This window comes from Actinopolyspora sabaoui (assembly GCF_051225635.1).
In the GTDB taxonomy this organism is placed as follows: domain Bacteria; phylum Actinomycetota; class Actinomycetes; order Mycobacteriales; family Pseudonocardiaceae; genus Actinopolyspora.
The window spans coordinates 401,534-457,441 of record NZ_JBMIHH010000004.1 but is presented as its reverse complement, the minus strand read 5'-3'; the positions used below and the strand labels follow the sequence as shown (position 1 = coordinate 457,441).

Sequence of the window (55,908 nt, the reverse complement as noted above, 5' to 3'; positions counted from 1 at the left end):
GGCTCGGGGGCGCGTCGGATACATGCCGCAGGCCGCGCAGCTCGACCTCGAGTTCCCGCTGACGGTCCGCGACCTCACCGCGATGGGGCGTATCCGTTCGACCTGGTTACCACAGCGACTGCGTGCCGCCGACCGCGCGGCGGTAACCGAGCTCCTGCGGTGGGTCGGTCTCGCCGAGCTCGCCGCGCGCCCCGTGGCGGCCCTGTCGACCGGACAACGCAGACGTGTCCTGCTCGCCAGGGCGCTGGCTACCGAGCCGGACCTGCTCGTGCTGGACGAACCCGAAGCGGGCATCGACGCCGAGTCGGCCGAGCGGCTCCAACAGCTGCTGTCCTCACTGATCGGCAGCATGACCGTCGTGGTGGCCTCCCACGACATCGAGGGAATCGCCACCCTGGCGACCCGCGGCGTGACGGTCGACCACGACCTGAGGCCCTGGTCCGACAACCGCGAACAGGCCGAGCCGTTGCGAGGAGTCGGGGAGCCACAGGCGAGCACCGATGGCCGCCTTCCGGAACACGCCGGTGCGATGGGAGGTTCGGTGTGATCGAGGCGTTGCGCCTGGAGTTCATGCAGAACGCGGTCATCGCGGCGGTACTGGCCAGTGTGGTGCTCGGGGTGGTCGGTTCCCTCGTGGTGGTCAACCGGGAGGTCCTGGTGGGAGGTGGTATCGCGCACGCCTCCTACGGCGGGGTCGGACTGGGCTTCCTGCTCGGGCTCGATCCGTCCGTGACGGCCATGCTCTTCGGAGTGCTCGCCGCTGTGAGCATGGGTGTGCTGCGGCGTTTCGTCCGGCAACGCAACGACACCCTGATCGGGATGCTGTGGGCCGTCGGTATGTCGCTGGGAGTTGTCTTCGTCCAGCTCACGCCGGGATACACCGCCAACGCCCGCAGTTTCCTGTTCGGCTCGCTGCTGTCGATCCCACGTGGCGACCTCCCGCTACTCGGCGCGGTCGCGTTGGTGCTCGTCGGTTTCGTCGTGCTGTACTACCGGCCGCTGCTGGCCCACTCCTTCGACCGGGATTTCGCCCGGAGCCGCAACCTGCCGGTTTTCCCGCTGGAACTGGTGCTGTTGGCGGCCATCGCGCTGGCCGTGGTCGTGCTCATCCAACTGGTCGGCGTGGTCCTGCTCATCGCGCTGCTGACCATCCCCGCCGCGACCGCGGGACTGTTCACCCGCACGCTCGCGAGCATGATGGCAGCCACCGTCGTGGTGGGCGTGGTCGTCACCCTCGGAGGGTTGAGCACCTCCTACGCGTTCGACCTGCCCTCCGGACCCGCGATCGTGCTCACCGCCTGCGCGCTCTTCGTCGCTGCTCGCGGCGTTTTCCTACCGGCACGGGGTGTGATGAGCGATCCGCCTGCGAATCGTCCGAGCCCGCGAAGTGACTCGATGCCCGGCGACCCGTCGCGGTAGCGGCGGTCGCACAGGTCGAGTTCGGTGTGCCGGCGTACGGCGTTCCGCACCCTCAGCCGCGCGGCGGTACTTGTGAGTCGTGCCGCCATTCGCCATGCGGTCAAGTTCGGTGGACGTATCAAAGCAGTACAGACTTGGGATGTGCCGACATCCTACGACTGGAGCATGCCCGGGTTGCAGAATCTCGGCGAGGACACCGAAAAGTCGCTCGCGGAAACCGTAGGCGAAGTCGCCGGTGAAAGCCCTGTGCCTATCGACAGGTCGGTTTCCCGCGGACATCCGACACGAGCGCTGCTCGACGTCGCCCGCGAGTCCGGCGCCGAGCTGATCGTCGTGGGCAATCGTGGTCACGGTGGCTTCGCCAGTGTTCTGCTCGGTTCGGTGAGCCAGCACCTGGTGCACCACGCCGACCGGCCCGTCGTCGGTCGGTGACACGAATCGATTGACTTCGGAGGCGTGAACACGGCCCGCCGGCTCGTGCCTCCCCGGCCTTCGGCAGGCTGTCTCAGCGGGTCCGAAAGACTTGAGCCGCTTCCACCGGCGCCGGCCCCCAGTACCGGCAAGGTCATGGACTTCCGTCTCTACAGTGACTCCGACGCCGAACAGCGACTGCCTGGGGAACGGAGAACACGGTGCGTCGGTCAGGAGGCGGCTCTCCCCGATCGCTCGCGAGCCACTCGGTCGGCATCCTCGATCAGGCGGCTCCCTGGGGTTGCTTGCGTGCTCGGACCCGTTCGAGTACGGCGGGTAGAACTTCGTGCACGTCACCGAGGACCGCGTAATCCGCACGAGTGACCAGCGGCGCTTCGGGATCGGTGTTGATCGCGAGGATGGTCTTCGCCCCCATGCAGCCCACCCAGTGCTGGGTCGCACCGCTGATACCGCACGCGATATAGAGGTCAGCGGCGATCTTGGTGCCCGTCAGGCCGACCTGATCGCTGTGTGGCCGCCAGCCGCTGTTCGTTGCCACCCGGGAACAGCCCACCGCCCCGCCGAGCAACTCCGCCAACTCCTCCAGGCTCGCGAAGCCCCCGGCGCTGCCGACGCCGCGCCCTCCGGAGACCACCACCCTGGCCGTGGCCAGCGAGACACCGGTACCGCTGGGCGCCGTGCGTTCGACGAGCCTGCTGTGGACCGGTTCGTCGGCGCGTTCGGGCACGAAAGTAGCTGTGGCGATGTCTCCGTGGACGGCAACCTCGGACGGTTCGACGGAACCTGCGACGAGGCTGACGAATTTGATCGCGCCTGCCAGTTCGGCGTCCTCGAGCAGCATCCCACCTCCGCGGAGCCGGGTCAGGGTCCACAGCTCACCCGCCTCCACCGCGACGCAGTTGCTGGCGAATGCCTCGCCCGTACGTGCGGCGGCGTGAGCCGTGATCTCGTTACCCCACTCGCCTGCCGCCACGAGAACACCGGTGGCTCGGATGTGCTGGACGAGCTCCGCGAGAGCGGCACCCTGGCACTCGGGGGATTGATCGTCGGCGAACGGTCCTTCGATCCGGTAGAGCGTGGTGGCGCCGTAAGCGGACAGCGTGCTCGTGAACCCGGCACCGGCGCTGAACGTCACCGCGTGCACAGGGACATCCAGCTTCGTCGCCAGTTCGCGGGCGAGGGTGAGTGTCTCGAGGGAAGTGTCGGAAACGGTTCCCTTTTCGTCTTCGACGAGGACAAGCAGCATGTTTCACACCAGTCCCTTCCGAGCGAGCAGATCGACAACGGATTCGGCGGCGTCGGCTCCGTGCCCGAGTACGACGGTTTCCTGCTCCTGTTCCGGAGGCTGTCGCAGTCGCAGCGTGCGCAGATTCCCCGGCGAGACCTCCGGACGGATAGTGCGCAGGGGTGCTTTCTTGGCTCGGAGTCTGCCCTTGATGGTGGGATACCGCGGCAGATTGAGTCCTTCCTTGACGGCGGCGACCGCGGGCAGCGGAGCCTGGTATGTCTCGATCCCGTCGGCACCCTCCCGACGCAGGAACACCTGGGTGCTCTCGTCGCTGATCCGGATGCCCTTGATACCGCCCACCACGGGGCGTCCCAGCGCACACGCGACCCGAATGCCGACCTGGTAGTTGCTCGCGTCGGCGGATTCGTTGCCGAACAGGACGAGGTCGAAGGTTCCGTTCTCCGCCTCCAGCGTCGCGATCGTCTCCGCCAACGCGGTGGCCGTGCTCTCCGGTGCCCGCGTCGTCTGTTCCACGAGTACTCCGGTGCCTGCACCCATGGACAGCGCGTAGCGCAGTTGTTCTTCCACATCGGGAGGTCCAGCGCTGAGAACGGTGACCTCGCCGCCGTGCTCATCGGTGAGTCGGACCGCCTCTTCCACGGCGCATTCCTCGTGGGGACCGATGGTGAATCCGATGTGGCGGGTGTCGATGTCCGTGCCGTCCTCGGTCAGCGGTAGCTTCCCACCAGGAGCGGGTACCCGCTTGATGCAGACCAGTATTCTCATGACCGTTCCTCCGTCAGGACTTCATCCGCTCGTCATCCGGGTCGAACAGTGGGGTGCGCCCCGCTCGCGCGACTGCGACGGGGTAGTGCTCACCCATGTACTCGACGAGCAGCTCGGTTCCCTCCGACGCGTACGCCTTGGGCAGGTACCCCATGAGCAGGTATTCACCGAGGGAGGGAGCCGACCCCGCACTGGTGACGTAGCTTCCTCGGCCCTTGCTGTCCACGAGGCGATCACCGTTTGTGCTCAGGATTGGTGAGTGAGCCTGCGGATACCGGGCCACTCCGGCGGAGTCGGTGTGACTTTTCAAGGAAAGTGTGCACAATGTGGCGGCGGCGCCCTGTTCTCTGGATTCGAGGTAGGGTTGCTTGCCGATGAATTCGGGCGATTTCACCTTCGACAGCGCCAGGCCCGCTTCCACCGGGTCGTATTCGCCCTCGAGCTCGGCGCCCATGAGCCGATAGCCCTTCTCCAACCGTCCCGTCGTGCCGTACACGCCGATACCGGCGGGCACGATGCCGTGCTCGCTGCCCGCTTCGAAAAGGGTGTCCCACAACTTCAATCCTTGCTCGAAGGGAGCGTGCAGTTCCCATCCCAGGTCACCGACGTAAGAGATCTTGACAGCGAGGGTTGGTACTCCGTCCACATCGATGTGTCTTGCCGTGCCGAAGGGGAAAGTCCCGGCTGAGAGGTCGGCCTCGGTGACCGAGGACAGCACGTCGCGAGCGTGCGGTCCCCAGAGACCGATGGTGCACACCGCCGAGGTCATGTCCGTGAACACGACCGATCCGTCCGCGGGGAGGTGATCGGTGAACCACTTCTTGTCGCGCGCCCCGTCGGCACCACCGGCGATGACGCGGAAGTGGTCCGTGGCCAACCGGACTATCGTCAGATCGCTGCGGAAGCCGCCGGAGTGGTCCAGGATCGGCGTGTAAATGATCCTGCCGACGTCCCTGTCCACCTGGGCGACCGCCATGCGCTGCAGGTACTCGACAGCGCCCGGTCCGGACACGTCGAACTGCGCGAACGCTGTCAGATCGATCATCGCGACGCGTTCACGCATCGCGAGGTGCTCGGCGTTGATGATCGGCGACCACCAGCGAGCGTCCCACTCGTGTGGGCGGTTGCTGACACGATCGGCGTACTCCTCGAGCAGCGAACTGTTCGACTCGTACCAGTGCGGTCGTTCCCACCCGCCGACTTCGAAGAACCGGGCCGAAAGCTCCACTTCGCGGGTGTGGAACGGGGAGAGCCGTTGACCTCGGTTGGACTCCCACTGCTCATTGGGGTGCACGATCCCGTAGATCTTGTTGAATCCTTCACGGGCGCGCTCCCGGACGTGTGTCGTGGTGCGCTGGCTGGGGTAGAAACGGGCTATGTCCGCGCCGTGCAGGTCGATCTCGGTGCTGCCGTGGGTCATCCACTCGGCGAGCAATCTGCCGACTCCGGGGCCTTCCTTGATCCAGACCGAGGCCGCTGACCACAGCCCCTTCACCTCCGGTGTCTCACCCAGCAGCGGTGCGCCGTCCGGGGTCATCGACAGCAGACCGTTGATGGAGTGCCGGATCCCCGCCCCGGGGGCGTTCAGGATCTCGGGGAAGAGCTCGAGGGCGTCTTCCATCTGTGGATCGAAGTCCTCCTGGGTGAACGGCAACTGGGTGGGCGAGAGCTGCGCGGTCTCGTAGGAGGGGATGTCGTCGGGATCGTGCAGGATCGCCCGGTGCGCGTAGGAGCCGATCTCCAGGTCGGCACCGCTTTGCCGCTCGTACATGAGCGGATCCATGTCCCGCACGATCGGATATCCGATCTCGGAGTGGGTCTCGGCCAACCACGGGATGGGGCCGACGTCGATCAGTTGGTGTACGGCCGGGGTGAGTGGGATTCGGGCGCCTGCCATCCGTGCGATGCGCGGGCTCCACACTCCGCACGCGACGACGACCGTGTCGGTCTCGATGTCACCGCGGTCGGTACGGACTTTGGAGACCCTTCCGCGCTCCGTGTCGATCCCGGTGACCTCGGTGTTGGCCGATACGGTCAGCGTTCCGAGCGCCTGAGCCTGCTCCCGCATGAGCGCCCCGCTCCGCAGCGGGTCGACCACCGCTACCGAAGGAGTCCAGAAACCGAGTTCGACGATGCTCGAGTCGATGAAGGGCACGAGTTCGGCTACTTTCGCGGGACCGATGAGTTCGGAGTCGATGCCCCACGCTCTCGCGGAGGCCATACGACGCTTGAGCTCCTCGACGCGTGCCTCGGTGCGGGCGATCTCCACACCGCCCGATGTGACCAGTGTGCCGAGCTTCTCGTACTGATGCATCGAGTCCACCGTGATCGCGGTGATCTCCTTGGAGTGATCGACGGGGAAGATGAAGTTGGACGCGTGGCCGGTGGATCCCCCCGGATCGGGCAAGGGGCCCTTGTCCAGCAGCACGATGTTGTGCCAGCCGGCTTGCGCGAGGTGGTGGGCCACGGAGTTACCCACGATTCCCGCACCGATGACGACGGCCTCGGTTCTGTCGGGAAGGTGGTTCATGGGGACTCCAATCGGGTTGTCGTGTGTCGGCTGTGCGGGAGCGCAGTCCAGTTCTCTTGGCCGAGTCCGGTGACGTGTTCACGCGGGGTCAGGTGCTTTCCGGAGTTGTTCGCCACCACGGCGGTGGGCGGATCACGGTGGTTGTCGGGCGCTCCCGGAGCGTGTGAAGAGCTCTCTCACCGAGACCGGTCGCGTTGTGACGGCCGGGCTCGGGCCTGACCGGATCAACCCGTTGGTGAGTACTCGCTTCGGGACAGCACGCTGTGACCTGAGGCACAAAAATACGATAGAAATATCACGCGTACTACGCAACGCGTTGCCTTATCCGAAACTACTTTCGTGTGTTGCTGGCCTTTGGTGGGAGTGGGCAGGCCACGCCCGGGGTAGCCTCCCGAGTCCGAACCGGGTCCGTCCGCTGGTCGTCGTGCGAGGGCAGGGACGACGAGCGCGTGGTCACATGGTGGGTGACCTCGGCGGAACCGTGGTAAGGCTGTGCGTTGTTTCCGGTGTTCGCACCGGGGACGCTGCCACGGCGGAATGCCGTTGGCGTTCCACGGCAGGGCGGAAGAATTCGAGAATTCCTCAACTCCTCGGTGCGGAATTCGCGCGGCTGATGTTCGTCGCTGAACGGGGGACGAGCGAGGTTCTGATTGGCCTTGCACGACTTTCCCCGCCTAATACTCGACAACGGCCCCGCTCGCGGTTTCGGCCGCGTTGCTGTCGAATCCATAGGAAAGTGACGAGATCCTCGTCGACGAACGGGCGCAGGGGACGTTCTAGCATGGTTCATACGGGCCCCTATATGGCACCGCTTTGCTCCGATGGGGGAACTAGGTTGTGGTACTGCCGCTTCCGATGGCACGAGAACACTCGCGCCGAGGATGTGCGCCGTCGAGTCCTGGAACAACACGACCTCGGAAACAACAAGGCCGACAAGATCCGCGGGTGGTACAACCTCGTCGTCGGCGGATCGGGTTTCCTGCTGGTCGAGTCGGACTCGCCGCACGAGGTTACCGATCTGCTGCAGCCCTACATGGATCTCGTGAGCTGGGACGTGCACGCGGTCTACGAACTTCCGTACGATCGGATGATCGAGGAAATCCGTAAGCAGCTGCAGGTCAGCGCTTGACGAGTTCGGCGTTTGCTCGTTGTGTGTCGTCTTGGCGGTGTGATGTGTCCTCGGGTGGGGAAACTGGTTATGTTCGCCAGGTTTCGCGGCCTGCCATCCCGTAGTGCTTGAGCGCGAGTGCCTTTCGGGGGTGAATGGCCAGAAAGCAAGCTTCAGGCGATTCGGGTCCGTCGGGCACGAAGTCGTTCAGGTCGTAGGAGAAGACGCCGCTCCAGAGGCGTCGTTTGGTGTCGATGTCGGTGTGCACGGTCGCGGTGCCCCATATCTCCACGCCGTCACCGCTCTCGTCGACCTGCCAATGCAGGGCGACATTCGGATTGTGAGCGATATTGCGAACTTTGACGGACTGCGCGCCGGTCGAGATCCATAGCGTGTCGTGTTGCCAAGCCGGCCATATCGGCACGACATCCGGATTGCCGTCGCGTCCTACCGTGGCGATGTGCGCCCAGTTCGACAGACGGGCGATCTCGGCTTTTACGTCGTCGAGTTCCACTGTGTCCTCCAGCTCGTCCGCCCCTTGCCGGGTGAAAGCACGATCCGCGTGCCCAACGTAACCCCGCCGTGGCAGTAGCGCTCGGTTGTTCTGTTGGTTGTTGTCGCGTTCGGGGTGGTCCCCGGACCGTGTAACGCTTGAAGTCGAGCCGGGGTTCATATCTTGGTGTGAGTCGCTCACTCGGTACAGTCGCGGGAAGCGGGGTGTTCGGTTCGGAGTGTCAATCCGACGAACTCGGGCAGTCCCGTTCACATCGGTTTTCGGTCGGAGTCCTGGCCTGTGACGTTCCTCAGGCGTTGCGGATCGGTCAGGATGTCGATCTCGACTATCCAACCGTCGGTGATCGTGAACGCCAGCACCGCTGCCGGGCGTCCCTTGAGCGTGGCCACGATGCCGGGACCGCCGTTGACCATCGCGAAGCGAGCGTGCAGCCCGGCTGCCCGGTACATCGTCGCTTGCTCGGCGATCTCGGTAGAGCCTCGCACGAGCTTCGAGCCGGCACCTCCGGTGTCGACACGTAGTACGGCATCCGGGTGCAGAAGGGTGACCAGCTCCGCGAAGTCACCGCCGCGTGCGGCCGTGAGCCACGCGTCGATGATTTCGCGCTGACGTGCGCGGTCGGGCTGCCCTACGGGGGTCGATCCCTGGACCCGCTGCCTGGCTCGGCTGGCGAGCTTTCGAGCCGCCGCCGGTGTCCGGCCCACCATCGGGGCGATCTCCTCGAAAGGCACGGCGAACATGTCGTGCAGGACGAACGCGAGCCGCTCCGCGGGATCGAGCGTGTCCAGCACGACCAGCAGTGCCAGACCCACGGAGTGGGCGAGGATGCCCTGTTCGGCCGGGTCGGCCGCGTCGCCGGACTCGACGAGCGGGTCGGGTACCCGCACATCCAGCGGTTCCTCTTGTCGGTTCGCCCGTGCGCGCAGCATGTTCAGACACTGCCGCGAGACGATCGTCGTGAGCCAGCCGCCGATGTTGTCCACATCGTCGCCCGACGCGCGTGAGATCCGCAACCAGGTCTCCTGCACCGCGTCATCGGCCTCGGTGAACGAGCCCAGCATCCGGTATGCCATCGCACGCAGGCGTGGGCGATGTTCCTCGAACCTCGCGGCCCAGAATTCTTCGTCCTGCACTGTCACAACCTCTCGTTCCGATGGGTCATCCCTGTGACCCGCTCCGACAGGGCGGATGTGACACCGGGAGGACATTATGCAGGCTCGGATGACCCACCCCGCGATGGTGCTGCCCGATGCCATGCGGGCACTGCTCGAACTGGGCAGGGTCGCGCAGTCGGGCACCGTTCCCGAAACCACCCACAAGCTGATCCACCTCCGCGTCAGCCAGATCAACGGTTGCGGCCTGTGCGTCGACATGCACTCCAGAGAGCTCAAGGAGGCGGGTGCGCAGGACGAGCGGATCTGGGGCGTCGGTGCGTGGCGGGAGTCGCCGTACTTCAACGACGCGGAGCGTACGGCGCTGGAACTCGCCGAGTGCGTGACCCGCATCGCCGACCGTTCCGAGGCCGTCCCGGACGAAATCTGGAACAGGGCGGCCGAGCACTACGACGAGAAGGAACTCTCGTCGCTGCTGCTGTCGATCGCGGCGATCAACGTCTGGAACCGACTCAATGCCGCGACCCGGCAGCCAGCGGGCTCTTCCTGACCTCGCCGGAACTGTCCGGCCAGGTAAGCGAGCTCGTATTCCCGTGAGGGGATGGCACGGCCCCGCCGTTCCGCTCGTGTTGCCGCGTGCATCGAATACATCCGCACTGCCGACACAGGCCACATTCCTACGGAACGCATGCCCGTGCTGCGGCGAGCGTGATCAGTCCGGACCGCTGTCTCCGTTTGGTCCCAGTCCGGCCAGCCCGCCGGTGGCCAGCAGTACCACCGCGGCGAACAGCAGGGCGCTCGCCGCTCCCAGCGAGCCGGACACCGCGCTCGCGCAGGCGGGCAGCACCACCTGGCCCGCGCGGTTGGTCCACAGCCGCAACGCCAGTCCGGAACCACGATTGGCCGCGCCCGCCGTACGTACCACCGCGGTCATGGTCAACGGTTGGCCGATTCCCAGCAGGAACCCACCGACGGCGAGTGCGGCGGTCATCGCCACCACCCCCACCCCCGGTGCGGTGACCAGTACCAGGCATGTCCCCGCGCCGAGACAACTGGTGACGATCAGGGTGCGCCGCTGCCAGCGCGCCGCCAGATACCCCAGCCCCAGTCGCGAGAGGATCGAGGCCGCCGAGCGCACCGCCAGCAGCACCCCGGCCAGGGCGGGGGCGATGCCGCGGTTCTCGGCGATCAGCGGCAGATAGGCGGTGAGCAGGTCGACCGCACCGAGCAACGCGAGGCTGGTGAACAACCCGGTGGCCATCCCGGGCCTGCGCAACAGGCTGAGCGTTCCCCGCCGGTTGCCGGACTCGCGGGCTCGGGGCGCGCCGGAAGTGTCGCGACGCAGCAGCAGGGCGGGCAGCAGACCGACGGCGGCCGTGATCGCTCCGACGAGGAAGGCCCTGCTCGTCGCTCCGGTCAACGCCGCTCCGGAAGCCTGTCCCAGCAGCAGCCCGGAGCCGAGCGGGCCGAGCATCTGCCCGACCGACACGGCGGCGGTGAACAGGCCGAAGTTGCGGTCCAGCGCCTCGTCGGCGGAGAACGTGGTGATGAAGCGCTGACCACCCATCATGAACACGATGTGTCCCAGGCCGAGCACGGCCGAACCGACTGTCACGCCCGGCAGCGAGCTCGTACTCGCCAACCACAGCGGGGCCGCGACGAGCAGGCAGGTTCCGGTGAGCAGTACCGGCACGGTGCCGCCGTTGCGGTCGGTGTAGCGGCCCAGCGGCAGCGCCACCACGAGCGACAGCAGCGCGTAGGCGGCCGTGATGAGTCCGACCGCGACCTCGCCGCCACCGAGGGAGATGGTGCGGTACGAGATCAGCGGTCGGGCCAGGTTGAGGGTGGTCTGGGTGCAGACGACGCACACCAGCAGCAGCGCCAGTCGCGGGGAGATGCTCTTCCCGGAAGAGGTGCCCTCGGTCTTCGTCGTGCTCAAGTGGCCGGACCGATCTCGACGTCGAACGTGCCCGCGCTGATCCCGGTGGTGAGCTGTTCGATGATCACCTGCCGGGTGCGGGAGAGGTGTTCGGTGAGCGTGGCCGCGGCCCCCTCGGCGTCGCCGTCGAGCACCGCACGGCACATCCGTCGGTGTTCGCGCGCTGATCCGGGCAGCCGCTGGGTCGCCGAGTGGGCGACCTCGAGCAGTCGGGCGGACTGGCCGCGCTGATGGTCGATCGTCCGGGCCAGCTGCTCGTTGTGGCAGGCGGCGGTGACGGCCAGGTCGAACCGCTCGGTCAGCCGGTGGAAGGGCGGTGCCAGTTCGGCGTGCGGTGCCGTTTCGATCCGTTCGGTCATGGCGTCGAGTTCACCTGCGATTTCGGTGAACTCGGTGAGCAGCTCGGGGTGGGTTCGGCCGTCCTCGGCGACCATCCGCACGGCCGCGGGCTCCAGGATCATGCGGAACTCGAACAACGTCCGCACCCCGTGCAGCGAGATCGGTGCGACGCGTGCGCCCGACCCCGGGGTGAAACTGATCAAGCCCTCGTGCGAGAGCTGCCGGATCGCCTCCCGTACCGGCGTGCGGGAGGCCTCGAGGCGCTCAGCCAGACTCGTCTCGCTCAGTTGCGCGCCGGGCGGTAGTTCCATCTTTTCGATCAGTTCGCGCAGGCGCAGGTAGACAGCGTGGGTCTTTCCGGACGACATGGCTCTCCTCGGTTGGGATACAGCCCAGTATACAAGCCGGTGTGCACAACGTCCGCCGGTGTCGTGAGCCGCGTTTTCGGGTCAGCGCGCTGCCCGGTGCTCCGGGACGTCGAGTGTGCGGCCGAGATTGTGGGCCTCGCGCAGCAGCAGGGCACCGAGTTCGGGGCGGCGTTCCGGGCGGAACCGGGTTTCGATGCCGGTCAGGGTCAGCGCCCAAGCGGGGCGGCCGGATCGATCGAACACGGCCGCAGCCATTCCCCAGCTTCCCTCGACCACCAGCCCCGGGTTGACGGCGTAACCGTCGCGCCGCGTGCGGGCGATGCGTTCTCGTATCGCCGTCGGGGAGTGCGCCCGGCCCCATTGACCGGTCAGGTCGGTGCGTCCGAGGTAGTCGTCGATCTCGGTGTCGTCGAGGAAAGCGAGCAGTACCAGCCCCGCCGAGACGACTCCCAACGGGAACCGGGCGCCCTCGTGGAGCACGAACGAGCGGATCGGGAAAACGCCGTTCTCCCGGAGGAGGCAAACCGTTTCCTCGCCCCGCAGCGCCGAGAAGAACGCGCTCTCGCCGGTCGCGGCCGCCAGCCGGTGCACGCAGGCACGGGCGTGCTGCGTCACGTCGTAGCGAGTGCTCGCGGTCTGGCCCAGCAGGTAGAGCTCGGGCCCCAGGAACCACCGCCCGGTTCGGCGATCGCGATCGACGAATCCCTCCTCGGCCAGCGAGCTGAGCAGCCGGTGCACCGTCGGTCGCGGTAGCTCGACCGCCCTGGCGAGGTCGCTGGTGGCCGCGCCCGCCTCGTTGGTGGCGGACAGCGCGCGCAGCACGGAGCCGATTCGGGGGACCAGCTGGGCGTTCGAACTGTCTCGCATGTCGTGATCCTAGCGTTCACACAGTGAACGCACTGTCGAGGAGACGGCCATGAGGTGAGCGGTTCGAGTCGTATTTCCCGTCGATTCTTGCGGCAGAACAGTGGTGAGTCGTTTACTGCCGACTGTTCGTTCAGTGGACCCTGGATCACGAGGTGACGAGTTGTCCGAGCTGTGGACCGATGCGCGACAGGCACTTTCCGGGTCGCTCACGGACGGGATGACGATCGCGGTCGGTGGCTTCGGACTGTGCGGTATTCCGAACGACCTGATCGAGGCCGTCCGTGACAGCGGAGTCACCGGCCTGACGGTGGTGTCCAACAACATGGGGATCGACGGCAAAGGTCTCGGGCTGCTGCTGGAGGACCGCCAGGTGGACAGGGTGATCGCCTCCTACGTGGGTGAGAACAAGCTGTTCGCCCAGCAGTACCTGGACGGGACGCTGGCCGTGGAGTTCGCGCCGCAGGGAACGCTGGCCGAGCGGCTGCGGGCGGGTGGTGCCGGGATCGCCGCGTTCTACACCCGCGCGGGGGTGGGGACCCCGGTGGCGGAGGGAAAGCCCTCGGCCGAGTTCGACGGGCGGACCTATGTCCAGGAGCGGGGGATAGTCGCCGACGTGGCGCTGGTGCACGCCCACACCGCCGATCCCGCGGGCAATCTCACCTATCGTGCCAGTGCACGGAATTTCAACCCGGTCGTGGCGACCTGCGGAAAAGCCACCGTGGTCGAGGTCGAGAACCTCGGCGAGCGGTACCTGGACCCGGAGCGAGTGGTAACTCCCGGGATTTACGTCGACCGCCTGGTTCGTGCCGAACCGCGTGTCAAGGACATCGAGAAGCGCACCGTGCGGACCGCTCCCGCCGCTTCGAGGAATTAGCAGTGCTCTGCCGACTCGGTTCTCGTGACCGCTTCCGTGGAGCGAGCTTGACGGAAAACAGAGTGGGCGCAATCTTCTCAGGAGGTAATCATGGCCTGGAGCCGGGACAGGATGGCCGAGATCGTCGCCGCCGAGATCGGCGACGGCGACTACGTCAATCTCGGGATCGGTATCCCGACGCTGGTCGCCAACCACATCCCCGAGGACGTCCGGGTGACGTTGCAGAGCGAGAACGGCATTCTCGGCCTCGGCCCGTTCCCGGAGGAGGGGGAGGAGGACGCCGACCTCATCAACGCGGGCAAACAGACCGTGACGGTTACCCCCGGAGCGAGCTACTTCGACTCGGCGTTCTCGTTCGGAATGATGCGCGGCGGCCACATCGACATCGCCGTCCTGGGAGCCCTGCAGGTCGGCCAGCACGGTGATCTGGCGAACTGGACGATCCCGGGCGCCATGGTCAAAGGCATGGGCGGGGCCATGGACCTCGTCGTCGGTGCCCGACGGATCGTCGTGCTCACCGATCACGTGGCCAAGGACGGAACCCCGAAGATCGTCGAGGAGTGCACGCTGCCGCTGACCGGTTCGGGGGTGGTCAACCGGATCATCACCGACCTGGCGGTGCTCGACGTGACCCCGGACGGCCTGGAACTGGTCTCGATCGCCCCCTGCGTCACCGAGGAGCAGGTCCGCGACAGCACGCGAGCCCGTATTCGGCAACGGATCCCGACCGGATAACTCCGGGAGCTCGCCGGTGACGAGTCGCCGAATCGGTGGTGCTCCACCCGCCTCAAACGGAGCGGTGTCGGGGTGCCGAGTGCGCTCGGGCCCCGAGGAAGCCCTTGATGCTCGCCGGAAACGTCTCGGGGTCCACGGCCGGGGTGCCGTTGGGCGGTGGATGGTCCAGGGCCGTGGCGACGGCTGCCTTCGCCGCGCGGATGGCAGCCGGTGGTTGGTCGACGATCGTGGTGAGCAGTTCCTCGGTACGTTCGGCCAGCTCGGCTTCGGGCACCGCCCGGTCGACCAGCCCCTCGTCCACCGCGCTCGCTCCGTCGAGCAGTTCTCCCGTGTACAGCAGCCGTCGAGCCCGTGCCGGGCCCACGAGCGCGACCATCCGTGCCGCGAACGACGGGCTGGTGTTGATGCCGAGGCGAACGATGGGCATCCCGATGCGGGCGGAGGTGCTCGTGTAGCGCAGATCGCAGGCGAGCGCGAGTTGACATCCCGCTCCGGCCGCGACGCCGCTGATCTCGGCGATCACCGGTATCGGGCATCGCTCGACGGCGCGGAAGGCCGCTTCCATCCGGGCGAAGGAATCCTCCACCGAGTCCATGTCGGCATCGAGCCATTCGGTCATGTCCGATCCGGCGCAGAAGGTGCCCTGGCGGCCGCGAAGCACCACCGCACGCACGGTTTCGTCGCCGCCGATCCGCTCGACGGTGTGCCGCAGCAGGTCCCACCCCGCCCGATTGAGCGCATTGCGCTTCGTGGCGTCGCCGACCGTCAGTTCGACCACTTCCGAGCTGGGACGCCGCACCACCACTGGGGGCACGTCTTCGAATCCGGTGCTCATCGAACGGCTCCTCGTGCTCGCAACTGCCGCAGTCGAGTGTGCTCGTATCCGAGGTCGGCGGCGACCTCCTCGGTGTGCGGGGTAACGCCGGTGGGCGGCAGAATCAGGGTGACCGGTGAAAGTCGTCGACTGATCGAACCGGGGCTTGTCGCGGCCTGCCCGGTTGGTTCCCGATCCCGAAAGCCAGGACTGCTCATGCGCGAACTGGTGGTAACCACATTCGTGAGTCTCGACGGAGTGATGCAGGCCCCCGGTGGTCCGGAAGAGGACCGGGAAGGGGGTTTCGACCACGGCGGGTGGGTAGTTCCCTACTTCGACGATGACCTGGGCAGGCGGATCGAGGAGTGGTTCGCCGGGGCCGAGGACTTCCTGCTCGGACGCGGAACCTACGAGATCTTCGCCGCCTACTGGCCCTACGTGGGTGACGAGGAGGACGCCATCGCCCGGGCGCTGAACACACGTCCCAAGCACGTCGCGTCGCGGACGCTGCGGCGGGTCGACTGGGAGGGAGCCTCCCTGCTGGGAGCCGATGTCGTGGGCGCGGTTCGGGAACTGAAAAATCGGGACGGGGGCGAGCTGCAGGTGCACGGCAGTCACGGCCTCGTACAGACGTTGTTGGAACACGACCTGGTCGACGAATTGCGGTTGATGACTTTCCCGCTGCTGCTCGGCAGCGGGAAACGACTGTTCGCCCACGGCACGGGCCCGACCGGCCTGCGGCTGACCACCTCCTCACCGACGAGCAGCGGTGTCCTCGTGGCGAGTTACGAACGTGTCGGGAACGTGCGCACCGGCTCGTTCTGATCGGGTCCGAATTCCGGATTTCCGCCAGGTGGGGAAGCGAACTCCCGGGGGCTCGTCGGAACCGGTGCTCTCCACTCGTGATCGGCGGTGACTACTCCTCGCGCCTCGGTGCGGACAGTGCTTCCGCAACACGCTTCGGAGGCCCTCGCCGCGGCCGTGGCAGGCTGATACTTCCCGGTGGTACGGAACTCGTAGCTCACAGGTGGATCGGTTCGAGATGGTGGGGGTCGAGAGCGATGCCACGCTTACCCAGCAGGTCCCGCAGCACACGAGTTTGCTCGCGATCGACCGTGTCGTGAATGTCCGGCGAGGTCAGTGGTGTGGTCAGGTCGTCGTGGTGAGTGGGAATGACGACTTCGGGCCAGTCCAGGGCGGTGAGTACACGCTGGTAGTAGTCGTGCACGGCCGCGTGACCGCTTGCTCCCAGCACCAGCACATCCGGTCGTGCACCGGCTACCTCCCGTTCGGCGAAGTTGGCTGTGCCGCTGAGGAACATGACTGTCAGCTGTTCTCCGATGGTGATCTGATAAGCGAGCGAACCACCTTCGACGAGGTCGCGCAGCCTGGCCGGTCTCAGGGGTGGTTCGGTGCGTGTGCCCGCCGGTGCGAAACCGTAACCGCCGACCTGGCTGTGCAGCGTGCGGAAGACCTCGATGGTGTAGTCCGGCCTCCGCTGCTCGGTCGCCAGCGGATAGCGCAGTTGTTCGCCACCGCTCACCAACACGATGTTCGGCTGCTGAGTGTCCGGAATCCCCATGGCGGTCAGCAGGTGCCAGTGGGTCTCACCGCAGAGCACCCGTACGGGTTGCTGCTGCCACGCCGTTCGTCCCAGCAAGGTGGGCACGTCGCCGATGTGATCCCAGTGCCCGTGGGTGAGCAGCACGAACTCCGGTGGTCCGGCAAGGTGCTGAGCAACGATCTCGTCGATCGCGGCCTCGTCCACCACGAGCTGCCGGTCCAGATCCAATCCCCCTTCGGGGCCGGTGAACTCCTGCCGGGTCATGTAGGGATCCACGAGCAGTCGATGTCCGGCGAAGGACAGTTCCCAGCCCGCGACCCCCAACCACAGCAGCCGCGCACTCCCCGGAGCGCGCCGGGAAGAGGTCGGCTCGGAGGCTGCCGTGCCGGGCGAGCCCACGCTCTGCCCGGCACCTGCCACGCCGAGCGCGGCCGAGGAGCGCAACAGGTTCCTTCGGTTCAAAACGTGCGACTCCACGTCACTCCCATGCGCATTGCTGTTCCGGAGATCCCGCCCCGGGAAGATCACATCAACAGGTAGTAGCACGAACACCTTTCGCGCACCAGGCTGCGGTTCGAAGTTACGCCACCTGGTGCACATCTTTGAATTCAAATGAAGGAGCTTCCATTACGTGAGCCCGCGCTCCACACGACGTGCGCCAGCCGAGGCTGCACCCGACGGTCGATGCCAACGTTCGAGGCGATCGGCTCGTTTGCGATTACCCAGCGGCACGGATGGGGGAATTCCGGCTTCCGCAGCGAAACGGAAGTCGTCGACGTTCCCGAGTTTTCGTAGCGGGAGTTCATCCCCTCGGTCGATAGTTGGCGATGATCGTGCCGCTGCTGGTCGAATAGGAATTCACCAGCTCGAGATTCTTCAACGGGCCGTCCTCGGCGAACAACCTCCTGCGGCCCTCACCGGCGATCACCTCGTGAGCCGAGCAGCCCTCCTGGAGCAGTACCGCCGCCTGCCGGGCACGCTCGATCTGCCGAACGTCCCCACAGGTCAGCCCGGTCGTTGCCACGAAGCGTCGTTGGAGGGTGCGTTCGAAACCCGCCCTTGAGCCGGAACGAAGCACTCGTCGCGTCGGGAATCTCCACCGAGCCGTCGATCAGTCTGCTGCTCGGAAGATGCGGCATCGACGTGCCGAGTGCGAAAACAATTCCGAAGAATGTCGTTTCCACGGGAACCGGGGCTCGGTTCGCTCTCGACTCTCGACGATCAAACCCATCCCGGTCGATTCCCTTCCGCTGGCGAGCAACCCGACCTCGAGCCACGACCTCACCCCCATGGTGCACTGCGAGAACTGTGGTGAGTAGCTGTCTCGTTACCGCACGGACGAGGCGCGTCGGCGTGCTCGTGTTCTCGAACAACACCGAGCCGGCCATTCCTGTCGGCCGAGACGGCTCGCGACGGTCAGGTTACAGCGGCTCGAAACCAGCGTCTCGGCAACCGCCATGCCGGAATGGGAGAACCGGAGGGTTCACGTGTTGAGTAGCCATATCGATCCGTTCAACGCGGTGGCGAACAACGTCCAGCCCGCGTAGGGGATGAGCAGCAGCGCAGCCGGTATGTGAATACGGGCGAACAGCACGATCGTGATCACAATGCTGACCAACAGTAGGATGATGGCGGCGAATGCCGTGCCGTAGAGTCCCGCTCCGAAGAACAACGGGGTCCAAGAGAGGTTCAACAGCAGCTGCAGCGCGTAGACCCCGAGCGGGATACGTGCCCTCCGCACCGAACCGGAGCGGCGCCACACGAGCCAGCCGGACAGGGCGATCATCACGTACAGGACGGTCCAGACTGGTCCGAACAACCAGGACGGGGGTGCCCAAGCCGGTGCGCGCAGCGCCGCGTACTCCTGCCCGGCCGAACCCGCTGCCAATGCCCCCACCACGGCCACGAGCGCGACGCAGCCCGCGAAGACCGCGGCGCCGGCGAGGTCACGCCACGCGTGCCTGGTCTTGCTCGGCGTCGGCATCGTCTCCCCAGTTGCTCGGTCGGCCGGAGAGCCTCACGGTCGGGACAGCCGCGACCCCTCGCCGAGGTACAGGGCGGCCAGCGTCGCATTCATCGATCGTGTCCAAGGATATACCCGCCGGTGTCCAGTGCCGTTCAGCGAGCCGCGGCGTGTACCGAATCGGATTTCCGCGCGTGCCTCGGAGCTGCCCGGGTCGGGCCTTGTCGTGGTTGTCCCGTAGGGAGGCGATCTGCCTCGAGTTGCTACGTGAAGGGGTGTGTATCGGGGCGACGGTGATCCCGCAGGAGCGAAGCAGAGTAGGGGCGCCCGAGGCGATGGTGGTTGTTCGTGCACCGCAATGCTGGTACCAATCTTGGTACCTGGCGGTTATGCTGTGAGGTATGCCTGCCTTGAACGTGGATTTCACCGATGAGGAGATGACCCAGTTGCGTGAGGCGGCCGGACGGGAGGACAAGAGCCTGCGTTCGATGGCCCACGATGCGGTGGTCGCCGAACTGCGTCGTCGCAGGGTCGCCGTCGCGGCCATCCGTGTGGCCGGTATTTCGGCGGGGCTCAACGAGCGCTTGGCCGAGAAGTGAGCGATATCGAGTATCTCGACGTGCCCGATGTTGTCGAGATCGCCCGTATCACCCTCGGCACGGCTCCGGGGGTGAGGGATTACGGCTTGTTGGAAAGCGCGGTGGAGCGTCCGCGTGCGTCGGTGTTCGGCGAGGATGCCTACACCGATGTCCACACCAAGGCTGCGGCGATGCTGCATTCCTTGGCGAGTAATCGCGCGCTCGTGGACGGCAACAAGCGCACCGCGTGGGCGGCGGCCATGGTCTTTCTCAGCATCAACGGGCATCCCCTGCACGCTGAACTGGACGAGAACACCGCCGAAGATCTGATGCTGCGGGCGGCGCGCAACCTGGTCTCCGTGGACGAGGTCGCGAAGGCGCTCTACAGGTTCACCGACTGAGGTGGGGAGCCGTGGGTTCGCCGCGAGTGGCAGTGTCGAGGGGAGGGACTCGAACTCGTGGGGCTGCCGAGCGGCAGCCCCACGAGTGATCGGTTTCGGCAGGCCGTCGTCACGTACCGCGCGGATCAGCACACGTCGCGGTAGGAGTTCTGCAGCGTGTTGTTGGTGATGGTGATGTTGTCACCGCACGGGTTCTCGACGATGGCCGAATCGGTGACGGTGAGGTTGTGCAGGGTCACGTTCCTTGTTACCGGGAATTCCGAGCGTGCGGCGAGTCGGATCGTGCCCGGGCCGGTGACCCGGCCGCTCTCGGCGGCGATGTCGACGTTGTAGCAGTTCTCGATGAGGATGGCGTTGTTGCCGGTGTTGGCGATGTCGACGTTGTCGATCACTGCTCCGCCGCTCTCGGACACGCAGAACACGCCCCTGCCACCGCCACGGGCGATCACCTCGCCGACGTGGATGTTGGTCGGGTAGCTGCCGTTGATGCGTCCGTTCCGGTTGGCCATCCGGAAAGCCGCGTATCCGGTGCCGCTACCGGCGTTCTCGGCGTCGACCGTTCCGACCGTGGCGTTGGTGGTGTCGTTGAGCAGTAGCCCCGAATAGGCGACGTCGCGAGCCACCACGGTGCCCACCGTCAGTCCGTCCACGCCATAGGTTTCCACGCCGTGGTTGTCGGTGCCGGAGACGTAGACGTCGTCGATCCGCACGTTGGTGGTGAGTTCGCCCCGGTCACCGTGGTTGTCGATGCGGATGCCGAGGCCACCGGACAGCCGCAGGTCGATCTGTCCGAGGTGGATGTCGTTGCCGTTGCGGAAGAATACCCCGAAGTAGGGCGCGCCGGTGACGCTGAGGTGCTGCACCTCCACGTGGTCGGCGTCGCGGCCGCGCACCACGGCGTTGTTGGCGGAGACGCCGCCGGTTACGTCGATCGTCCCGCACGAGTCGAGGACGGTGTAGCTGGGCAGGTCGATGGAACTGCTCGCGCTCATGGTGCCGGAGTTCCACAGCACCACTCGTTCCTTGCGCTGCCTGCCCGCGGTCAGGCTGTTCACCGCCGCCTGGGTCGCCGCGCGCATGTTGCCGCCGCTGTAGACCGTTGTGGAGCCGTTGCGGGCGATCCAGCTGCCGTTGTTCGAATACACCTCGGCGTCGTAGGAACCGCTGCCGCAGGCCGCCTGCACCGAGGCGGTATCGGTTGTCCCCGCCGAGGTGGAGACATCGCCGGTGGTTTCGTTCGCCGTGGTCGCGTCGCGGTCGGCGTATGCCGGTGCCGCGAAGGTCAGGGTCGCCAGCAGGGCCATTCCCAGGATCTTCGGGGTTCGGCCGCGTGCACCGGCTTGTGAGATGCCGATTCTCATTGTTCGTTCCCGTGGTTGTCGGAAGTTTCACCGCACTGTGCCGGGGCAGGAATCGCCCGGATCTTCCAGTCGGGTTCGTCGTTGAGTGGCTTCTTGTGGTTATCGGGGTGGGAAAAGGATTTTCCCGCTTTTTGGTAAGCGCTTACCAAGTAGGAAGTGAGTGTATAGGAACCACAGGTGACAATGTCAAGGGATCTTCGATGAAACCCCGGGAAACACGATTAGTATTCTGTGAACCGTTTTCCCCATCGGGACGAATCCGAAAAGCGTAGTGCGATCCGCGGTTCGCACCAGGGAAGTGACACACGAAACCGGCACGGCATCGCCGGAGCGATACCGTGCCGGTTTGGGGGAAGGATGTTCACACGTCGCCGACCATGACGACGTGAAGATTCCGGGGACCGTGCACCCCCTCCACCCGTTCCAGCTCGATGTCACTGGTGGCGGACGGGCCGCTGATGAAGGTCATCGGTTTGGTCGGATCCAGCGCTGCAAGCGCTGCGGGGACGTCGTCGACGATGCGGGAGGCGGCGACGAGGCACACGTGAGTGTCGGGAAGCAGGGTCAGCGCCCTTCGGCCCTGACCGGGACCGTGGTCCAGCACGAGCGTGCCCGTGGTTGCGATGCCCACGGTGCACGTGGTCAGCACCGCGTCCGCGTTCTCCAGCGCCGCGGTCGACAACCGCGGGCTGTCGCCGAGCGTGTCACAGCGCTCGGTAACCCGCTTCGACCATTCCGGGGGGAAGCCCTCCGGTACGACCACACGCCGCGCTCCGGCCGCTTCCAGAACATCCGACACCGCTTCCGGTGCCTCCGCCGAATCGGTGGGGCGCACCTCGGCCCGGTATTCGGCAACCCGTTCCCGGAACAGTTCGGTCAGCGATTCGACGGGGCGCTGTCGGTGGTACTCGCGCGGTATCTCCGCCACGGGGGAGTCTTTTCCACCGGCCAGTGCGGAACGCACGGAACCGAGTACCGCCTCGCGCGCCTCACGAGAGGATCGTTTCAACGCTCGTCACCGTTCCCTGTCCTGTTTCGTTCCCACCACTGCCGGAAGGATTCCGGAGCTGGTGCGGGAGCGTCGCGCGCGTCGGTCCAACGCGACAGCGGCCACGGCAGTCTGCCGATCCCGCGCCTGCCGAACAGCCTTCCGCCCAGCGAGGTGAGCCGCAGCGCCCGCCCCAGCCGTTTGCTGTCGCCGAAGACCCATCCCAGGCCCCGCATCGCCGCGCTGGTCAGCCGGTCGAACCAGCCCTTCCGCTCCCGCACCGTCCTGTTGCGCAGGTGCACCAGCAGTTCGGGGATCTCGATCGCCACCGGGCAGACGTCGTAGCAGGCCCCACACAGCGTGGACGCGTACGGCAGCGAAGCCGTGTCCTCGGATTCCACGCCGTACAGCTGTGGTGTCAGCACCGCTCCGATCGGTCCCGGATACACCGAGCCGTAGGCGTGGCCGCCCGCCCGCTCGTAGACCGGGCAGACGTTGAGGCAGGCCGAACAGCGGATACACCGCAGCGCCTGACTGCCGACCTCGTCGGCCAGTGCCTCGCTGCGTCCGTTGTCCAGCAACACCACGTGGAAATTGCTCGGCCCGTCACCCTCGCTCACACCGTGCAGCACGGAGGTGTAGGGGTTCATCCGTTCCCCGGTGCTCGACCGGGGAAGCAGCTGCAGGAAGACCTCGAGGTCCCGCCAACTCGGCACGAGCTTCTCGATGCCGACCACGCTGATCAGATGCTCCGGCATGGTCAGGCACATCCGCCCGTTGCCCTCGGACTCGACCACCACGAGACTGCCGGTCTCGGCCACCGCGAAGTTCGCCCCCGAGATGGCCACGTTTGCCCGCAGGAACTTGTCCCGCAAATGGTGGCGGGCCGCCTCCGCCAGCTGCACCGGGTCGTCGGTGAGATCCGTGGGTGCCGGAGTGCCGCTGCCCGCCATCTCGCGGCGGAAGATCTCGCGTATCTCGGAGCGGTTGCGGTGGATGGCCGGTACCAGGATGTGGCTGGGACGGTCCTCGTCCAGCTGCACTATCAGCTCGGCCAGATCCGTCTCCCACGCCGAGATACCGGCCGAGGCCAGCGCCTCGTTGAGCCCGATCTCCTGGGTGGCCATCGACTTCACCTTGACCGCCTCGGTCTCGCCGGTCTCGCGGACGAGATCGGTGACGATGCGGTTGGCCTCGGCCGCGTCACGAGCCCAGTGCACCGTCCCCCCGGCGGCCGTCACGGCGGACTCGAACCGCTCGAGGTAGGTGTCCAGCCGGCCGAGGGTGTGCGCCTTGATCGCCGCACCCGAGGCTCGCAGCTGCTCCCAGTCGTCGAGTTCGTCGACCACCGCGGCTCGCTTGTTCCGGATGGTGTTGGTCGCCCTGCCGAGGTTGTGGCGCAGCTGGGCGTCGCGCACAGCCTCGCGTGCCGCGTCCGGAAAGGCGGGCATGCCCAGATCGACCCCGCTCATCGGTCCTCCTCCGTTCCCGCCAGAATCTCGGCCAGGTGCATCGTGCGGATCCCCTCGCGCTGCCTGTCCAGCAGCCCTCCGATGTGCATCAGACAGGAACTGTCGCCCGCGCACAGGACCTCGGCACCCGTCTCACGCACGTGCCTGGTCTTGTCGGACCCCATAGCCACGGACACGTCCGGGTTCTTCAGCGCGAACGTACCGCCGAAGCCGCAGCACTGCTCGGCCTCGGGCAACTCCAGCAACCGGATGCCGCGGACCTCGCGCAGCAGCCGCTGCGGCTTGTCACCCACCCGCAGCATCCGCAGCGAGTGGCAGGTGGGGTGGTAGGTGACGCGGTGCGGGAAGTACGCGCCGACGTCGGTCACTCCGAGCACGTCCACGAGGAACTCGGACAGTTCATAGACGTGGGGCGAGACCCGGTCGACCGCCTCGGACAGTTTCCGGTCCCCGCTGTGCTCGGCCACGATGCCGTGCTGGTGCCGGATCGAGCCCACGCAGGAGCCCGAGGGCGCCACCACGTGGTCGTAGCCCTCGAAGGCGGTGACGAAGCTCCGCACCGCCGGGACGGCCTGCTCGTGATACCCCGTGTTGGTGTGCATCTGGCCGCAGCAGGTCTGTCCCGAGGGGAACTCCACCGTGCACCCCAGCCGTTCGAGCACCCGCAGCGTGGCGCGCACCGCCCCCGGAAAGAGCGTGTCCCCGAGACAGGTCGCGAACAGCGCTACTCGCATAACAGCGGTTTCCTTTCTGATAAGACCCCGCGACGATCCCGGGGCGCGTGCCCGGAGCCCGATCGCGCCCCCGAACCGGAGGTGGGGCCGTCGCCGGTCCCGGAAACTCGGCGACGACCCGAGCAGCCGAAAGGCGTCGTCGAAAAGCCGTCCTCATTCGACTGTCGCACGTGTCGCGGCGCCCGTGCGATCACGGACGCGGCGGTCCACAGCATCCCACGTGCTCGCCGACTCGCTTGGCTCGAAACGCCGCAGCGGTTGGGTGGCCGCCACGAGCGCGCGCAGCTCTGACCGGTCACCGGCCATGCCGTGCGCGCGTGCCTGGATCAGCACGTTCCCCAGGGCGGTTGCCTCGGTGGGCCCGGCGATCACCGGAAGCTCGCAGGCGTCGGCGGTCAGCGAACACAGCAGTTCGTTGCGACTGCCACCGCCGACCAGGTGGACGACCTCGACCTCCCGGTCGGCCAGCTCCGCGACGCTGCGCACCGTCCGGCGGTGGGCCAGCGCGAGGCTTTCCAGTACACACCGCACCGTGGCCTCGGGGCTTTCCGGGACGGGCTCACCGGCCTCGGCGCAGGCCGCACCGATGGTGGTGGGCATGTCCTGCGGCGCGATGAACGCCGGATCATCGGTGTCGAGCACACTGCGGAACGCGGGCTGGTGGGCGGCCCCCTCGAGCAATTCGTCGAGATCCGCGCGCAGTCCGCGTTCCCGCCAGCAGCGCACACATTCCTGCAGCAGCCACAGCCCCATCGTGTTGCGCAGGTAGCGAGTGGTGCCGTCGATGCCGCGTTCGTTGGTCACGTTGGCAGCGCGGGAGCGTTCGGTCAGTACGGGAGAATCCAGCTCCAGCCCCACCAGGGACCACGTGCCGCACGAGATGTAGGCGAACCGCCGATCGGTCGCGGGCACGGCCACCACCGCCGAGGCCGTGTCGTGCGAGGCGACGGATGTCACCCGTACCGAGGGGGAGAGGCCGGTGGTCGTGCTGACCTCGGCACGCGGGGTTCCGGCGAACTCACCCGGGGCGCGCAACGGTGGGAACACGTGGGTCGGAAGGCCCAGCCGCCGCGCGAGGTCGTACGCCCAGTCCCGGCCGTGGACGTCGAACAGCTGGGTGGTGGAGGCGTTGGTGACCTCCGCACCGATCTCCCCGGTGAGCCAGTAGGTCAGCAGATCGGGGATGAGCAGCAGGGTTTCCGCCGAATCCAGCTCGTTCTCCCGCAGCGCGGCGACGAGTTGGTACAGCGTGTTGATGGGAAGCTGCTGCAGTCCCGTGGTGCGGTAGAGCTCGGCGTCGTCGATCCGTTCCCGGACCCGTTCGATCATTTCCGAGTTGCGGGGATCGCGATGGTGCCGTGGATCGGCCAGCAGGGCGCCGTTCCGGTCCAACAGGCCGTAGTCCACCGCCCAGCTGTCGATGCCGATCGAACTGGGGGCGTGCTCGGCGGCGCGGCGCAGTCCAACCAGCATCTCGCGGTGGATCGTGCCGATGTCCCAGCGCCACCCGGAGTCGTCCCGGTGGTGACCGTTCCCGAACCGGTGCAGTTCGGTCAGTTCCAGCAGGTCGCTGCCCACCCTGCCCAGCACCACACGGCCGCTGGAGGCGCCCAGGTCGACAGCGGCGCAGTTGAACTCGTTGCTCGTCATCGCGATCTCGTTCCCAAAGGTGTCGAGGTGTGACCGACGGGACGGTCCGTGTGGGTCGGGCAGGGCGGCGGCGCGTGACACAGCGGTGTCACCCGAGGAATGCCGTCACCGGAGGAAGGCGGCGGGCACTCCACTGTCGACCGGAACGTGCATTCCGGTCGTGTGGTTCAGGTCCCCGCCCACGAGCGCGAACACCGCCGCGGCGACGTGCTCGGGCAGCACCTCCCGTTTGAGCAGCGTGCGCTGGGCGTAGAACTCGCCGAGTTCGGTTTCCTTCACCCCGTAGTGGGCCGCTCGCTGGGCGCCCCAGCCACCGGCGAAGATTCCCGAACCACGCACCACCCCGTCCGGGTTGACGCCGTTGACCCGAATCCCGCGCTCACCCAGTTCGGCGGCCAGCAGCCGCACCTGGTGCGCCTGGTCGGCCTTGGTGGCTCCGTAGGCCACGTTGTTCTGCCCGGCGAACACGGAGTTCTTGCTGGCGATGTAGACGATGTCACCGCCCTGACCCGCCGCTGTCATGCTGCGGGCCGCTTCCCGGGAAACCAGGAACGACCCTCGAGCCATCACGTCGTGCTGCAGGTCCCAGTCCGCCACGGTGGTTTCCAGCAGCGGTTTGGAGATGGACATCCCGGCGTTGTTGACCACCAGATCCACCCCGCCGAAAGCGCGAGCCGCTGCCGCGAACAGTTCGCCGACCTCGGACTCGTCGGTGACATCGGCGCCGACCGCCACGGCCTTGTCCGGCCCACCGAGTTCGGTGGCCAGCTCCTCGGCTGATTCGGTGTCCCGGTCGGCCAACACCACGCAGGCACCCTCCGCGTTGAGGCGGCGAGCGGTGGCCCTGCCGATGCCCGAGCCGCCCCCCGTGATGAGGGCCACGCGACCGGCCAGCGGTTTCGGGGCGGGCATGCGGGCGAGTTTGGCCTCCTCCAGTGCCCAGTACTCGATGCGGAACTTCTCGGATTCCTCGATCGGCTGGTACCGCGACACCGCCTCCGCGCCGTGCATCACGTTGATCGCGTTGACGTAGAACTCACCGGCCACCCGGGCGGTCTGCTTGTCCTTGCCGAAGGAGAACATGCCCACACCCGGCACCAGCACGATCGCCGGGTCGGCCCCCCGCATGGCAGGCGAGTCGGTGTCGGCGTGCCGGTGGTAGTATTCGCTGTAGCGCTGCCGGTAGGAGGCGTGCAGCTGCCGCAACCGTTCGACCACGTCCTCCAGCGGAGCGGTGGGGGGCAGGTCCACGACCAGTGGACGCACCTTGGTGCGCAGGAAGTGGTCGGGGCACGAGGTGCCGAGGTCGGCCAGCTGGGGGTGTTTCTCCCGTGCCAGGAAGTCCAGTACTTCCCGGCGGTCGTCGTAGTGGCCGACCTGGGTGTTGTCGGTGGAGACCAGGCCGCGGATCACCGGTGCGAGCGCAGCGGCCCGGGCGTGCCGCTCGGTCTCGGGAAGCGCCTCGTTGCCCGGGACCGGTGTTCCGAACGGTTCGGGATCGCCCCGCTCGGCGAGGAACTCCTCCGCGGTGCGGATGATCCACAGTGAGTTCCGTTCGCACTCCTGACTCGTCTCGCCCCAGGCGGTGATGCCGTGGCCACCGAGGATCACACCGACCGCCTGCGGGTGTCGGTTCCGGATCTCGGCGATGTCCAGTCCGAGCTGGAATCCCGGGCGTCGCCACGGGACCCACACGACCTTGTCACCGAAGCACTCCTCGGTCAGTTTCGGGCCGTCGGCCGCGGTGGCGAGTGCGATTCCCGCGTCCGGATGCAGGTGGTCGACGTGTTCGGCCGCCACGAGGCCGTGCATGGCGGTGTCGATCGAGGGTGCCGCGCCGCCCTTGCCGTACAGGCAGTGGTCCAGGGCCGCGACCATCTCGTCCTCGCGCTCCACACCCGGATACACCCCGGTCAGCGCGCGCATCCGATCCAACCGCAGCACGGCCAGGCCGGACTCGGAAAGCGTACCCAGGTCACCGCCGGAGCCCTTGACCCACATCAACCGCTCCGGTTCGGCGGTGACCGGGTCCCGACCGGTGCCCTTGGCTGAGGTGTTGCCACCCGCGTAGTTGGTGTTGCGCGGATCCGCACCGAGTCGGTGGGACCGGTCCAGCAGTTCGTCGGTCACGTTCTCGGATGGCTGCTCGTTCAACGAATCGGCCCTTTCGTGCCTGGTGAGTGACTCACTGATGTGCCTGCTCGGTGTCGGGGCGCCGCGGTGGGACCCCGCGGAGCCCTCCGCCGAGCCGGCGTCTCGGCGGGGAGGGGAACTCCGCTCACGCGTCCCGGCCCGCTTGTTGGCAGCCCTTTCGTTCGGCGACCGGTTTCTCCTGGTGCCCGGAGGTCCGGTAGGCCGAGATCGGGTCGGGTTCGACCCTCATTTCCTTCCGGAGCTCCCGCGACAACGGTCGTACGTCGGTGTTGTAGGCGTCCAGCAGCACCTCGTTGGCGCGCTCCCCGCGCGGTGGCGTACTCGGCCGGGCCGACGCAGTCGTCGCACCGGTCCCAGGGAATGGGCACCCCGACGCTCGGCGCCACACCGGTGTAGGCGTGTACCTGGACGGCAGCGTCGGGTTTCTCGTGCGGGGCCCGGGGATCCCCGGCCTGCCGAAAACCTCGAACCGGGTGCCGGAACCGCCGTAGGACCAGGACGGGGTCTCGATCCGCTGATCCTGCAGTGCCGCCTTGAAGGCGTTCTCGTCCGGCATCGCTGGTTGCTCCGAGGGTTGAGCCGCGGGGAGGAAGTGGGCGTTCCGCCAGTGTCGAGTTCGCGAACAACGCTGGTGAAACGTTTCATTCGAGCGAAGGATAGGATGGGGGTGAATCCGAGTCAAGGGAGGCGTGTTGTCGACCGGCGGGAGCAACCGCAAAACCGGAGAGGTCAGCATCAAGGACGTCGCCCACCGGGCGGGCGTCTCCATCGGGACCGTCTCCAACGCACTCAACCGCCCTGACCGCGTCTCCTCGGACACCCGGTCACGGGTCCGCGCGGTAATCGACGAACTCGGTTACGTGCGCAGTGAATCGGCTCGCCAACTGCGTTCGGGCGACAGCCGCATGGTCGCGCTGCTGGTGCTCGACATCGGCAACCCGTTCTTCGTCGCGATGTCCCGCGGTGCGGAGCGCGCCGCGCGTGAGCACGGGCTCGGCGTCATGATGTGCCACAGTGCCCAGGACTCGGAGGCCGAGTCGCTCTATCTGTCCATGTTCGCCGAACAGCGGGTGCGGGGCGTGCTGGTGACCCCGGCCGACACCACGGGGGCGAACCTGCTGGCCTTCCGGCGTCACGGGATTCCCTACGTGTTCGTCGACCGGGTGGTCGACAGCGACGACGCCTGCTCGGTCTCGGTCGACGACGTGGCCGGGGGAGAGTTGGCCGTGCGTCACCTCCTGGAGAGCGGCCACGAACAGGTGGCCTACATCAGCGGACCGTCGAACCTGGCGCAGTGCACCGACCGGCTCGTGGGGGGCCGTCGTGCGATCGAAGCGGCCGGCCTGGGGCCGGAGAGCCTGACGGTGCTGGAGACGGCCAAACTCGACGTCGCCTCCGGTCGGGACGCCGGTGCGAGACTGCTGGGGCTGCGGCCGCGTCCCACCGCGGTCTTCTGCGCCAATGATCTGCTCGCGCTCGGGTTTTTGCAGGCGATGTTCGACGCGGACGTGCGGGTGCCCGAGGACATCGCACTGGTCGGCTACGACGACATCGAGTTCGCCGCGGCGGCGGCCGTTCCGCTGACCTCGGTGCGCCAGCCCGCCGAACGGATGGGGTCCACCGCTGCCGAGTTGTTGGTGCGGGAGACCGAGGGCGACCCCGGGCACGAGCACGAGAGCGTCATCTATTCGCCCGAACTCATCGTCCGGCGTTCCACGTTGCCGCGACGGCAGTGACCGTCGCTGCCCCAGTCCCGGTGAAGATCGATTCCCGCCCTCGCCGGGAATCTCGTGCCTGGGGGTGACCAGCACGATCAACTCCTCGTGGCTCGGTCGTCGCGACTCGGCGGCGTGGCCGGAGGGTTTCCGGGTGTTGACTGGGCCACATTTCGGCTCTACGGTCTCGCTTCATAAAACGTTTCATTAAGTCGGTTCGCAGTCCACCGTGGAGTTCGTTGCGCGGTGCCACTCGATGCGTGCGGGAAACGGGGTCGGAGAGGATGGCCGAGTTCTTCGTCGACACTGGCGGTGCCGATCCGGATCAGGCGATGGTCGAACCGGAGGTGACCTTCCGCCTCGATTGGTCCTGCCTTTCCTGCCCGGGAATCCAGCAGTGAACACACCCCCGTTTTTCGCATTCAGCGACAGTTCCAGATCCTCGTTCGGAGGTTGTTCGTGTCAGCGAGTTCCGAGTTCGCTCGTCGTGGATTTCTGGCCGGGGCGGGAGTAACCGCCGCGACCCCGTTGTTCGTCCGCGGTTCCGAGGCCGTCGCCGCGCCGCGAGGTGGTTCGGATTCCGACCAACCGACCGAGCTGCACTGGCTCGGCAAGACACCCGGTGCCCCGGTCAACGCGACCTGGGGTGTGCCCTGGCCCCGCGGTGAGATGTCGGCGAAAACCTCGTTCGCCCTGACCACGGCCGACGGCGAGCCCATCCCGGTGCAGTCCTGGCCGTTGGCCTACTGGCCCGACGGCACGCTCAAGTGGAGTGGGCACACCGCACCCGCGAACACTGCCGCCGAGAAATACCGGCTCGAACCGGGAGAACCGGCCGCGCCGGACAACGCGGTGAGCGTCTCCGAACACCGCGACGAGATCCGGCTGCACAACGGCACGGTCGAGATCGGACTGGGCAGACACGGACCCCACGCGATCCGGTCGATCAAACGTGGCGGTCGGGTCACCGCCGAGCACGGTCGGTTGGCGCTGCTGGTGCAGGACCGCCCCGAGGGGGAACACGCCGAGCCACGGCGGACCGAGTGGTCCGGAATGATCGACAGCGCCGAGATCGAGCAGCGCGGCCCGGTGCGCGCGGTGGTCAAACTTTCCGGACGCTACCGCCGCGACCACGGCCGCAACCGTGGCGCGGGGGGCCGGAAGATGCTGCCCTGGACCATGCGGGTGTATCTCGCGGCAGGCGACGAGTCGATGAGCCTGGTGCACAACTTCTACTGGGACGCCGACAGCCGACACGTCTTCGTGCGCGGTATGGGGCTGCGGCTCGGGGTTCCGATGAGCGACGACGCGCATAACCGGCACATCCGGTTCGGCACCACCTCGGGTGGGGTGTGGGGCGAACCCGTGCGGGTGCTCACCGGGTTGCGGCGAGATCCCGGTGAGGCGGTGCGCCACGCCCAGCACGCGGGTAAGGCCACCCCGCCCCCGGCCGAGTGGTCCCAGGAGGTACGGGAGGGCTATCGGGACCTGGCGCTGTGGAACGACTTCGCGCTGTCCCAGGGATCATCCGAGCACTTCGAGGTGAAAAAACGCACCTCCGCGGAGGGGAGCTGGCTCAAGAACGCGGGCAGGGGAAGCCGAGCCTCGGGATTCGGCTACGTCGGCGGCGTGTCGGGCGGACTCGGGGTGGGCATGCACGACTTCTGGCGACGTTTTCCCCGCTCGCTCGACGTGCGCGGTGCGGCGGGGGACACGGCGACCGTGACACTGTGGTCCTACTCGCCGCACGGCGAGGCCATGGACCTGCGACACTACGACACCGAGGCGCACGGGCTGGGGCTGGCCTACGAGGACGTGCAGGAAGGATTCAGCACGCCGGAGGGAATCGCGCGCTCCACGGAGATGCGGCTGTGGGCACTGGAGTCCACCCCCTCGCGGGAGCGGGTCGTCCAATTGTCCGAAGTGGTGGATTCACCGCCGCAACTGGTCGCCCGTCCGGAGCGCTACCACCGTGCCGGGGTGTTCGGCCGCTGGAGTCTGCCCGACCGCGGTAGCAGCGCGAAGTCCGCGTTGGAGGACTCCCTGGAACGCGACGTGGCCTTCTACGCGGGACAGGTTGATCAGCGCCAGTGGTACGGCTTCTGGGACCACGGCGACGTGATGCACACCTACGACGGGGACCGTCACGAGTGGCGCTACGACGTGGGCGGTTACGCCTGGGACAACGGCGAACTGGGCACCGACGCGATGCTGTGGTACGCCTTCCTGCGTTCCGGTGATCCGAACGCCTTCCGACTGGCACGGGCGATGACCAAACACATCAGCGAGGTGGACACGCACCACACCGGTCGGTTCGCCGGATTGGGGTCACGGCACAACGTCTCGCACTGGGGCGACGGTGCCAAGGAGGCGCGGGTATCGGAGTCGTTCACCAAGCGGTTCTGCTACTACCTCACCGCCGACGAGCTGCTGGGGGAACTGATGCGTTCCTCGCTGCGGGCGGACGAGACCATGGTGCGTGTCCCGCCGCTGCGCAACGTGCTGCCCTCGCAGGACCGGGTGCCGACCCGGTTACGCATCGGTCCCGACTGGTACGCGCTGGTCAGCAACTGGCTGACCGAGTGGGAACGCACCGGCGAGACCCGTTGGCGGGACCGGATCGTCACCGGTATGCGGGACATCGCGGGCTTCCCCGCCGGACTGTTCACCGGTGAGGCGGGTGGGGCCGTGGGATTCGATCCGGAGACGGCCCATCTGACCAACCTCGACAAGGGGGACTACCAGAGCAGTTACAATCTGTCGATGGCCTTCTGCGGGGAACAGATCCTGTGGGAGACGCTCGACCTCGTCGACGTGCCGGAGTTCCGGCGGACATTGCTCGACTTCGCCCGCTACGTGCAGGCCCCCGCCGAGGAGAAGATCGACAGGTTCGGATTCGACTTCGATCCCGGGGTGTTCAAGACGATCTACTCGCGAGTGACCGCCTGGGCGGGTGAACAGCTGGACGAGCCGCGGCTGCGTCGTCGTGGCTGGCAGCGCTTCACTTCCGATCCCAACGGGCAGCCATGGCCCGAACCGGTCAGGGTGGACGGTGCCGCGGTGGCCTCCCCGGTGGACGAGATCCCCACCGACCGTTCGCACAACCAGTCCGGCGACTTCGCCACCTGCGCCACCAACGACGCCGCTCAACGCGGGCTGGCGATCATCTCGCTGCTGGCGATCGCCCCGGAAGAGGCGCCCTGATCCGTCTCTCGGCAAAACGCGGTGGGGACGGCACCGATGCCGTCCCCACGGCATCAGGGGCCATGGCGGCCCCTCGGCGCGTTGGGTTACCGAGCGGCCGAAAGCGTTCCGCCGTGAGTCGTCCCGGCCGGTTCTCGCGTCACTCCTTCGTGAGTTGTCCCAGCCGGTCGATCACACACCGCCGCACGCATCCGGCGGTCTCGCGCCAGGCTCGCCGACTTCCGAACTCGGCGGTGAGGTCGCGGGTGGCGATCCGGGCCGCGCCCTCGGTGCTCGCGGTTCCGACCACCGCCAGGACCTCCACGTCGTGGCGCCGTGCCTCGCGTGCCACACCGCCGACCACTTTGCCGTCGAACGAGCCGGGATCGAGCTTGCCCTCACCGGTTATCACCAGGTCCACCCTCCGCAGCACGTCCCGTACCCCCAGCTCCGCCGCGATCGTGTCGAAACCGGACACCGGACGCGCTCCCAGGGCGGCAAGGCCGCCCGCCAGGCCACCGGCCGCCCCGCCGCCCGGAAGACGCGAGACGTCCACTCCGAACCGGCGTCGGTACTCGGCCGCGATCCCGCGCAACCTGTCGGTCAGCTGATCGATCCGGTCCGGGCGGACGCCTTTCTGCGGTCCGAAGATCCGTGCCGCGTCCGAGAACACGGTCTCCACATCGCAGCAGACCAGCACTTCAGGGTTTCCGTCCGAGCCATCCAGCGGTGCGAACGCTTCCAACTCGGCCACCGCTCCCGAACCGCCGTCGGTGGTCGCCGAGCCCCCCAAACCGACCAGTACCCGCTTCGCGCCCTCTCGCAGGGCGGCGGCGATCAACTCTCCCGTGCCCCGCGTACTCGCGCTCTCCGCGTCGTTTCCCTCGGCGCCGCCGACCAGAGCCAACCCCGAGGCACGGGCCATCTCCACCACGGCCCGTCCGTCGGCGTCGAGTCGCCAGCCCGCCTCGACCCTTTCGCCCGAGGGAGCGAAAACCTCGGTCCACCGATTGGCTCCGCCGAACGCGTCGAGCGTGCCCTCGCCGCCGTCGGCCAGCGGCAGCTCGACGCACTCCGAACCGCAGGAGATCGCGGCATCCGCGATGGCGGTTGCCACCTCGGCCGCGCTCAAGGAGCCGCGAAACTTGTCCGGAGCCGCCAGTACCCGCATTCAACCCTCCAGTTGTGGAAACGTCGCATTGGTTCTCGTAGGTGGCCGTTCGGCGGAACCTCTCGCACGGCTCTCGCTGCGGGTGCCCCGACATCGGGTAGCGACCTACACAACGTCGGGGCCGTCCTCGCGAGAGCCGCACGGGAGAACCCGCGGCGGTGCCGATTGCGAGGGTGGTCGGAGTTCGGTGCTGAGTGCGTCGACGGAGCGTCAATTTCGCGAGAAATTGACGCCCAGTACGCAGGTGTGGCCCGGGCTCCGTCAATTTCCCACGAAATCGCGCCGCCGCTCCAGAACCCTCGTCGGGAAGCGACCGTGAGTGTCGCAGCGCGGGTGTCCCCGGTGCGTGAGTCGGATGCATTGCAAGGCCGGGCCGCTCGCCGCGTAGGTCGCTACTCAAGAGCCGGCCCAACACAGCAAGGCGCCGACTCACGTGCCGGCTAACCGGCCACCCCGCCAGAGCGACCGGCCCAACAACACAGCGAGAGCCGTGCGAGAGGTTCCGCTACCCGAGCACTCTCGACAACCGAGCTCGGAGAAGCTGTCTCAGACCAGGTGGAGGTAGCGCTCGATCATGGTGTCCACCACCTTGTCGGCGGGTGTAGCCCAGACTTCCTCGTTGAAGATCTCCACCTCGGTGTCGCCGGTGTAACCCGCTCGGCGAACGGCTTGCCGGATCGGCGGAAAGTCGATGTGCCCGTCGCCCATCATCCCTCTGCCGAGCAGCACGTCGGCCGGTAGTGGTGTCAGCCAGTCGCACACCTGGAAGGACGCGATGCGCGAACCGGCTCGTTCGATCTGCTCGAACAACTTCGGGTCCCACCACACGTGAAAGGTGTCGACCACCACGCCGACCTGGTTCTCGGGAAAGGGCTCGGCGATGTCCAGTGCCTGTTCGAGTGTGGACAGCACCGCTCGGTCCGCGCAGTACATGGGGTGCAGCGCCTCCAGCGCCAGCCGGACGCCGCGCCGTTCGGCATAGGGGGCGAGTTCGGCCAGCGTGTCGACCACCCGCCGCCTCGCCCCGGCGAGGTCCTTGGAGCCGTTCGGCAGGCCGCCGACCACGAGGACGAGGCAGGGGGCGCCGAGTTCCGCGGCCTCGTCGATCGCGAGCCGGTTGTCCCGTAGTGCCTCCGCTCGTTCCTCGGGCGACTCGGTGGTGAGGAAACCACCCCGGCACAGCGAGGAGACTCGGAGTCCGTTCGAACGCACCAGCTCCACCGCCTCGGTGAGCCCGTACTCCTGTACCGGTTCGCGCCACAGCCCCACCGCCGGGATCCCGGTACGGACACATTCCGCGACGGCGGCGGGCAGCGAGTACCGGTTCAGGGTTTTCTGGTTCAACGACAGCCGTGCGATACCGTCCTGGGTCATCGGTTCACCCCCGCGATCTCGAGCAGGCCGCGCATGCGCTCGGCGGCCTGGTCCGGATCCGGCAATGTGCCCGCCCGGTCGGCGAGGCGGAAGACCTCCGCGAGGTGCACGATGCTCCGTCCGCTCTGCAACCCGCCGATCATGCCGAAACCGGGCTGCTGACCGCGTAACCACGCGAGGAAGGCGATGCCGGTCTTGTAGTAGTAGGTGGGGCGGGCGAACAACTGCCGTGCCAATGGAACCGTGGGGTCGAGGATCTCGTCGAACCCCGCCTCGTCCCCCTCGTCCAGAGCGTGCAGCGCCGCAGCGGCGGCGGGAGCGATGGCCGCGAACACCCCGAGCAACGCGTCACTGTGGCCGCCCGACTCCCCCTTGATCAACCTCGGGTAGTTGAAGTCGTCGCCGGTGTAGAGCCGAACTCCCTCGGGGAGTCGCTGTCGCAGCCGTATCTCGTGTTCGGCGTCCAGCAGCGACACCTTCACCCCGTCGACGCGTTCCGGACGCGCGTGCAGGAGCTCCAACAGGGAGTCCGTCGCTTCGTCGATGTCGTTCGAGCCCCAGTACCCCTCCAAGGCGGGGTCGAACGCCGGACCCAGCCAGTGCAGGATGGCGGGTCGCTCCACCTCGGCCAGCAGCTTGTCGTAGACCTGTCGGTAGTCGGCGGGGCCCGTGGCGGCCGCGGCCAGTTGCCTGCTGGCCATCAGGATCACACGTGCCCCGGCCCGCTGCGTGACGTCGAGCTGTTCGCGGTATCCGTCGAGCAGCTCGTCGAGATCGGTGACCTGGGGGGAGAGGTGGTCGGTACCCACTCCGGCGGCGATGCGTCCACCGACGCGGGCCGCTTCCTCACCGCTGCGGCGGATCAGCTCACGGGTCGCGTTCCAGTCCAGCCCCATGCCGCGCTGCGCGGTGTCCATGGCCTCGGCGACTCCGAGGCCGCACTCCCACAGGTGTCTACGGAAGGCCAGTGTGTTGTCCCAGTCGATCTCGGCCGCTGAACCCGGGGTGTTCTCCCCGAACGGGTCGGCGACGACGTGGGCGGCGGCGTAGGCGATACGGCTGGTGGGCGGTTCCGTCGGAAGTGATCGAGCGACCGGCTCGTGCAGGTGGTGAGTGTGGAGCGAACCGTCCGAGCGGGGCAGTTGAATAGTGCGCGACACGGATACCTCCTCGAAGTTTGCTGTTCGGGTTGGCGGGATGCGCTCTGTTCGCGGTGGTTGAGGGCCGGTTTCGGCGCCGGCCGCACCGAGGGGCGCCTCGGCTCCTGACAGCACCGGAAGGAGCAACCAGCCTAGGAAAGCGTTTTCCAGAAGCTTAGGAGTAACCTCCCGGGAACGCAAGAAATCTCCGGGGAGCATGCTGGAAAGAGCTTTCCAGCGGGTAGCATCGGATCACCCGAGGGTGAGGGAGGACCGATGCCGCGTGGTTCCGGCAAGGTGAACCTGGTCGACGTCGCGCGCCAGGCCGGGGTTTCGTTGGCCACCGCGTCACGAGTTCTCAACGGCAGCACGCGCAGCGTCGGCGCGGATTTGCGGGAGCGAGTCCGGCAGGCCGCCGCGAACCTGGACTATTCGCCCAGCGCTCCCGCGCAGGCCATGGCGCGAGGCGGTACCGATGTCGTCGGTCTGGTGGTGCCGGACATCTCCGATCCGTACTTCTCCACCATCGCCGCCAGCGTCGTTCGGCACGCGGAGCCGCATGGCCTGATCATCACTCTGGCCAGTACGGAGCGTCGCTTCGAGCGCGAGGCCGAGTACGTCGCCTCACTGCGCAGTCAACAGGCGCGCGGTGTCGTGCTGGTGGGGAGTCGTACCACCAACGAGGAGCAGCTGGAGGCGCTACGGGCCGAGCTGGATGCCTACACCGCCGCTGGCGGGCGGGCCGCGGCGATCGGGCAGCACATATTGCCCGCGGACACCGTGATCGTCGAGAACCAGAGCGGGGCCCGCGCGTTGGCCGAGGAACTCGTGAATCTGGGCTACCGGCGGTTCGCCGTGCTCGCCGGGCCGGCCGATCTGCTCACCGCCCGGGACCGGCTTGCGGGTTTTCGAGAGGGGTTGCGGCGGCACGGAATCGAGGTGGCAAGGCGAGACGTGATCAACGGTGAGTTCACCCGCGACGGCGGCTACGAGGCGGCCTCGGAACTGCTCGAACGCGAGCGCGCTCCCGAGTGCGTATTCGCGGTCAACGACGTCATGGCGGTGGGGGCGTTGTCGGCGTTTCGCGATCGGGGAGTGCGGTTGCCGGAGGAGCTGGCCGTGGCGGGCTTCGACGACATCGCCAGTTTGCGGGACGTGTGGCCGTCGTTGACGACGGTGCGGATCCCGCTGGAACGTCTCGGCGAGCAGGCGCTGGGCTTCCTGCTCGACGAGCCCGCCGAACGTTCCCGCACCCGCCGGTTCAGCGGTGAGGTGGTAGTCCGCGCCAGCACGCCGCCGGTGAGCTGATTGAAGTTTTCCGGTCGGGTCGGCGGGTCGTTCGCTCGGTGGAACCTCTCGCACAGCTCTCGCTGCGGCTCCGGAGACATCGAGTAGGTACTACACCACGTCTCCGGCGGCCTCGTGAGAGCCGCACGGGAGAACCCGCGGGTGGTCGCGTTGCTGACGTGGCTTTCGACGAGTCGGAACCGAGGAAAACCCTTCCCCGCGGGCAACACGGCAGGAAAGTCCCAGTGAGGCACCTCGGCATCGACGAGGGATTTCCCCGAGGTGTCGTCGCCCGGGATAGGGCGGTGTTGTTCGGCGCCGCGGATCCGGGACGCCGGGCACCCGGGTGGAGACGGACAGCCGTATCGGTGAAGCAGGGGAGTCGTGGCCGGTGACCCTGGGCACCTCGGTCACCGGCCCCGTGACGTCTCACGGCTACGACTGCCGGGGCTACTCCGGTCGGTTGCCGCTTTCGGCGTCGAACAGGTGTATCTCCTCGGGATCGCGCACCACTACGTGCACCGTGTCTCCCAGCGCGGGTGGTCTGCGCCCGTCGGCACGTACGATCAGCCGTTTGCCGTCCACAGCGGTCCGGCCGTGAATCAGGCAGTCGGCCCCCAACTCCTCGACGAGCTCCACGTGTAGGGCGAGGCTGCCCGGTTGTTCGTCGGAGACCAACCGCAGTGATTCGGGCCTGATTCCGACGGTGACCTCCGAGCCACCTCCCAGGGAGTCCATCGCTCCACGGGGGATAGGCAGGGTCACCTCGTCCAGCCGGGCACCCTCGCCGGTCAGCGGCACGGTCTCCAGGTTCATCGCGGGTGAGCCGATGAATCCCGCCACGAAGGCGTTGGCGGGGCGTTCGTAGAGCTCCCTGGGAGTGTCGCATTGTTGCAGTACACCGTCCGCCAGCACCGCGACGCGATGTCCCATCGTCATCGCCTCGGTCTGGTCGTGGGTGACGTAGATGGTGGTCGTGCCGAGCCTGCGCTGCAGTGCGGCGATGTTGGCCCGGGTCTCCACCCGCAGTTTGGCGTCCAGGTTCGACAGTGGCTCGTCCATCAGGAACACCGAGGGTTCCCGCACGATGGCCCTGCCCATGGCGACACGCTGTCGTTGGCCGCCGGACAGCGCTCTGGGCTTGCGGTCCAGATACTCGGTCAGGTCCAGCAGTTCGGCCGCCTCAGTCACCCGTTGTCGTACTTCCTGCTTGGGAAGCCGACGCAGTTTCAGGGCGAAACCCATGTTCTCGGCCACGGTCATGTGCGGATACAGCGCGTAGGACTGAAAGACCATCGCGATGTCGCGGGACTTGGGTGGCATCGAGGTCACGTCGGTCTCGCCGATGTGCACGCTGCCCTCGTCGATCTCCTCCAGTCCCGCCAGCATGCGCAGCGCGGTGGATTTGCCGGATCCGGAAGGTCCGACCAGCACCAGGAACTCGCCGTCGTCGACGGTCAGCCGCAGGTTGTCGACCGCGCGGACAGGAGAGTTACCGGTGAACACACGTGCGGCGTCGTGATAGGTCACTCGCGACATCGATCGTCCTTTCGGGGTGAGTCTCGCGGTTGTTCGAGGTCACTGCTCGAGGTTTTCCAGTTCGATCCGTTGTCCGGTGCTGGAGGAACGCAGCCCCGCTTCGGCGAGCTGGATGCCGCGCGCACCCGCGAAGAAGTCGTACGGATGGGGCCTGTCCCGCAGGACGTCGTGCAGGAACCGTTCCCACTGGGCCTTGAAACCGTTACCGAACTCCTCGTTGTCGGGGACCTGCGACCACTGCTCGCGGAAACGTTCGCCGGTGGGCAGATCGGGGTTCCACACCGGTTTCGGTGTCATCGACCGGTGCTGTACCCGGCAGCCACGCAGCCCGGCCACGGCACTTCCCTCGGTGCCGTCGACCTGGAACTCCACAAGTTCGTCACGGTTGACCCGTACCGCCCACGAGGAGTTGATCTGTGCGATCACCCCGTCGGTGAGCTCGAAGATCCCGTAGGCGGAGTCGTCGGCGGTGGCCTCGTAGGCGTTGCCCCACTCGTCCCAGCGACGGGGGATGTGGGTGGTTGCCCTCGCCGTCACCGACTCCACGCGTCCGAACAGGTTCTCCAGCACGTAGTGCCAGTGACAGAACATGTCCGAGACGATTCCGCCGCCGTCCTCGGTGCGGTAGTTCCAACTCGGCCGCTGCGAGCTCTGCCAGTCGCCCTCGAAGACCCAGTACCCGAATTCGCCGCGTACCGACAGCACCTTCCCGAAGAACCCGCCGTCGAGCAGCCTGCGCAGTTTCAACAGCCCGGGCAGGAACAGCTTGTCGTGCACCACGCCGTGCCGGATCCCGGCCTGTTCGGCGAGCCTGGCCAGCTCCATGGCGCCGGCCGAGGTCTCTGCGACCGGTTTCTCGGAGTAGACGTGTTTGCCCGCCGCGACGGCTGCCCGGATTCCCTGCTCCCTGGCAGAGGTGATCTGGGAGTCGAAGTAGATGTCCACCGACTCGTCGGAAAGCACGGTGTCGAGTTCGGTGCTCCACTCGTCGATCGAGTGTTGTTGGGCTATCTCGGCGAGTTTGGCGGAGTTGCGGCCCACCAGGACCGGTTCCAGCATCACCCGTTCGCCGTCGGCGACCTCGATACCGCCCTGATCACGCAGTTCCAGGATGGAACGCAACAGGTGCTGGCGGTATCCCATTCGTCCGGTGACGCCGTTGAATGCGATACGCAGTGTTTTCCGCGACATGGATTCTTCCTCTGCTTGTCTGGAACGGAGATTTTCGGGGTGGTTCCCGCCGCCTCGGGGATTCGACGGCGTCAGTGGGCCGGAACGCGTGCCTGGACCGCCGTGGCGGCCAGGACCAGTGGCCCGAGCATCAGCACGGCGAGCACAGGCATCATCCACACGCACAGTGCCGCCACCGCCACGGCCGCCACCAGCAGTACGCTGCCCAACGGATCCAGCACACTCACCCGTACGGAGATGCGCAGTGCTGCCAGCCAGCCGCGCTCGGATTCGGGCAGGGCGACCGCGCGCAGGCAGACGGCCGCGAGTATCGCCACCAGCAGCGTGAGTGTCACCGTGACGATTCCGGTGCCGGGAAGCCCTTGAGTGCCGTGCACCAGTAGTAGGTCGACGGCCAACATCGTACCGAGCAGCGTCATCACCAGCCCCGCTGTCAGGTCGGCGGGACCGCGTGCGCTTCCCAACCGCCGTGTCAACGTGCGGAAGTAGCCGCCGCCGTCGGGAGTGCGGCGTCCCTCGGAGCGCGCTCGCAACTGCCCGCAGCCGGTGGAAACCGCCGCGGGGGCGGTGATCACCGGTAGTGAGGCCAGCGTGGTGGCCACGCCGATGGCGAGCATGTCGGCGAACAGCTCGAACCCCGCGCCGAACGGCCCGCGCTGTCCACCCGCATCGGTGATTGTCATTCGGCACTCACCCCTTGACCCCGGAACTGGCCATGCCCTCCACCAGGAACCGCTGGAAGGCCATGAAGAACAGCACGATGGGAAGCAGCGCGATCACCGACATGGCGAACATCGGACCGTAGGCGGACTGGCTGGAGGTGTCCACGAAGGAACGCAGGGCCAGTGTGATCGTGAACTTCTCCGGCTCGAACAGGTAGATCAGTTGCAGGAAGAAGTCGTTCCAGGTCCAGATGAAGGTGAAGATCGCGGTGGTGATCAGTGCCGGCCTGCTCAGCGGCAGAATGATCCGGAAGAAAGTTCGGAACGGCCCGCACCCGTCGAGCGTGGCCGCCTCGTCGAGCTCCTTGGGAATCCCGCGCATGAACTGCACGGTCAGGAACACGAAGAACGCGTCGGTGGCCAGGAACTTCGGCAGCACCAGCGGCCAGAAGGTGTTGACCATCCCCAGCTGGTTGAAAACGATGTACTGCGGGATCAGCACCGCGTGCTGCGGCAGCATGATCGTGGCCAGCATCAGCGCGAACAGTGGTCCCCGCAGCGTGAAGCGCAACCGGGCGAAGGCGTAAGCGGCGAGGGAGCAACTGATCACGTTACCCAGCACCGCTCCGGTGGAGATGATCAGCGAGTTGCCGATCAGCCGCAGCACACTCACCCCGCCCACACCTTCCAGGGCGGTGGTGTAGTTGCTCATAGCCAGCCTGCTCGGCAGCAGCCGCAGGCTCGATATCACCTCGTCGGCCGGTTTGAACGAGGTCGCGATCAGCCAGGCCAGCGGGTAGAGCATGACCAGCAACGCGGCTACACACCCGACGTGCAGACCCACGCGCCCCCAGTCGACCTGGCGTCTCGGCACGGATTCTCGGACGGCTACCATCGTCACCCCTTATCGTTGTAGAAGACCCAGGAGCGCGAGCTGCGGAACAGCAGCGCGGTCACGATTCCGATGACCACGAGCAGCACCCAGGCCATCGCCGAGGCGTAGCCCATGTGCGAGGCGGTGAATCCGCGGTCGTACAGGTAGAGCGTGTAGAACAGCGTCGAGTCGGCGGGACCACCGCGACCGCCGCTGACCGTGAATGCCGGGGTGAACACCTGGAACGCCTGGATGGTCTGCAGCACCAGGTTGAAGAACAGCACCGGGGAGAGCATCGGCAGCGTGACCGACAGGAACCGCCTGACCCGTCCCGCTCCGTCCACCTCGGCCGCTTCGTAGAGCTCGTGCGGCACCTGCTGCAGCCCGGCCAGGAAGATCACCATCGGGGCACCGAACTGCCAGATCGTCAGCAGCGCGACCACCAGCAGCGCCCAGCCCGGTTGGTTCACCCAGCCGCCCATGTCGATCCCGAACGTCGACAGCATGTCGTCGACCGTGCCGCCGTCGTTGAACAGCGCGCGCCAGACCAGGGCGATACTCATGCTCGCGCCCAGCAGCGAGGGGGCGTAGAACGCCGAGCGGTAGAACCCCTTGCCGCGCCCGATGGAGTTCAGCGCCAACGCCACGGCCAGCGCCACCGCCAGTTGCAGCGGCACCGCCACCAGCACGTAGATCAGGGTGTTCAGCGCCGATCTCCAATAGCGGGGATCGGAGGTGAACATGTGGACGTAGTTGTCCAGTCCCACCCACTCCGGGGCGGTGAACAGGTCGTACTGGGTGAACGACAGATACAGTGAGACCAGCATCGGGGTCAGCGTCAGTACCGCCGCCCCCAACAGCCACGGTGACAGGAAGACCCAGGCGGCCCCCTCACGTCGTCGTGGACGATTCCGTCGGGTGGCGGAGTCCGCCGCGGCGGACTCGGAACCCGGTCTTTCGCGTGGTGGACTCACCTGTTGATCAGGTGCTTCGACGTTCATCGCTGCAGCTCCGATCTCGCGTTGGTGAGGAACTGCTCAGCCGTTCTTCGCGGTGACTGCAGTTCGAATCCGACATGGTCGTAATCGCGCTGGAAAGCCGTTTGCAGCGCCAGATCTCCCTGCGGGGGCGCGCTCGGCGGTGCCAGCAGTTTGCCGTCCAGGCTTTCCTGGAACTCGGCGATGCGTTTGTCCAGCCCGGTCAGCGTGGGGGTGATGTTCTCGCGGATCGTCCGGTTGACGGGCAGTCCCCGGCTCACTCCCAGGATCTCGCCCGCGCGGGGGTCGTTGATCAGAAAGTCGACGAGCTTCGATGCCGCCTGCGGGTGGGGGCTGTTGGCCGAGACGCCGATCAGCATGGAAGGCTTGAAGTACTGCCCGGGTGTGCCGTCCGGTCCGACCGGCAGCGGAGCCAGCCGCAGGCTGTCGCCGATCAGGGCCTGGAAACCGCCCACCGCCGAGTCCCAGGTGAACCCGGACAGTGCGTTGCCCCGTCCGAACGGCATGTTCGCCGCTGAACCGTCGATCTGGGTGGTCTGCCGAGCCGGACTGACCGCGCCCTGTTGGCTGAGCTCGTTCGTGGTGCGCCAGAATCGCGCGAGATCCGCCGCGTCGTAGTTCAGCTTCCCGCTGTCGGTGTAGAGGCTCTTGCCGCGGCCGCGCAGCCACACCTCGAACCAGTCCTCGCTCCAGCCGGGATCGGTGGCACCGGTCTTGTCGGTGGCCTCACCCAGCTCGCGCATCGCGCGGCTCCAGTCCTGCCAGGTCCACCCGTACTCCGGCTCCGCGACGCCGGCATGTTGCCACCGCGCCGAGTCGTAGACCATCACCTGCGAGGTCCGACCCATCGGGATGGCGTACTGCTTGCTGTTCGACTGGCCGGTGCGCAGCATCGCCGAGGCGACGTTCTCGGTGCTGATGGCGGACTGCTCGTCGAGATCGAGCAGCAGCCCCGCCGAGGCGTACTGGCTGATCTGGCGGTAGTCCAACTGCATCACGTCGGGTGCGTTTCCCCCGGCCGCTTGAGTGGCCAGCTTCTGGATGTAGGAGTTGTAGCTGGAGAACGAGGTCTGCACCTCGATATCGGGGTGGCGCTGTTCGAACAGCTCGACGGCCTCGTTGGTGACCTCGGCCCGGTCGGCGTTTCCCCACCAGCTGAACTGCAGCTCGACCTTGCCACCCGCCGCACCGTCGGCACTCGCACCGCATCCGGCGAGCAGGCCGCACAACAGCAGTACCGCCGTCGTCAGCACGGGGACTTTACCGACCGGTGTCGGTTTCGGGGCTCTCGTTGATCTCTGCCGCATCACTCGCCTCCGTACGCGACGGTCGTGCCGGGAATCTCGTACTCGTCGCGTCTGCCGCACATGCCGTATCCGCCGTGCCTGGACGGATGGGCCAGCCGCACCCGCGAGTTCGCCAGCTCTGCCGTGTCGCCCTCGGCGAGCGCGTCGAGCCGGGCGCCGGTGTGCTCGGCGGCGGCCCGCGCGCCGTCGCGCCACAGCTTCTTCCAGCGGTCCACCCTGGGCGCGACCAGTGCCGCCGCCGCGCGATGGAACTCGCGCAACGGTTCCGGGTCCCCCGCGCGCAGCGCTTCCCGCAGCGGCAGGTAGCCGGACACCGCCAGATCCCTGCGACGTCGGGCGGCGTCCTCGGGATCCGAATCCCGAGGCAGCGCCGCGGCCGCGGCGTAGACGTCCCGCTCGGCCAGGATCTCCGGTGGGAAGGTGAACACCGCGTCACCCGCCTCCGGTAGCCCGCTGTTCTGCATCAGCACCGTGACGCGCAGCCGCTCGTGCCCCACCATGCGGTGTACCGTCCCCGGTTCGAACCACACGACCGCTCCGGGAGTGAGTTCGTCCTCGCGATAGCCCGCCGAACTCAGGGTCTGCACCACGCCACTGCCTTCGATGACCACATACGCCTCGGTGCAGGCCAGGTGCAGGTGCGGACTTCCGCCGCCGAGCCCGTCCGCGGCGGGCCAGTCGTAGCAGTCCACATGGGAAATGCCGATCGCTCCGGGAAGCGGTATCGGCCGGTCCTCGGTCATGCCGACCTCCTACCAGGAGTGCTCGTCGAGTTCTCGTTCGATCTGTTCGTGATCCCTGGCTCCATCGGCCAGCAGGATTCGATAGGTGTAGGAGAAGCCTTTTCCCGGCGGGAGTTCGAACTCCTCGAAAAACGCCCAGGACAGTGCCACGGCGGGGGTGGGTTCCGAGCGCACGAACCAGTGGGACTCGTGAATGGCGTGATCGTTCGCCGGAGCGTGTTCGAAGACCACCGTGGAACAGCGGTCGACCTCGTCGTGCTCCCCGACGAACCCCAGCCAACGTGCCTGGCGGCCCATCATCCCGGCCTCGCCGGAAATCCCACCCGGGCCGAGCACCTCGCCGCCGGTGAACTCGCGTGGACCGCGCCAGTGCAGCCCGGTGTAGCCCGCCATCTCGCGTCCGGCCGTGGTCGGGCTGCCGAACCGCAGCGGCTGCTCGCGCACGTTGACCAGCCGGATCGACCAGTCGAGCGCCCAGCTGCCCCGTTCCGGCTCGACGGAGTGCACCCTGATGGTGCGGTGCTCTCGCGCCCAGGGGGTGCCGTCGTTGTGCAGCCAGTGCAACTTTTCGGTGAACCGCAGTTCGTCGGTCTCGACTTCGAACGACTCGAACTCGTCGTGGCGCATCGAGCCGATCCGTTCCGGCAGTTCCCGGTATCCCTCACCGGTGACGTAGCTGTGCCCGCCCCAGAAGTTCTGGCCCGAAACGTGGCTGGCCGTCAGTTGCAGACCCTTGTGCCAGCGATGGTCGTTCGGGCGGTATCCGGTGACGGTGTTTCCGGCGAGGGTGCGCAGCGGGTGTACGTACGGTTTCCGCGATTCGTACTCGACCGGGTCCGGTTTGTACACGTAGTTCAGGATCTCGCTCCCCGCCGCGGAAACCGAGATGTTCTCGCCGTGCCTATGGGTCACGGTGATCGGATGGCTCATGATCGCGTCGTCTTTCCGTCGCCGGTCAGCTTCTCGGGGAAACCGCCGTGGATCACGGTGTGGAACGGGTCGTCCGGGCCGATCTCGCCCGAGTGCACCTCCCGGCCGGTGGCCGCGGACTTGTACAGCGCGGTGACCAGCTCCAGAATCCTGCGGCCGTCCCGCTCGTCGCAGGGCGGGCGTGCGCCTTCGCGCATCGCCGCGACCAGCTCGCGCAGCATGGCGCCGTGGGAGCTGGGCTCGTCGTGTTCCGGCCTTCGCCAGCGTTCGATCCGTGCCTCGTCGGTGACGTGCGGGGCCGGGGTGTAGCGCCAGTCCTCGTTGCGGTGGCCGTACAGGTGGGTGAGCTCGACGGTGGCCTCCGAACAGTCCAGACGGATCCTGCTCATCTCGTCGGGGGAGAGCAAGCTGTTGACCACGGTGGCCATCGCCCCGGATTCGAACCGCACCAGCGCGGTCGAGACGTCCTCGGTGTCCACCTCGTGCCAGAGCCGCCCGGTCATGGCACGCACCTCGCTCCACGGTCCGAGCAGATGCAGCAACAGGTCGAGCTGGTGGATCCCGTGGCCCATGGCCGGACCGCCGCCCTCGGTCTCCCACTTGCCGCGCCACGGGGCGGCGAAGTACTCGGAATCGCGGTACCAGGTGGTCTGGCAGTGCGCGACCAGTGGAGTGCCCAGTTCCCGCCTCGCCAGCAGTTCACGGGCGTGCCGTGCTCCCGAACCGAACCGTTGTTGGAAGACGAAGGAGATGTAGGGACCGTCGGTTCCCTGCGCCGCGACCATCTCCTCGTAGCCCGCCAGCGACAGGCAGGGTGGTTTCTCGCACCACACCCAGGCGCCGGTGCGCAGGGCGCTGGTGACGAGCTCCACGTGCGAGGCGGGCGGGGTGCAGACCGAGACGAGGTCGGGGCGTTCGGCCGAGAGCATCTCGTCGACCTCGGTGTAGCCCCGTAGCTCGTGTTCGCCGGAACGGCGGAATGCGTGCAGCCGTTCGGGGTCGACGTCGACGGCTGCCACCGGCTCGACGTCGTCGTGTTCGGACATGGCGGACAAATGGTGTGCGGCGACGGCGCCGGTTCCGATGATCGCGGCCCGTAAGCGGTGGTCGGCGGGGGACGTGGCTTTCTCCTCTCTGAAGCGTCGAGGCCCTGTCACCTCGACAGGAAAGTTGGAAAGCGCTTTCTTGTGTTGCGAGACATTAACCCGGGTGTAACGCCGACCACAAGGGGAGCGTTGAATTTTGGGGGCGAGTGATCGCCTCCGGGGTTGCGCGGAAGGGGCGATGGCACGCGGCGGATCGCTTCCCGCCTGCTGCGGACTCGTGGTTGTGCCGGGCGGGCGAAGGGGGCTCCACCGGTAGCAGTCGGTGTGCTCGTTCCGCCGGTGGTGGTCGCGAACCGTGACCAGTTGCGGACACGAATGGTAATTATTTTGTGGCTGTCTCGTGGATTCAGTGTCGTCCTCGGAGTGTCCCCGGCTGTGGAGTGAGTGGATTTCGTTTGCCGTTGGTCCGGTGTTGCCGGGCTGCTTCGTTTTCCATGAGTGATGCGAACGAGTAGGAATGGATTCGTCTTCCCCGGGGAGTTCGTTGCTTCCGTTCGGGTCTTGCGCGAAAATTGGTTTGTAGGCTTACTTGATTGGTTTATTGGCCTGTTCGGGTGAAAATTTTTTGCAGTGTTGTTTTTTGGGGTGGTTTTTGGCAGAGTCTTCACCGGAATTGTGGAGAAAACCTTCGAATCGTTCGGGAGTCTGAGTGTTCCGTGTCGCACGTGTGTCCTTCGTGGCTGTTCTGCTGTCTCTCGGAATGAGTGGTGGGATCGCCTCCGCGGGTGCGCAGGAGCACCCGCTCGAAGCGTTTGCCTTGCCGACCTGCACGATCAGCGACAGTAGTGTGCCCGCGACCTCTGGCGGGGACCGTGATTGTGTACTGGCGGCCGGGAACGCCAACGAGGCCGTGGAAGTTCTGCAGTGGTCGTTGCGGTACTGCAACAACCAGGATATCGCCATCGACGGGATATACGGTCCCAACACCGAGGAAGCTGTCGAGAATGTGCAACGTGTCGCTGGTATCACGGTGGACGGAGTCTACGGTCCCGAAACGCGGAGCAACATGCGGTGGATCGACTACGGGGAATGTGTGTAGTGCCGAAAGTCTCGTCGTGGCGCGCTGAAACGTTTTTCCGTTTCACGGTATTCTCGTCGGATCGCCGGTGTCGAGGGCTGCGAATCCTGATTTCGTAATAGCGATAAGGAACGAGTAGGTTTCGGGAGAGTGTTATGAGTCGAATACGTAGTGCGATGATCGCTGCCGTGGGGGCGGGAGCGTTGATGTTGTCCCTCGGTACGGGAACGGCCGGAGCGGCATCAGAAGCAGACGGGATGACCACGTCCGCGTTGCCCACTTGCGTCGAGAGCTGGGGCTTCGTGCCCGCCACCGCGGACGGGGATCATGACTGCCTGCTCGGTCAGGGTGTCTCCAACAACGCTGTGAGGTCCTTGCAGCGGTCGTTGTATTTCTGCAACGGCCAGGACATCGCGGTAGACGGTATCTATGGTCCCAATACGGCTGCTGCTGTGCGTTCGGTGCAGCGTTCGGCAGGGATCGCCGTGGACGGCGTCTACGGTCCGAACACTCGCGACGTGATGTCCTTCAGGGTTTATTCCCACTGTCAGGATTTCAACGGATGAGAGATATTCGCTGAATTCGTCCTGATTTTCGGGACATGATTTTTGGGTCTTTTTTGAGGAAGAATAGTTTTGTTCGGAGTGACGATGTTCCGAGGATTCCGTGCGGCCGTGGCGTCGCTCGCGATCGTGCTGATGACTTTACCGGTGCTGATAGGTAGCGCCGCGGCCGCGGACGGAGCCGACCGTGCCGAGGTGTTGGCACTGCCCACCTGTACCACTGGTGAATGGTGGGTTCCCGCTACCGCGAGCGGCGATTACGACTGTATTCTCGCCAGAGGAAACACCAATGACGCCGTCCTGCATCTACAGCGTTCACTGCGTGATTGCAACGGACAGAATATCGCTGTGGACGGGATCTACGGCCCTGGAACCGAAGCAGCCGTGATGAACGTGCAGCGTTCGGCGGGGATCGCCGTGGACGGTGTCTACGGTCCGAACACTCGCGACGTGATGTCTCACTCGATTCACTTCAACTGCACTGAGTGAAGCCCTTCTTCTTGGCCGCGTGTCCGGTAGACATACCGAGTTACACGATCTTTTCGGGAAAATGGAGTGCGGATGACCCGCTTCTTTCGAATGTTGGGAGCCAGTGCCGCGATGGTGCTGGTGATGTTGGGAACCCTCGGCGGTACCGCCGTGGCCGGTACCGCCGTGGCCGGTACCGCCGATTCCTCCGGTGCACTGGCGTTACCCACCTGTACTCGGACGAGTTGGGGAATACCCGCCACCGAGAGCGGAGACGCGGACTGCCTGCTGGGCCAGGGGGTTTCGAATTTGGCGGTTACTGAGCTGCAGTACTCGTTGAAGGAGTGCCACGGGTCCTCGATCGAGGCGGACGGTATCTATGGTCCCAATACGGCTGCTGCTGTGCGTTCGGTGCAGCGTTCGGCAGGGATCGCCGTGGACGGCGTCTACGGTCCGAACACCCGTGCCGCGATGTTGTGGCGCGTGAACGGATGCCAGTTCTGAGTTCCGCGGTTGTGGTTCCTTCGCCCCGAGGATAAAGCACAACCGCCATCGGCCCGGCGCACCAACAGGATGCGCCGGGCCGACGGCGGTCCGTTGCGGGGCCGTTTCGAAGTGTTGTTTCCGGCTCGGGTGCTCGGCCCGGATCAGCTCCCGCAGGTTCGCGCGTTCACGTGCAACGCGAGTGCCGTGTTCGAGCCGAGGGTGGCCGTGAACCGGCCGGAGGAGTCGACCGTGACGGGCGTGTCACGCTGCACGTCGCAGTACTCGCCCGCAGGCAACGAGGTCTGGAAGGTCCGGTTCAGCGACGTGGTTTCGTGGTTGATGGCCACGAACCCGTTGCTGCCTCGTCCGAACGCGATGGCGTCGTTGCCGTTGTCCCACCAGTCGGTGACCGCCGCGCCGTTGGTGGCGTTGCGGAAGGCGACCATCGACTCGATCTCCGGCCAGGCGTGCTGACATTTCCAGCCGTCCTGCCAGCATGCGTTGACCGCCCCACCGTTGGGTGGCCCGCTGTCGGTGTCGGTGAACTCGTAACCGGAGTGCACGTCGGGAGATCCGTAGGGCCAGGCCAGCATGAAGACGCTGGCCAGCGTGTAGTTCGCGCCGTCCTTGTAATTGAGCGTGTCGCCCTCGCGTTCGGTGTCGTGGTTGTCGACGAACACCGTCGACTGGGAGGAGTCCATATAGCCCCACCCCGCACCGTAGTTGCTCAGGTAAGCGAGCTTTTCCTCGTTGAACACGCGTTTGAGATCACGGGCGTAGCGGAACTCCTGGACATCGCCGGTGCCGAGGTACTCGGTGGGGGAGACGACCTCACCGGAACCGTAGATCACCTCCTGCTTCCAGTAGACGTCCGGGTCGCTCAGCCGGGATTTGATGTCGGCGAGATCGGCTGCCGGCATGTGCTTGGCGGCGTCGATGCGGAAACCGTCCACTCCCAGCGACAACAGATCGTTGAGATAAGCGGCGATGCGGCTGCGTACGTAATCCTCGCTGGTGTCCAGATCGGACAGATTAACCAATTCGCAGTTCTGCACCCGCCACTTGTCACTGGTGTAGTCCGATTGGTTTATCGAGGACATGCAGTTGTCGAAATCGTAGGAGGAATAGATCCCGGGATAGTTGTACTTTTCGTAGGACGAACCGCCGGTTCCGGTGCCCGAACCCGCGGACATGTGGTTGATCACCGCGTCGGCGATCACCTTCACCCCGGCCGCGTGGCAGGTCTCGATCATGTCGGCGAAGGCGGTGCGATCACCGAGCCTGGAAGCTATCCGATAACTCACGGGTTGGTAGGAGGTCCACCACTGTGACCCCTGGATGTGCTCCTGCGGTGGGGAAACCTGCACGGCACCGTAGCCGGCCGGGCCGAGCCGGTTCGTGCATTCCTCGGCCACCGAGTCGTACTTCCACTCGAACAGTACGGCCGTGACGTCCTCGTCGCCGGGTAAGTCGGCACCGGCCTGGGCTGGTACGGCCACGGCCAGAGCGCTACCCGCCAGAAACGCGAGCGTTGCGCCCAGGGATTTTCGAAGCATGATTCCTCCGACGCAGCGGAAACCGGTTTTCGTCGGTAACGACGCTGCGTAAAAGATCTTGACTCTTTGCGTAATCGATCATGTGACAGATCGCTGAAACGATGCAGCGGAATACGCGAACAGTCAAGATCTGAACAAATCTTGCTTTTTGACGTGCGTTTTTCGGTGTGCATCCGGATCGTGGGCTCGAACGGTGGTGGGGCCGTGTTCGGATCACCGAGCGGTGCTCATCCGATATGGTGCTTACCCGTCGTTTCGGCTCGTGGCACGTGATCACGGGTGAGCGTGGCGGAAGAGATCCGGACGATTTTTCGTTCACCGGCCCGCTCGTCCGGAATATCCCGCTCCTTGTCGTCGTGACCGTTGCCTCGTCTCGCCGCGCTGGTGAGTTCGGACAGTGTCGTGGCCAGTTCCGCACTGTCCCAGCCGGCCTCGGGCAACCGGGGCGCCGGAAGGCACACGTCCATGGCCTCGTCGAAGTGTTCCAAATCCAGGTAGGCGAAGGCGAGCTGGCACCGGAGTCGCGACTCGGCCAGCGGATGACCCAGGCGGGCCGCGGCCTCGATTCCGAGGCGGTGCGAGTCGATCCAGTCCCGATAGTGCTTGCGATGGAAGAAGAACCCCCACATCGCTTCGCACAGTTGCCAGACCGGTTCGTCCCACTGATTGTGGTGGGCCTCGATGATGACCGCCCGCAGATTGCCGCGTTCGCGTTCGAACCAGTCCAGTGCCGACTCGGGACTTTCCCATGCGGGCCAGTCGTTGGCCCGACTGGGGTAGTGTCGGCCGAACCTGGGGCGGCGGGGAGTGATGACCAGATCGGCTTCGACGGCCCGCCCGATGTACCAGTCGATGATGCTGTGCAGTGTCCGGCGCCTGACTCCCGGTGTGTCCTCGCCGAGGCTCATCGTCCTCGCGTGCGCGAGGACGATGTCGTGGAACCAGTACCGCTGTTCATCGGCTCCCAACAGCCTGGCGTCCCGTAGCTCCGCCAACACCCGTTCGGAATCACTGCCCTCGATCCCGGCGAGATGATGGGTCAGCGCGACGGGAAGATCTCCCCTGGGGTGTTGCGCCAGCCTGCGGTAGAGTGTGGCGGCCTGCGGTGACAGGCCCTGGTAGCAGACGTCGACCACGGTGTGGGAAGCGAAGTCCTCGCTCTGGGGGAGCGTGGTCAGACGTTTTCGCTGTTCCCGCACCAAGGTGGCGGCGTGGGCCAGTGACCGGTGAGGCCGGGCTGCCAGCCACGCCGATATCTCCGTGGCGGCCAGTGGGGATCCCGCGCACAGTTTGGCCAGCAGCCGGGCGTTGCCCATCTCGCGCAACACCCGTGAGCGGCCGAGCCCGCGGGAGAGTATGTGCACCACGTCCTCGGCGTTCAGCGGTGCCGGTTCCATGAACCTGGCACCCTCCATCGTCAGGCCGACCAGGCGACTCCTGCTGGTGACAAGCAGCGTGCTCGTCGCCGATTCCGGCAGCAGCGGCCTTACCTGTGCGGTGGAGACGACGTTGTCCACCAACACCGACAGTGATCGCCCCGCGGTGATCGAGCGGTACCAGTTCAGTCGTTCGGCCATCTCCAGTGGAACCCGCTCGGGCGGCACACCCAGCGCCCGCAGTAGTCGCCCGAGCAGTTCCGCGGCCGCGATGGGGTGCTCGGCGGAACGGGTTCCCGCGTCGACGTAGAGCTGGCCGTCGGGGAATCTCCGTTCGTGCTGTCGCAGCCAGTGGCAGGCCAGCGTCGTTTTTCCGATCCCGCCGGGGCCGGTCAGCGCGACGAGCAGGGCGCGCTCGGAGTTCTCCCGATGCCATGCCTCCATGCGGTTGAGTTCGGATGTGCGTCCCACGAAGTGCCCGGACGGCGGCGGCAGTTGATGGGCGACGACGGGCATCACGTCGACCCGGTCGGGGAGGTGACGGGGGCAACGTCTGTCGAGAACTCCGGTGGCGGCGGCCTGGTCCGACGTTTCGTCGTGGCGCGTGGCCGGGGCGCCGGTACGGACCACCTCGTTGGCAGCGCCGCGGGTAGCGATGTCCCCGGTGGCGATCTCCCCTGTCACGCTCGGCTCCACACTTCGTGGCATACATCCGACTCCGCCCGTACGAGCAACCGGTCACTCGGGACACTCCCGCCGTTCGTCTCCCTTTCAGGTAAATGTGTTAGGCGGCCTCGAACAAGCACTTCCACCGGCGAGTCCGGAAATCGTTGCGATCTTCTTCTGTGCTGGTCGTGGTCGCTGCCTGGCGAGGTGGTGTGGCTTTCGTGGATTTCGCGAGAGATCGATGCCACCGAGGGGTGTCGATCGGAGTCCTTCCCGACCGAGCACCCCGTCGAGAGTGCACGGAGACTTCGCTCACCCGGTGGCTTCCGCCGTGGTGGCGCAGCAGGCGGCTCTGTCCTCGTTCGGAGCGCTGTGCTCGGAGTCCGGGGAGTCGTCGGTGACGGTGTACACCTCCCAGGGCTCTCGGCCGGGGCCGTGCACCCACACCTTGTCCTGGGTCGCGTAGCAGCAGGTGGTGTCGTCCTCGACTCGGGTGAACAGGCCGAGTTCGGACAGCCGTCGGGTGGCCTCGTGGACGGTGTCGCTGTCGGCGACCTCCACACCGAGGTGGTCCATCACGGTGTCCTGCTCCGCTTCACCTTCCAGCAGCACGAGCTTCAGCGGCGGTTCGGCCACGGCGAAGTTGGCATAACCCGGTCGCAGCTTGGCCGGTTCGGTGCCGAGCAGCCTGGTGTAGAAGTCGATGGATCGCTGGAGGTCCCCGACGCGCAGGGCGAGTTGAACGCGGGACATGGTCCCTCCCTTGATTAGATGTTTGTCTAAACAGATGGACGATTCGTAGTTTGCGCCTTGGTTTGACAGCTGTCAATATAGAAGTATGTCGAAACAGACGCAGGGAGACGAGCGCTGGTGCTGTTCACCGGTGACGGGGGAGCCACTGTCGGCCGAGCAGGCCGCGGATCTCTCGGCGGTGTTCAAGGCGCTGGGTGATCCGGTGCGGTTGCGACTGTTGTCGTTGATCGCCGCCCACACCGGTGGGGAGGCGTGTGTGTGCGATCTCAGTGGGGCGTTCGAGCTGTCCGGGCCGACGATCTCGCATCACCTCAAGGTGCTGCGCGAGGTCGGCGCCATCACCGGTGAGCGGCGCGGCACCTGGGTCTACTACCGGGTGCTCCCGGAGACGCTGCAACAGTTGTCGGCGGTTCTCGGCCCCGCTCCGGCCGTAGCCACGTCGGCCTGAGTCTCGAACGGCAGACTCTCTCGAACGGCAGGCTCCGCCGCGAGGACCACGGCGAACCGAGCCTCCGAACTTCCAGTACGACCATGATCAGGAAACCTGTGAGGTGACGCCGTGACGGACACGGCCCAGCGATCGTCCGGGACCAGCGTGGCCCGGCGGTTGTCGTTGATGGACCGGTTCTTGCCCCTCTGGATCGGTGCGGCCATGTTGTCGGGGCTGTTGGCAGGCCGGTTCGTGCCGGGGTTGAACACGGCGTTGAACTCGTTGCACGTTATCTCCGGGGTATCACTGCCGATCTTCATCGGGCTGTTGGTGATGATGTATCCGGTGCTGGCCAAGGTGCGCTACGACCGGCTGGACACCGTCACCAGTGACCGGCGTTTGTTGGTCTCCTCACTGGTCGTCAACTGGCTGGTGGGTCCGGCCGTGATGTTCGCGTTGGCCTGGACGTTCCTGCCCGATCTGCCCGACTACCGCACCGGGTTGATCATCGTCGGGTTGGCGCGCTGCATCGCCATGGTCATCATCTGGAACGACCTGGCCTGCGGTGACCGGGAGGCCGCCGCTGTACTGGTGGCGCTGAACTCGGTGTTCCAGGTGATCGCCTTCGCCGGGCTGGGTTGGTTCTACCTGAGTGTGCTGCCCGGCTGGCTGGGGCTGGCACAGGTGGGACTGGACGTCTCGGCCTGGCAGATCGCCCAGTCGGTGCTGATCTTTCTCGGGGTCCCGCTGCTCGCGGGCTATTTGTCACGGCGTATCGGTGAGCGCGCCAAGGGGCGTGCCTGGTACGAGACGACGTTCCTGAACAGAATCGGTCCGCTGGCCCCGTACGGCCTGCTGTTCACCATCGTGGTGCTGTTCGCCCTGCAGGGCGGGGCGATCACCGGCCAACCCCTCGACGTGGCCCGCATCGCGCTGCCGCTGCTGGTGTACTTCGTGGTCATGTGGGCGGGCACCTTCGCCCTGGGCAAGGGACTTCGGATGTCCTACGAGCGCTCGACCACGCTGGCGTTCACCGCCGCGGGCAACAACTTCGAACTGGCGATCGCGGTGGCCATCGCCACCTTCGGTGTGACCAGTGGTCAGGCGCTGGCCGGGGTGGTCGGCCCACTGATCGAGGTTCCCGTGCTGGTCGGGCTGGTCTACGTCAGCCTGGCCGCTCGCCGCTGGTTCCGCGGCGAGCCGACCGACCAGCACGTCGCTGCCGGGAGCTCCCAGCAGCGCTGACCCATTCGAACGCGAGCCGAGGAGCTCCAACCGTGTCCACCCCGCCCGAAGTACTGTTCGTCTGCGTACACAACGCCGGACGCTCCCAGATGGCCGCCGCCCTGCTCGATCACCACGCCCAGGGCACCGTGGCCGTCCGCTCGGCCGGATCCGCCCCGGCCGACGAGGTCAATCCCGCCGTCGTCGAGGTCATGAACG

Annotated in this window: 54 protein-coding genes (2 of these 54 only partly in view); 20 read left to right on the top strand and 34 right to left on the bottom strand. The window is 66.6% G+C overall.

What is annotated here, in order from left to right; all coding sequences use genetic code 11:
- The 3 genes in view from ACOQFL_RS09635 to ACOQFL_RS09625 are tightly spaced (at most 24 nt apart) and all read left to right on the top strand, a layout consistent with a single transcriptional unit that may run on beyond the window.
- Positions 1-547, top strand: the 3' portion of a protein-coding gene (locus tag ACOQFL_RS09635; protein ID WP_435543756.1) for a metal ABC transporter ATP-binding protein. 218 nt of this gene lie to the left of the window's left edge; 547 of the gene's 765 nt are visible here — the last part of the coding sequence; its start codon lies off the left edge, out of view; it ends in the stop codon at positions 545-547.
- Positions 544-1,419 (top strand): metal ABC transporter permease, encoded by an 876-nt coding sequence (locus ACOQFL_RS09630; RefSeq protein WP_435543755.1) that lies wholly within the window; start codon positions 544-546, stop codon positions 1,417-1,419. The genes ACOQFL_RS09635 and ACOQFL_RS09630 overlap by 4 nt, the downstream gene beginning before the upstream one ends.
- A gap of 24 nt (positions 1,420-1,443) precedes the next feature.
- On the top strand, positions 1,444-1,851 hold the full coding sequence (locus ACOQFL_RS09625; RefSeq protein WP_435543754.1) for a universal stress protein: 408 nt from the start codon (positions 1,444-1,446) through the stop codon (positions 1,849-1,851).
- Positions 1,852-2,113: 262 nt separating this feature from the next.
- Here ACOQFL_RS09625 and ACOQFL_RS09620 read toward each other — a convergent pair whose 3' ends face one another.
- The 3 genes from ACOQFL_RS09620 to ACOQFL_RS09610 are packed head-to-tail and all read right to left on the bottom strand — an operon-like array spanning position 2,114 to position 6,395.
- Positions 2,114-3,097 carry an electron transfer flavoprotein subunit alpha/FixB family protein gene (locus tag ACOQFL_RS09620; protein WP_435543753.1) on the bottom strand — a complete coding sequence of 328 codons (984 nt, stop codon included), beginning with the start codon at positions 3,095-3,097 and terminating at the stop codon, positions 2,114-2,116.
- 3 nt (positions 3,098-3,100) lie between these two features.
- Entirely contained in the window at positions 3,101-3,865 is a 765-nt protein-coding gene (locus ACOQFL_RS09615) for an electron transfer flavoprotein subunit beta/FixA family protein (protein WP_435543752.1), read from the bottom strand.
- A gap of 13 nt (positions 3,866-3,878) precedes the next feature.
- Entirely contained in the window at positions 3,879-6,395 is a 2,517-nt protein-coding gene (locus tag ACOQFL_RS09610; RefSeq protein ID WP_435543751.1) for a GcvT family protein, read from the bottom strand.
- Between the two features lie 781 nt (positions 6,396-7,176).
- Here ACOQFL_RS09610 and ACOQFL_RS09605 point away from each other — a divergent pair.
- Positions 7,177-7,524 (top strand): DUF3303 domain-containing protein, encoded by a 348-nt coding sequence (locus tag ACOQFL_RS09605; RefSeq protein WP_435543750.1) that lies wholly within the window; start codon positions 7,177-7,179, stop codon positions 7,522-7,524.
- 67 nt (positions 7,525-7,591) lie between these two features.
- On the opposite strand, the gene ACOQFL_RS09600 is transcribed toward ACOQFL_RS09605, so the two are convergent.
- Together ACOQFL_RS09600 and ACOQFL_RS09595 are read right to left on the bottom strand one after the other, a co-directional pair.
- Positions 7,592-8,017 (bottom strand): pyridoxamine 5'-phosphate oxidase family protein, encoded by a 426-nt coding sequence (locus tag ACOQFL_RS09600; protein WP_435543749.1) that lies wholly within the window; start codon positions 8,015-8,017, stop codon positions 7,592-7,594.
- A gap of 248 nt (positions 8,018-8,265) precedes the next feature.
- The gene (locus ACOQFL_RS09595) at positions 8,266-9,150 is read right to left on the bottom strand and encodes a sigma-70 family RNA polymerase sigma factor (RefSeq protein ID WP_435543847.1); all 885 of its coding nucleotides are present in this window, start codon (positions 9,148-9,150) and stop codon (positions 8,266-8,268) included.
- A 76-nt stretch (positions 9,151-9,226) separates the two neighbouring features.
- On the opposite strand from ACOQFL_RS09595, the gene ACOQFL_RS09590 reads away from it, so the two are divergent.
- Positions 9,227-9,679: a carboxymuconolactone decarboxylase family protein gene (locus tag ACOQFL_RS09590; RefSeq protein ID WP_435543748.1), complete on the top strand. Its 453-nt coding sequence runs from the start codon at positions 9,227-9,229 to the stop codon at positions 9,677-9,679.
- A gap of 162 nt (positions 9,680-9,841) precedes the next feature.
- Here ACOQFL_RS09590 and ACOQFL_RS09585 read toward each other — a convergent pair whose 3' ends face one another.
- From ACOQFL_RS09585 to ACOQFL_RS09575, 3 genes are all read right to left on the bottom strand, one after another.
- The gene (locus ACOQFL_RS09585) at positions 9,842-11,068 is read right to left on the bottom strand and encodes an MFS transporter (RefSeq protein ID WP_435543747.1); all 1,227 of its coding nucleotides are present in this window, start codon (positions 11,066-11,068) and stop codon (positions 9,842-9,844) included.
- Positions 11,065-11,775, bottom strand: a complete 711-nt coding sequence (locus ACOQFL_RS09580; RefSeq protein ID WP_435543746.1) for a GntR family transcriptional regulator — start codon at positions 11,773-11,775, stop codon at positions 11,065-11,067. Before ACOQFL_RS09580 ends, ACOQFL_RS09585 begins: the two co-directional genes overlap by 4 nt.
- 81 nt (positions 11,776-11,856) lie before the next feature.
- Entirely contained in the window at positions 11,857-12,642 is a 786-nt protein-coding gene (locus tag ACOQFL_RS09575) for an IclR family transcriptional regulator (RefSeq protein ID WP_435543745.1), read from the bottom strand.
- A gap of 160 nt (positions 12,643-12,802) precedes the next feature.
- Between ACOQFL_RS09575 and ACOQFL_RS09570 the strand changes: the two genes are divergently transcribed.
- Both ACOQFL_RS09570 and ACOQFL_RS09565 read left to right on the top strand, forming a co-directional pair.
- Positions 12,803-13,516 carry a CoA transferase subunit A gene (locus ACOQFL_RS09570; RefSeq protein WP_435543744.1) on the top strand — a complete coding sequence of 238 codons (714 nt, stop codon included), beginning with the start codon at positions 12,803-12,805 and terminating at the stop codon, positions 13,514-13,516.
- A gap of 90 nt (positions 13,517-13,606) precedes the next feature.
- Positions 13,607-14,251, top strand: a complete 645-nt coding sequence (locus tag ACOQFL_RS09565) for a CoA transferase subunit B (RefSeq protein WP_435543743.1) — start codon at positions 13,607-13,609, stop codon at positions 14,249-14,251.
- A 52-nt stretch (positions 14,252-14,303) separates the two neighbouring features.
- Here ACOQFL_RS09565 and ACOQFL_RS09560 read toward each other — a convergent pair whose 3' ends face one another.
- Positions 14,304-15,086 carry an enoyl-CoA hydratase/isomerase family protein gene (locus ACOQFL_RS09560; protein ID WP_435543742.1) on the bottom strand — a complete coding sequence of 261 codons (783 nt, stop codon included), beginning with the start codon at positions 15,084-15,086 and terminating at the stop codon, positions 14,304-14,306.
- Positions 15,087-15,281: 195 nt separating this feature from the next.
- Between ACOQFL_RS09560 and ACOQFL_RS09555 the strand changes: the two genes are divergently transcribed.
- On the top strand, positions 15,282-15,890 hold the full coding sequence (locus ACOQFL_RS09555) for a dihydrofolate reductase family protein (protein WP_435543741.1): 609 nt from the start codon (positions 15,282-15,284) through the stop codon (positions 15,888-15,890).
- A gap of 196 nt (positions 15,891-16,086) precedes the next feature.
- Here ACOQFL_RS09555 and ACOQFL_RS09550 read toward each other — a convergent pair whose 3' ends face one another.
- The 3 genes from ACOQFL_RS09550 to ACOQFL_RS09540 all read right to left on the bottom strand — a co-directional run bounded on the left by ACOQFL_RS09550 (position 16,087) and on the right by ACOQFL_RS09540 (position 18,613).
- Entirely contained in the window at positions 16,087-17,091 is a 1,005-nt protein-coding gene (locus ACOQFL_RS09550; protein WP_435543740.1) for an MBL fold metallo-hydrolase, read from the bottom strand.
- A 340-nt stretch (positions 17,092-17,431) separates the two neighbouring features.
- Positions 17,432-17,653, bottom strand: a complete 222-nt coding sequence (locus tag ACOQFL_RS09545) for a hypothetical protein (protein WP_435543739.1) — start codon at positions 17,651-17,653, stop codon at positions 17,432-17,434.
- 459 nt (positions 17,654-18,112) lie between these two features.
- Entirely contained in the window at positions 18,113-18,613 is a 501-nt protein-coding gene (locus ACOQFL_RS09540) for a TspO/MBR family protein (protein WP_435543738.1), read from the bottom strand.
- A 380-nt stretch (positions 18,614-18,993) separates the two neighbouring features.
- Here ACOQFL_RS09540 and ACOQFL_RS09535 point away from each other — a divergent pair, with 380 nt between their 5' ends.
- Both ACOQFL_RS09535 and ACOQFL_RS09530 read left to right on the top strand, forming a co-directional pair.
- Positions 18,994-19,191, top strand: a complete 198-nt coding sequence (locus ACOQFL_RS09535) for a hypothetical protein (protein ID WP_435543737.1) — start codon at positions 18,994-18,996, stop codon at positions 19,189-19,191.
- Complete coding sequence (locus ACOQFL_RS09530) at positions 19,188-19,571, top strand: type II toxin-antitoxin system death-on-curing family toxin (RefSeq protein WP_435543736.1); 384 nt, start codon at positions 19,188-19,190, stop codon at positions 19,569-19,571. Before ACOQFL_RS09535 ends, ACOQFL_RS09530 begins: the two co-directional genes overlap by 4 nt.
- Before the next feature lie 125 nt (positions 19,572-19,696).
- On the opposite strand, the gene ACOQFL_RS09525 is transcribed toward ACOQFL_RS09530, so the two are convergent.
- From ACOQFL_RS09525 to ACOQFL_RS09495, 7 genes are all read right to left on the bottom strand, one after another.
- Positions 19,697-20,932 (bottom strand): right-handed parallel beta-helix repeat-containing protein, encoded by a 1,236-nt coding sequence (locus ACOQFL_RS09525; RefSeq protein WP_435543735.1) that lies wholly within the window; start codon positions 20,930-20,932, stop codon positions 19,697-19,699.
- A 361-nt stretch (positions 20,933-21,293) separates the two neighbouring features.
- Positions 21,294-21,941, bottom strand: coding sequence for a LutC/YkgG family protein (locus ACOQFL_RS09520; protein WP_435543734.1), 648 nt, complete (start codon positions 21,939-21,941; stop codon positions 21,294-21,296).
- Positions 21,938-23,392: a LutB/LldF family L-lactate oxidation iron-sulfur protein gene (locus ACOQFL_RS09515; RefSeq protein WP_435543733.1), complete on the bottom strand. Its 1,455-nt coding sequence runs from the start codon at positions 23,390-23,392 to the stop codon at positions 21,938-21,940. The genes ACOQFL_RS09520 and ACOQFL_RS09515 overlap by 4 nt, the downstream gene beginning before the upstream one ends.
- Positions 23,389-24,126 carry a (Fe-S)-binding protein gene (locus ACOQFL_RS09510; RefSeq protein WP_435543732.1) on the bottom strand — a complete coding sequence of 246 codons (738 nt, stop codon included), beginning with the start codon at positions 24,124-24,126 and terminating at the stop codon, positions 23,389-23,391. Before ACOQFL_RS09510 ends, ACOQFL_RS09515 begins: the two co-directional genes overlap by 4 nt.
- 153 nt (positions 24,127-24,279) lie before the next feature.
- Positions 24,280-25,776: a rhamnulokinase gene (locus ACOQFL_RS09505; RefSeq protein WP_435543731.1), complete on the bottom strand. Its 1,497-nt coding sequence runs from the start codon at positions 25,774-25,776 to the stop codon at positions 24,280-24,282.
- A 105-nt stretch (positions 25,777-25,881) separates the two neighbouring features.
- Positions 25,882-27,930, bottom strand: a complete 2,049-nt coding sequence (locus ACOQFL_RS09500) for a bifunctional aldolase/short-chain dehydrogenase (protein WP_435543730.1) — start codon at positions 27,928-27,930, stop codon at positions 25,882-25,884.
- Positions 27,931-28,054: 124 nt separating this feature from the next.
- On the bottom strand, positions 28,055-28,486 hold the full coding sequence (locus ACOQFL_RS09495; protein ID WP_435543729.1) for a hypothetical protein: 432 nt from the start codon (positions 28,484-28,486) through the stop codon (positions 28,055-28,057).
- A gap of 133 nt (positions 28,487-28,619) precedes the next feature.
- On the opposite strand from ACOQFL_RS09495, the gene ACOQFL_RS09490 reads away from it, so the two are divergent.
- Both ACOQFL_RS09490 and ACOQFL_RS09485 read left to right on the top strand, forming a co-directional pair.
- Entirely contained in the window at positions 28,620-29,666 is a 1,047-nt protein-coding gene (locus ACOQFL_RS09490) for a LacI family DNA-binding transcriptional regulator (RefSeq protein ID WP_435543728.1), read from the top strand.
- 438 nt (positions 29,667-30,104) lie between these two features.
- A complete protein-coding gene (locus tag ACOQFL_RS09485; protein WP_435543727.1) occupies positions 30,105-32,849 on the top strand; it encodes an exo-rhamnogalacturonan lyase family protein in 2,745 nt (914 codons plus the stop codon).
- Between the two features lie 139 nt (positions 32,850-32,988).
- Here ACOQFL_RS09485 and ACOQFL_RS09480 read toward each other — a convergent pair whose 3' ends face one another.
- The 3 genes from ACOQFL_RS09480 to ACOQFL_RS09470 all read right to left on the bottom strand — a co-directional run bounded on the left by ACOQFL_RS09480 (position 32,989) and on the right by ACOQFL_RS09470 (position 36,533).
- A complete protein-coding gene (locus tag ACOQFL_RS09480) occupies positions 32,989-33,999 on the bottom strand; it encodes a glycerate kinase family protein (RefSeq protein ID WP_435543726.1) in 1,011 nt (336 codons plus the stop codon).
- 546 nt (positions 34,000-34,545) lie between these two features.
- Positions 34,546-35,373 (bottom strand): sugar phosphate isomerase/epimerase family protein, encoded by an 828-nt coding sequence (locus ACOQFL_RS09475; protein ID WP_435543725.1) that lies wholly within the window; start codon positions 35,371-35,373, stop codon positions 34,546-34,548.
- Complete coding sequence (locus tag ACOQFL_RS09470) at positions 35,370-36,533, bottom strand: dihydrodipicolinate synthase family protein (protein WP_435543724.1); 1,164 nt, start codon at positions 36,531-36,533, stop codon at positions 35,370-35,372. Before ACOQFL_RS09470 ends, ACOQFL_RS09475 begins: the two co-directional genes overlap by 4 nt.
- Before the next feature lie 255 nt (positions 36,534-36,788).
- On the opposite strand from ACOQFL_RS09470, the gene ACOQFL_RS09465 reads away from it, so the two are divergent.
- Positions 36,789-37,820: a LacI family DNA-binding transcriptional regulator gene (locus ACOQFL_RS09465; protein ID WP_435543723.1), complete on the top strand. Its 1,032-nt coding sequence runs from the start codon at positions 36,789-36,791 to the stop codon at positions 37,818-37,820.
- A gap of 429 nt (positions 37,821-38,249) precedes the next feature.
- Here ACOQFL_RS09465 and ACOQFL_RS09460 read toward each other — a convergent pair whose 3' ends face one another.
- The 9 genes from ACOQFL_RS09460 to ACOQFL_RS09420 all read right to left on the bottom strand — a co-directional run bounded on the left by ACOQFL_RS09460 (position 38,250) and on the right by ACOQFL_RS09420 (position 47,131).
- Entirely contained in the window at positions 38,250-39,338 is a 1,089-nt protein-coding gene (locus tag ACOQFL_RS09460; protein ID WP_435543722.1) for an ABC transporter ATP-binding protein, read from the bottom strand.
- 39 nt (positions 39,339-39,377) lie between these two features.
- The gene (locus ACOQFL_RS09455) at positions 39,378-40,529 is read right to left on the bottom strand and encodes a Gfo/Idh/MocA family protein (RefSeq protein ID WP_435543721.1); all 1,152 of its coding nucleotides are present in this window, start codon (positions 40,527-40,529) and stop codon (positions 39,378-39,380) included.
- Between the two features lie 71 nt (positions 40,530-40,600).
- On the bottom strand, positions 40,601-41,212 hold the full coding sequence (locus tag ACOQFL_RS09450) for a hypothetical protein (RefSeq protein WP_435543720.1): 612 nt from the start codon (positions 41,210-41,212) through the stop codon (positions 40,601-40,603).
- A gap of 7 nt (positions 41,213-41,219) precedes the next feature.
- Positions 41,220-42,086 (bottom strand): carbohydrate ABC transporter permease, encoded by an 867-nt coding sequence (locus ACOQFL_RS09445; protein WP_435543719.1) that lies wholly within the window; start codon positions 42,084-42,086, stop codon positions 41,220-41,222.
- A gap of 2 nt (positions 42,087-42,088) precedes the next feature.
- Positions 42,089-43,066: a carbohydrate ABC transporter permease gene (locus tag ACOQFL_RS09440; RefSeq protein WP_435543718.1), complete on the bottom strand. Its 978-nt coding sequence runs from the start codon at positions 43,064-43,066 to the stop codon at positions 42,089-42,091.
- Positions 43,063-44,370 (bottom strand): ABC transporter substrate-binding protein, encoded by a 1,308-nt coding sequence (locus ACOQFL_RS09435; protein ID WP_435543717.1) that lies wholly within the window; start codon positions 44,368-44,370, stop codon positions 43,063-43,065. Before ACOQFL_RS09435 ends, ACOQFL_RS09440 begins: the two co-directional genes overlap by 4 nt.
- A complete protein-coding gene (locus ACOQFL_RS09430; RefSeq protein WP_435543716.1) occupies positions 44,370-45,113 on the bottom strand; it encodes a cupin domain-containing protein in 744 nt (247 codons plus the stop codon). Before ACOQFL_RS09430 ends, ACOQFL_RS09435 begins: the two co-directional genes overlap by 1 nt.
- A gap of 9 nt (positions 45,114-45,122) precedes the next feature.
- The gene (locus ACOQFL_RS09425; protein WP_435543715.1) at positions 45,123-46,043 is read right to left on the bottom strand and encodes a DUF6807 domain-containing protein; all 921 of its coding nucleotides are present in this window, start codon (positions 46,041-46,043) and stop codon (positions 45,123-45,125) included.
- Positions 46,040-47,131 carry a Gfo/Idh/MocA family protein gene (locus tag ACOQFL_RS09420; RefSeq protein ID WP_435543846.1) on the bottom strand — a complete coding sequence of 364 codons (1,092 nt, stop codon included), beginning with the start codon at positions 47,129-47,131 and terminating at the stop codon, positions 46,040-46,042. Before ACOQFL_RS09420 ends, ACOQFL_RS09425 begins: the two co-directional genes overlap by 4 nt.
- A 718-nt stretch (positions 47,132-47,849) precedes the next feature.
- Between ACOQFL_RS09420 and ACOQFL_RS09415 the strand changes: the two genes are divergently transcribed.
- The 4 genes from ACOQFL_RS09415 to ACOQFL_RS09400 all read left to right on the top strand — a co-directional run bounded on the left by ACOQFL_RS09415 (position 47,850) and on the right by ACOQFL_RS09400 (position 49,702).
- Positions 47,850-48,188: a peptidoglycan-binding domain-containing protein gene (locus ACOQFL_RS09415; protein ID WP_435543714.1), complete on the top strand. Its 339-nt coding sequence runs from the start codon at positions 47,850-47,852 to the stop codon at positions 48,186-48,188.
- A 134-nt stretch (positions 48,189-48,322) separates the two neighbouring features.
- A complete protein-coding gene (locus ACOQFL_RS09410) occupies positions 48,323-48,733 on the top strand; it encodes a peptidoglycan-binding domain-containing protein (protein ID WP_435543713.1) in 411 nt (136 codons plus the stop codon).
- A 132-nt stretch (positions 48,734-48,865) separates the two neighbouring features.
- Positions 48,866-49,219: a peptidoglycan-binding domain-containing protein gene (locus ACOQFL_RS09405; RefSeq protein ID WP_435543712.1), complete on the top strand. Its 354-nt coding sequence runs from the start codon at positions 48,866-48,868 to the stop codon at positions 49,217-49,219.
- 72 nt (positions 49,220-49,291) lie between these two features.
- On the top strand, positions 49,292-49,702 hold the full coding sequence (locus ACOQFL_RS09400; protein WP_435543711.1) for a peptidoglycan-binding domain-containing protein: 411 nt from the start codon (positions 49,292-49,294) through the stop codon (positions 49,700-49,702).
- A 143-nt stretch (positions 49,703-49,845) separates the two neighbouring features.
- Here ACOQFL_RS09400 and ACOQFL_RS09395 read toward each other — a convergent pair whose 3' ends face one another.
- The 3 genes from ACOQFL_RS09395 to ACOQFL_RS09385 form a co-directional block, all read right to left on the bottom strand.
- Positions 49,846-51,240 carry an alpha-amylase gene (locus ACOQFL_RS09395; RefSeq protein WP_435543710.1) on the bottom strand — a complete coding sequence of 465 codons (1,395 nt, stop codon included), beginning with the start codon at positions 51,238-51,240 and terminating at the stop codon, positions 49,846-49,848.
- 227 nt (positions 51,241-51,467) lie between these two features.
- Positions 51,468-53,300 carry an NB-ARC domain-containing protein gene (locus ACOQFL_RS09390; RefSeq protein WP_435543709.1) on the bottom strand — a complete coding sequence of 611 codons (1,833 nt, stop codon included), beginning with the start codon at positions 53,298-53,300 and terminating at the stop codon, positions 51,468-51,470.
- 294 nt (positions 53,301-53,594) lie between these two features.
- Positions 53,595-54,035 carry an ArsI/CadI family heavy metal resistance metalloenzyme gene (locus tag ACOQFL_RS09385; protein ID WP_435543708.1) on the bottom strand — a complete coding sequence of 147 codons (441 nt, stop codon included), beginning with the start codon at positions 54,033-54,035 and terminating at the stop codon, positions 53,595-53,597.
- A gap of 85 nt (positions 54,036-54,120) precedes the next feature.
- On the opposite strand from ACOQFL_RS09385, the gene ACOQFL_RS09380 reads away from it, so the two are divergent.
- The 3 genes from ACOQFL_RS09380 to ACOQFL_RS09370 all read left to right on the top strand — a co-directional run.
- Positions 54,121-54,483, top strand: a complete 363-nt coding sequence (locus ACOQFL_RS09380; protein WP_435543707.1) for an ArsR/SmtB family transcription factor — start codon at positions 54,121-54,123, stop codon at positions 54,481-54,483.
- A 168-nt stretch (positions 54,484-54,651) separates the two neighbouring features.
- A complete protein-coding gene (gene arsB / locus ACOQFL_RS09375) occupies positions 54,652-55,710 on the top strand; it encodes an ACR3 family arsenite efflux transporter (RefSeq protein ID WP_435543845.1) in 1,059 nt (352 codons plus the stop codon).
- Positions 55,711-55,799: 89 nt separating this feature from the next.
- On the top strand, positions 55,800-55,908 hold the start of the coding sequence (locus ACOQFL_RS09370) for an arsenate reductase/protein-tyrosine-phosphatase family protein (protein ID WP_435543844.1). The gene runs 233 nt beyond the window's last position; the window shows 109 of its 342 coding nt (coding positions 1-109); it begins with the start codon at positions 55,800-55,802; its stop codon lies beyond the right edge, outside the window.

Coding starts and splice junctions, on each gene's coding strand:
- ACOQFL_RS09455 (WP_435543721.1), bottom strand. CDS start 40,529: ATGTCGCGGAAAACACTGCGTATCGCATTCAACGGCGTCACCGGACGA.
- ACOQFL_RS09440 (WP_435543718.1), bottom strand. CDS start 43,066: ATGAACGTCGAAGCACCTGATCAACAGGTGAGTCCACCACGCGAAAGA.
- ACOQFL_RS09415 (WP_435543714.1), top strand. CDS start 47,850: ATGAGTGGTGGGATCGCCTCCGCGGGTGCGCAGGAGCACCCGCTCGAA.
- ACOQFL_RS09535 (WP_435543737.1), top strand. CDS start 18,994: ATGCCTGCCTTGAACGTGGATTTCACCGATGAGGAGATGACCCAGTTG.
- ACOQFL_RS09380 (WP_435543707.1), top strand. CDS start 54,121: ATGTCGAAACAGACGCAGGGAGACGAGCGCTGGTGCTGTTCACCGGTG.
- ACOQFL_RS09610 (WP_435543751.1), bottom strand. CDS start 6,395: ATGAACCACCTTCCCGACAGAACCGAGGCCGTCGTCATCGGTGCGGGA.
- ACOQFL_RS09495 (WP_435543729.1), bottom strand. CDS start 28,486: ATGCCGGACGAGAACGCCTTCAAGGCGGCACTGCAGGATCAGCGGATC.
- ACOQFL_RS09480 (WP_435543726.1), bottom strand. CDS start 33,999: ATGCGGGTACTGGCGGCTCCGGACAAGTTTCGCGGCTCCTTGAGCGCG.
- ACOQFL_RS09505 (WP_435543731.1), bottom strand. CDS start 25,776: ATGACGAGCAACGAGTTCAACTGCGCCGCTGTCGACCTGGGCGCCTCC.
- ACOQFL_RS09405 (WP_435543712.1), top strand. CDS start 48,866: ATGACTTTACCGGTGCTGATAGGTAGCGCCGCGGCCGCGGACGGAGCC.
- ACOQFL_RS09385 (WP_435543708.1), bottom strand. CDS start 54,035: ATGTCCCGCGTTCAACTCGCCCTGCGCGTCGGGGACCTCCAGCGATCC.
- ACOQFL_RS09395 (WP_435543710.1), bottom strand. CDS start 51,240: ATGCTTCGAAAATCCCTGGGCGCAACGCTCGCGTTTCTGGCGGGTAGC.
- ACOQFL_RS09540 (WP_435543738.1), bottom strand. CDS start 18,613: ATGCCGACGCCGAGCAAGACCAGGCACGCGTGGCGTGACCTCGCCGGC.
- ACOQFL_RS09465 (WP_435543723.1), top strand. CDS start 36,789: ATGCCGCGTGGTTCCGGCAAGGTGAACCTGGTCGACGTCGCGCGCCAG.
- ACOQFL_RS09555 (WP_435543741.1), top strand. CDS start 15,282: ATGCGCGAACTGGTGGTAACCACATTCGTGAGTCTCGACGGAGTGATG.
- ACOQFL_RS09460 (WP_435543722.1), bottom strand. CDS start 39,338: ATGTCGCGAGTGACCTATCACGACGCCGCACGTGTGTTCACCGGTAAC.
- ACOQFL_RS09410 (WP_435543713.1), top strand. CDS start 48,323: ATGAGTCGAATACGTAGTGCGATGATCGCTGCCGTGGGGGCGGGAGCG.
- ACOQFL_RS09430 (WP_435543716.1), bottom strand. CDS start 45,113: ATGACCGAGGACCGGCCGATACCGCTTCCCGGAGCGATCGGCATTTCC.
- ACOQFL_RS09525 (WP_435543735.1), bottom strand. CDS start 20,932: ATGAGAATCGGCATCTCACAAGCCGGTGCACGCGGCCGAACCCCGAAG.
- ACOQFL_RS09475 (WP_435543725.1), bottom strand. CDS start 35,373: ATGACCCAGGACGGTATCGCACGGCTGTCGTTGAACCAGAAAACCCTG.
- arsB (WP_435543845.1), top strand. CDS start 54,652: ATGGACCGGTTCTTGCCCCTCTGGATCGGTGCGGCCATGTTGTCGGGG.
- ACOQFL_RS09450 (WP_435543720.1), bottom strand. CDS start 41,212: ATGACAATCACCGATGCGGGTGGACAGCGCGGGCCGTTCGGCGCGGGG.
- ACOQFL_RS09615 (WP_435543752.1), bottom strand. CDS start 3,865: ATGAGAATACTGGTCTGCATCAAGCGGGTACCCGCTCCTGGTGGGAAG.
- ACOQFL_RS09425 (WP_435543715.1), bottom strand. CDS start 46,043: ATGAGCCATCCGATCACCGTGACCCATAGGCACGGCGAGAACATCTCG.
- ACOQFL_RS09620 (WP_435543753.1), bottom strand. CDS start 3,097: ATGCTGCTTGTCCTCGTCGAAGACGAAAAGGGAACCGTTTCCGACACT.
- ACOQFL_RS09565 (WP_435543743.1), top strand. CDS start 13,607: ATGGCCTGGAGCCGGGACAGGATGGCCGAGATCGTCGCCGCCGAGATC.
- ACOQFL_RS09515 (WP_435543733.1), bottom strand. CDS start 23,392: ATGAGCGGGGTCGATCTGGGCATGCCCGCCTTTCCGGACGCGGCACGC.
- ACOQFL_RS09580 (WP_435543746.1), bottom strand. CDS start 11,775: ATGTCGTCCGGAAAGACCCACGCTGTCTACCTGCGCCTGCGCGAACTG.
- ACOQFL_RS09510 (WP_435543732.1), bottom strand. CDS start 24,126: ATGCGAGTAGCGCTGTTCGCGACCTGTCTCGGGGACACGCTCTTTCCG.
- ACOQFL_RS09435 (WP_435543717.1), bottom strand. CDS start 44,370: ATGCGGCAGAGATCAACGAGAGCCCCGAAACCGACACCGGTCGGTAAA.
- ACOQFL_RS09590 (WP_435543748.1), top strand. CDS start 9,227: ATGCAGGCTCGGATGACCCACCCCGCGATGGTGCTGCCCGATGCCATG.
- ACOQFL_RS09445 (WP_435543719.1), bottom strand. CDS start 42,086: ATGGTAGCCGTCCGAGAATCCGTGCCGAGACGCCAGGTCGACTGGGGG.
- ACOQFL_RS09560 (WP_435543742.1), bottom strand. CDS start 15,086: ATGAGCACCGGATTCGAAGACGTGCCCCCAGTGGTGGTGCGGCGTCCC.
- ACOQFL_RS09575 (WP_435543745.1), bottom strand. CDS start 12,642: ATGCGAGACAGTTCGAACGCCCAGCTGGTCCCCCGAATCGGCTCCGTG.
- ACOQFL_RS09605 (WP_435543750.1), top strand. CDS start 7,177: ATGGTTCATACGGGCCCCTATATGGCACCGCTTTGCTCCGATGGGGGA.
- ACOQFL_RS09400 (WP_435543711.1), top strand. CDS start 49,292: ATGACCCGCTTCTTTCGAATGTTGGGAGCCAGTGCCGCGATGGTGCTG.